Genomic DNA, 57,221 nt, shown 5'->3' with positions numbered 1-57,221 from the left:
TGGCGTCGCGCATGGCCGGGGCCGGTACGCTGCGGCTCATGTTCTCGACCGTGCTGCCGAACTGCGCGGCGCCGCTCATCGTGCAGGCCACGCTCTCGTTCTCGGTCGCGATTCTCGACGCCGCCGCGCTCGGCTTCCTCGGCCTGGGCGTGCAGCCGCCGCTCGCCGAGTGGGGCTCGATGCTTGCGTCGGCACGCGACTATATGGAAAGTGCCTGGTGGATCGTGACACTGCCGGGACTTGCGATCGTCATTTCGGTGCTCGCCATCAATCTGGTCGGTGACGGCCTGCGCGACGCGCTCGACCCCAAACTGAAACGAATCGCATGAGTCTGCTCTCCATTCGAAATCTATCGGTCGACTTCGACGGCGCGCGCGCCGTCGATGCCATCGACCTCGACGTCGGCCAGGGCGAGATCCTTGGCGTGGTCGGTGAATCGGGCTCGGGCAAGAGCGTGACGATGCTCGCGCTCATGGGGCTGATCGATGCCCCGGGGCGCGTGATTGCCGACGAAGTGCGCTTCGACGGCCGCGATCTGCTGCACGCCTCGGCCCGCCAGCGCCGCGGCATTGTCGGGCGCGACGTGTCGATGATCTTCCAGGACGCCCTCACGAGCCTGAATCCGAGCTACACCATCGGCTATCAGATCGGTGAAGTGCTGCGTCGTCACATGGGGCTGCGCGGACGTGCCTTGCGCGATCGCATCGTCGAGCTGCTCGAACAGGTGGAGATTCCCGACGCCGCCAACCGACTGGGGGCCTATCCACACCAGTTGTCGGGCGGGATGAACCAGCGGGTGATGATCGCGATGGCGATCGCCTGCCGTCCGAAGCTGCTGATCGCCGACGAGCCGACCACCGCGCTCGACGTCACGATTCAGGCGCAGATCATGGCGCTGCTGCTGCAACTGCAGAAGGACTACGGCATGTCGCTCGTGCTGATTTCGCACGATCTGGCGGTCGTGGCCGAAGTCGCGCACCGCGTGGCGGTCATGTACGCCGGGCAGGTCATCGAAGTGCAGCAGGTGCCGGCGCTGTTCGACGCGCCGCATCATCCCTACACCGAAGCGCTACTTGCGGCGATTCCGGAGCACAACCGGGGCGTGCGGCGTCTGCATACGCTGGCGGGCGTGGTGCCGGGGCGCGACGACCGTCCGGCAGGGTGCCTGCTCTCGCCACGCTGTCCGTATGCGGATGACCATTGCCGCGAGGTGCAGCCGGCGCTCGAGCCCTACACCGGCCCGACGGCGACAGGCTCGCCGCTGGTGCGTTGCTTCAAGCCGTTGCCGCATGGGGCGGCGGGCGGTCAAACCATTGGGGGGGCGCAATGAGCGATACGATTCTGGCGACGCCTCCGGAGCCGGCGCAGGCGCCAACGACGGATGGGCGAGTGGTACTGGCCGCCAGCGACCTGACCCGCTTTTATACGGTCAACCGCGGGCTGATGCGCGGGCAGGCCACGGTCAAGGCCCTGAATGGGGTGTCGTTCGAACTGGCGGCCGGGCGTACGTTGGCCGTCGTGGGCGAGTCGGGGTGCGGCAAATCGACGCTGGCACGTGTGCTGACGTTGATCGAGCCACCGACGTCGGGCAGGCTCGTGATCGACGCGACCGAGACCACGTCGGCGTCGTCCGGCGAGCTGGCGCCCTTGCGCACGCGGGTGCAGATGGTGTTCCAGAACCCCTATGCGTCGCTCAACCCGCGCAAGACCGTGGGGCAGGCGCTCGACGAGCCGCTGGCCATCAATACGCCGCTCAGCCGCGCCGAGCGGGGCGAGAAGATCGCGGCGATGATGCGCACCGTGGGGCTGCGTCCGGAGCATGTGGCGCGGTATCCGCACATGTTCTCCGGGGGGCAGCGTCAGCGCGTGGCGATTGCCCGGGCGATGATCCTGTCGCCGGCCATTGTGGTTGCCGACGAACCGGTTTCGGCCCTGGATGTCTCAATTCAGGCACAGATCCTGAATCTTTTCATGGATTTGCAGGACCGATACGCGACGAGTTACGTGTTCGTGTCGCATAATCTCGCGGTGGTCGAGCATGTGGCCGACGACGTCATGGTGATGTACCTCGGCCGCGCGGTCGAACACGGTCCCAAGGCCGCCGTGTTCGGCAAGCCGCTGCATCCGTACACCAAGGCGCTGATGTCGGCGACGCCGGCGATCAAGGCGTCGGAACGGCGGGTGAAAATTCCGCTGATCGGCGAATTGCCGTCGCCGTTGCGACCGCCGCCGGGTTGTGCGTTTGCGCCGCGCTGTCCGTACGCGATCGACCATTGCCGTGAGGAAGTGCCGCAATTGCGCAAGCTCGAGGGACGTCTGGTGGCGTGCCATCGGGTTGAAGACATTGAGGGATAACGAGATTGGGTGGACCACCACGCGCGACGCACGTTCGCCGGGGCGTTGCTTTGACCGGCTGGCTGTTCGGTTGCTTGCTGATGACGCTTGCCGTCACGCTGGATGCGGCAACGACTGCCGCGCCGCGTCCTGTCGTGCCGCGCACGTTGCCGCTGGTGGTTCCGGAGCCCGGCGAATCGCCGCCGGGCGCCAATCTGCCGTTCTACGAAGCTCGCAAGGGCGATATCACCATCTACGTGATGGGCACCCTGCACGTAGGCAAGCCCGACGACTATCCGTTCCGCAAGGGCGTGGTCGATGCGTTACGCGTGTCGAATACGGTGGCGTTCGAGCTTTCGCCCGACGATTTGACGATGTCGCAGGACGATGTGCAGAAGTACGGCATGTGTCCGCGCGCCTGTCTTCCGAAGCTGATTCCGGCGCCGTTATGGCGTAAGTTGCGCGACCGTCTCAAGGGCAACCCCGAGATGCTCGCCGAGATTCGCCACATGCGGCCGTGGCTGGCGGCGCTGCTCGTCGAGACGCTCGATTCGATGGGGGCGGACTTGCAGACGGAGTACGGCACCGAGAATCAACTGGAGAACATCTACCGCGGCCGCATTGTCGGCCTCGAATCGCTGGCCGAGCAGATGGACGCCTTCACGGGCCTGACAGCCGCCCAGCAGAACGAATTGCTGGCGCAGGAGCTGGTACTCACGCCGAAGACGGCGACGGCGCAGGTCGAGGAGTTGCACCGGTTGTGGCGCGCGGGCGATGCGGAGCTCGTGTTCGACTGGTCGCAGGGCAAGGCCGCGCAGGTGCGTCGCAACGCGGCACTGGCCGACGCCATCGACGAGCGGATTCTCTACTCGCGCAACCGGCGCTTTGTGGCGCGCATGTTGCTGCTGGCGGACCCGGGCAAGCCGTTGTTCGTCGCCATCGGCACGCTCCATCTCGGTGGCCCGCACGGTGTGCTGCAACTGCTGCGCGAGCACGGCTTCACGGTGACGCAGCGGTAAGCTGTCGCGAATCCTCGGAATGGCGGGCGATCCCGCCTGGCATCGCCCCGGGCTTACGCCAGCATCCCCCGCGCTTCGATGAAGCCGATGATCTCCTGCAGGCCCTTGCCTTCCTTCATGTTGCCCATGACGAACGGGCGCATGCCACGCATCTTCTGCGTGTCGGAGCGCATGATGTCGAGCGAAGCGCCCACGTACGGCGCGAGATCGGTCTTGTTGATGATGAGCAGATCCGATTTCGTAATGCCCGGCCCGCCCTTGCGTGGGATCTTCTCCCCACCCGCCACATCGATCACGTAGATCGTCAGGTCCGACAGCTCGGGGCTGAAGGTGGCCGCGAGATTGTCGCCCCCCGACTCGATGAAGACGACATCGGCGTCCGGGAACCGGTCCAGCATCCGTTCGACGGCCTCGAGATTGATCGATGCATCCTCGCGAATCGCCGTATGCGGGCACCCGCCCGTCTCCACGCCCAGAATGCGCTCCGGCGCCAGCGCGCCGGCGACCGTCAGCAGCCGCTGATCTTCCTTCGTATAGATATCGTTGGTAATGACCACCAGGTCGTAGCGCTCGCGCATGGCTTTGCAGAGCATCTCGGTCAGGGTGGTCTTGCCGGAGCCGACCGGGCCTCCGATGCCGACACGCAGCGGCGGATTCTTCTTGGTGCGACGGGCGTTGGCAGATGTCGTCATGGCGAATGTCGTGGGTGGCGGTGAATGGCGATAAGGGAAGACGCAATGCCGGGCGTCTTATGAACGGAACAGGCGTGAGTACTGCGTTTCGTGACGCGACGCGAGTATCGCGAGCCCGGGGGAGAAGGTGTTGATCCGATCGTCGGGCAGCGACATGGCGCGCTCGGCTGCCGCCACCACGCAGGGCCGCAGTCCGACGATCACCCGTTGTGCGGCAAGTTGCCCGAGTGGCACGGCCTTGAGCGCCCCGGCGACCTGGTTTTCCAGCCAGCTGAACGCGTAGGCGACGAGCGTGTCCGCCAGCGCCGCGCCATGCGTCAACGCTGCGAAGGCGAAGGCCGTCGGCAGGGCGATCGGACGCATCGCCTCCAGACATTCGCGCTGTCCGGCCGTCCCCCATTCGAGCGAAAGCGCGAGCTGCGTGAGCGACCAGCCCATCTGCTCTGTCTCCGCGCGCAATTCGGCAGCTTCACGCGTGGCCAGCAACCAGTCGTTCACGTGCGCGAGTGCGGCAACATCGCCTGTTTGCCAGTGACGCCACTGCCGCGCCAGCAACGCCAGCTCACCGGTCGTGAAGACGCCGTCGAGCTGACTGGCGATCCACTGACCAGCGCTCGGGGCATCGTGGATGATGCCGTGCTCGACCGCAGCCTCGAGTCCCTGGGAATAACTGAACGCGCCAATCGGTAATGCCGGCGACGCGAGATGCAGCAGCGCGGCGAGCGACTGCAGCGACGCGCTTGCGACGGGTTCAGCGAGCGGACTGGGCAGGCTTGCCGTCATCGGGTAGCTCCGCTGGAGAGGATTCGTCGCCGTTCACAGGCTGTGCATGATCGTGACCGCAACCGGGACCGTGAACGTGATCCCCTTCGAGAAGATGCGCGTGATCGTGACCGCACCCCGGGCCATGCACGTGAGCGTTCCCGTGCTCGCTCGTGTGTGGCTGCGCGTGCGAATGCCCGTGATCGTGATCGCATCCTGGCCCGTGCACATGGTCGTGATCATGCTCGTGTGAGTGACCGTGATGCTCGTGAAACACGCGCTGGGCGAGCGCGAAGTCCTCGGCATAGGTTTCGTCGTGGCCATGTTTGTGTCCGCCGCCATACGCGCCCGCTTCGGGCTCGAACGGCATCAGCGCTTCCGCCACGTCGACGTCGAGGCGCAGGAGCATGTCGCGCAGCACCGGGTCGTATTCGAGTTTCAGATAACCGTCGCCGACCTCGACCGGCGTGTGGCGATTGCCGAGGTGGTAGGCGGCACGCGTGAGCGCCAGCGGCGTTGCTGCCGTCACGAGCAACACGGTCTCGGCGGCGGCCTCCACGCGAATGAAACCGCCGTCGTCGGCCACGAGCACATCGCCGCCGCGCAGTACCGTGCCGCGCGGCAGGAAGAGCGCGACGTCTTCACCCGTCTCGAGCGTGGCGCGCAGACGGCTCTTGCTGCGCGCATCGAACGGCAATACCAGCGCTGGGGCACGTCGCACGAGCGGCGCCGCGATGCGACCGGCTTCAAAGCGCTTTTCGACGCGGCGCAGCGCCGCTGTGGGCGAAGCGTCGTGTCCGGAAGCGGACGGTTCGGAGGCGTGAGTCATGGTCAGAAGAGGAAGTAGCGTTGCGCCATGGGCAACACGGTCGCCGGTTCGCAGGTCAGCAGTTGGCCGTCGGCGATGACCTGATAGGTCTCGGGGTCGACGCTGATGTGCGGGAGCCAGTCGTTGTTCACCATGTTGGCCTTGGTCACTTGCCGGATATTGCGCACCGGCACGACGCGCTTGGTCAGACCGTAATGTCCGGCCACGTTGCCATCGTACGCCGCTTGCGACACGAAGGTGAGCGAGGTGCGCGCCATTGCGCCGGCGCGTGCGCCGAACATCTCGCGATAGTGCACCGGCTGAGGCGTCGGGATCGACGCGTTCGGGTCGCCCATGAGCGCTGTCGTGATCATGCCGCCCTTGAGAATCAGCGATGGCTTCACGCCGAAGAACGCCGGTTCCCACAGCACCAGATCGGCCCACTTACCGACTTCGATCGACCCGATCTCGTGCGCCATGCCGTGCGTGATCGCGGGATTGATCGTGTACTTGGCGACATAACGCTTGACGCGGAAATTGTCCGACTGCGACGAGTCGGTGCCGAGTGCCCCGCGCTGGACCTTCATCTTGTGCGCCGTCTGCCAGGTGCGCATCACGACTTCGCCCACGCGTCCCATCGCCTGCGAGTCCGACGAGATCATCGACAGCGCGCCGAGATCGTGCAGGATGTCCTCGGCCGCGATCGTCTCGCGCCGGATGCGCGACTCGGCAAACGCAATGTCTTCCGCGATGGCCGGATCGAGGTGATGGCAGACCATCAGCATGTCGAGGTGTTCGTCGAGCGTGTTGATGGTGTACGGGCGCGTCGGGTTGGTCGACGACGGCAGCACGTTCGCCTCGCCGCACACCTTGAGGATGTCCGGTGCGTGACCGCCGCCGGCGCCTTCCGTGTGATACGTGTGGATCGTGCGTCCCTTGATGGCGGCGACGGTCGCCTCGACGAAGCCGCCTTCGTTGAGCGTATCGGTATGGATCGCGACCTGCGTGTCGGTGGCGTCGGCGACCGACAGGCATGCGTCGATGGCTGCCGGGGTCGATCCCCAATCCTCGTGAAGCTTGAGTCCGATGGCGCCCGCTTCGATCTGCTCGATGAGCGGTGCGGGCTGACTCACGTTGCCCTTGCCGAGGAAGCCGAGGTTGATCGGCCAGCCGTCGGCGGCCTGCAGCATGCGCTCCATGTGCCAGGGGCCGGGCGTGCACGTCGTGGCGTTCGTGCCGGTCGCGGGGCCGGTACCGCCGCCGAGCAGCGTGGTGACGCCGGAGGACAGCGCCTCGTCGATCTGTTGCGGACAGATGAAGTGGATGTGCGAGTCGATGCCGCCTGCGGTCACGATCATGCCTTCCCCGGCAATCACTTCCGTGGCACCGCCGAGCGGGATCGTCACGCCCGGCTGAATGTCCGGATTGCCGGCCTTGCCGATGCCCCAGATGCGGCCGTCCTTGAGCCCGATGTCGGCCTTGACGATACCCCAGTGATCGATGATGACGGCATTGGTGATGACCGTGTCGACGACGTCGGCACGCGTCCGTTGCGACTGGCCCATGCCGTCGCGGATCACCTTGCCGCCGCCGAATTTCACCTCTTCGCCGTAGATCGTGAAGTCGCGTTCGACCTCGATGAACAGTTCGGTATCGGCAAGTCGCAGACGGTCGCCCACTGTGGGGCCGAACATTTCCGCATACGCGCGGCGTGAAATCTTCATAGCGCCCCCATGACACGACCGGCGAACCCGTACACGCGACGCTCGCCCGCGAGCGCCACCAATTCGACCGTGCGCCGTTGACCCGGCTCGAAGCGCACGGCGGTGCCGGCGGTGATGTTCAGTCGGAAGCCGCGTGCCGCTTCGCGATCGAATTGCAGTGCGTCGTTGACTTCGTAAAAGTGAAAGTGCGAGCCGATCTGGATCGGACGGTCGCCGGTATTGGCGACCGTGACGCTGATCGTCGGGCGTCCCGCATTCAACGTGATCTCGCCATCGGCGGGCAACAGTTCTCCGGGAATCATGAGCGTCTCCATGAGGGCTTGGCGTTGGACGCGACGCGTCAGGCCACGGCGGCGAGCAGCGTCGCGCCGTAGGCCAGCACACCCGCGCCGAGCATGCGCGGTACCCACACTGCGCGATTGCGCAATGCCACACCGGCGGCAATCCCCGAACCGTGCAGCAGGCCGGTCGCAAGCAGGAAGCCGGCCATGTAATGCATGGCGCTCGCTTCGTTCGGCAATTCCGCACCGTGCGCGAAGCCGTGGAAGACCGCAAAGGTGCCCACGATGCCGGCACCGGCCCAGCCCGGCAATTGCGCGCGCGTGGCGAGCATGAGACCCAACACGAGTAGCGAAACGGCAATCATCGGCTCGACGCCGGGGAGCGTGAAGGCGTGCGACATGCCGAGCAGGCCGCCCACCGCGAGCATGGCGACGAAGGCGATCGGTGCGAGCCAGACACGTCGCGACGTCAGCGAACTCCACAGCCCCACGACGATCATCGCGCACAGGTGATCGGCACCGGTGAGCGGGTGCAGGAAGCCGGCGGCGAAGCTGCTGGCGGCGCTGTGTCCCGGATGGCCAGGGTGCGCGAGAGCCACGCCCGACGCTGCGAGCAATGCCAGCCCGGCGGCCGCACGTGCGAGCCGTCGATGCGTGGCGTGGGCCGTGAGAGCGGCGGGGAAGAAGCGGTTCACTGACATGAGACATCCTTTGATGAGTGTGATCGACGGCAAGTCGCCGGCAGTCATGCCGCGCAGGCAAGCGCCCGGCGCTGCCGCCATTCAGGGAATCGGGTGATGCACGGTGACGAGCTTCGTGCCGTCGGGGAACGTCGCCTCGACCTGAATGTCGGGAATCATCTCGGGTATGCCCTCCATGACGTCGTCGCGCGTGAGCAGCGTGGTGCCGTAATGCATGAGGTCGGCGACAGTGCGTCCGTCGCGCGCCGCTTCCATGAGCGCGGCGCTGATGAACGCCACGGCTTCCGGATAGTTCAGCTTCAGGCCGCGGGCGCGCCGCCGTTCCGCGAGCAGGGCCGCAGTGAAGATGAGCAACTTGTCTTTTTCTCGGGGGGTGAGCTTCATCGTCGTGAGTGAATTTTCAGTAGGGGAACGCTTCGCGGTTCCAGCGACCGGCCACCTCTGGTCAGACCGGTCGACATCGTGAGATAGCAGGAATCGTGCCGGAAGCGCGTCGACGCCTGCGCGGCTGTCGGTGCCACGCCCGCGCGTAGGCCACAACGGGGAGACGATGCAGCGATGCGGTGCGTGTTGACGGTGCAGGTGCCCCGCGTTGGTGCGCGATCGCGTCCGGCGCGGCGTCGCCATGACGAGTGTCACCAAACTGGTGCGATGCTGACGGCGGAGGGAGGGGGAAAGGAAGCGGGCGGCGCGGGACTTCGGCTCATGTCGCCCAGAGTCGCAGCGGCTCGGCACGCACACCGTGGACGATCGGCCGCAACGTCAGCCAGTGCGAGATCAGCAGTTGCCGTACCGCTTCCATCTCGCGGCCCAGCACACGCAGCACGAGCACGTTGCCGGGCAGACAGGTGACGCCTGCGCGCAGGTCGTCGGTGAACGGCAGTCCTTCAGCGAGCGACTCGGCGAGTTCGCGGGTACAGGCATCGCTCACGGCCCACAGCGCCGCGAAGACGGGGAAGCCCGCGAGGCCGGTCGCGCCGGTGCGTTGCGTGTCGTCCGCGCCCAGCATCGCCTTTTCGCCCCAGAGCAACCGATCCGAGGCGTCGCGCAATTCGAAGGTCGAACGCCACTCGCCTTGCGTCCACGGCTCGGCAGCGGCCTGCCGACCGAGTAGTGTGGCGTCCCAACCGATGACGCTGGCACCGGTCCCCAGCCGTACCGTAATGTGCTGACGCGCATCGGCCTGCTCGAACACGATGTTCTCCAGTGGCAGCCAGTCGAGTTTTGCGCCGTCGTTCACCGTGAGCGTAATGTCCTGCGTACCGAATCTACCTTGCGACTTGTACCACTTCGTCGCACCGGGGGTGGTCAGCACGGCGTGCGCGGCGGCGCCGACGTCCACGTCGATCGCCAGCGTGTCGCCGCCTGCGATGCCGCCCGGGGGATGCACGACCACGGCATGGCAGATGCCCGGCCCTTCCGGATGCAGCGATTTCTGCACCACGAGCGGCCCCTGATGACGGCGCGTGGCGAGGACTGTGCGCGCGTCCTGCCGGGCGAAACCCAGCGTCAGCGCGGCATGCCAGCCGGCAAATGCGGGGACCGCGCTCATACGGCCACCATGTGTCGCACGCCGTCGGCTTCCATGTCCTTGCCGAGACCACTCGCGACAATTGCACCGCGACTCATCACGCGATAGTGATCGGCGAGTTCGAGGGCGAAGTCGTAATACTGCTCGACAAGGAGCACCGTCATGCCGCGCTCGTCGACCAGGCGTCGCAGCGTGCGGCCAATGTCCTTGATGATCGACGGCTGAATGCCTTCGGTCGGCTCGTCGAGAATGAGCAATTGCGGGTCGCTCATGAGGGCGCGTCCGATGGCGAGTTGCTGTTGCTGCCCGCCGGAGAGATCGCCGCCGCGCCGCTGCTTCATGTCGCCCAGTACGGGAAACAGTTCGTAGATGTGTGCGGGAACGCCTCGCTTGGCTTCGCGCGCCGGACGACTGGCGGCACCGATCAGCAGATTCTCTTCGACCGTCAGACGCGGGAAGATCTCGCGACCCTGCGGCACGTAAGCCAGTCCATCGGCCACGCGTGCATAGGGCGCAGCGGAAGTCAGCGTCTTGCCGCGCCATGCGATGCTGCCCGACTTCACCGGCACGACGCCCATGAGGCACTTGAGCAGTGTTGTCTTGCCCACGCCGTTGCGCCCGAGCAGCACCGTGAGCTGTGCATCGGGCACGGTGAACTCCACGTTGCGCAGGATGTGGCTGCCGCTGTAGTACTGATTGAGGGCGTGAATTTCGAGCATGGTCAGCGTCCCAGATACGATTCGATCACGCGTTCGTCGCGCTGCACGGCGTCGAGCGTGCCTTCGGCGAGCACACGTCCTTCGGCCATGACGGTCACGCGTCCGGTGTCTCCTGCGAGCGCGGCAACGAAGGCCATGTCGTGCTCGACCACCATCATCGAGCAATGACCCCGCAGACGATTGAGCAACTCCGCGAGCTGTGCCGTCTCCTCATCGGTCATGCCGGCGGCCGGTTCGTCGAGCAGCAGCAGTTGCGGCTGCTGCATGAGCAGCATGCCGATCTCGAGCCGCTGCTTCTGGCCGTGCGACAACTGCCCGGCACGCACGTGCGCCTGATGCTCCAGATGCGTGAGCGCCAGCACTTCCTCGATACGGCGTCGCATGACCGGCGTAAGCATGGCCCAGAGCGCACGGAACCAGCGCTTGTCGCCCGCACAGGCGAGTTCGAGATTTTCCCAAACGCTGTGATGCTCGAACACCGTCGGCTTCTGGAACTTGCGGCCGACCCCGGCCTGCGCGATGGCGGGTTCGTCGAGGCGTGTGAGGTCGAGCGTCTGGCCGAGAAACGCGCGTCCGGCGTCGGGGCGTGTCTTGCCGGTGATGACGTCCATCATGGTGGTCTTGCCCGCGCCGTTCGGGCCGATGATGCAGCGAAGCTCGTCGGTATGGATCGACAGCGACAGGTCGTTGAGCGCGCGAAAGCCGTCGAACGAGACGGAGATGTTCTCGAGATAGAGGATGAGACCGTGCGACGTATCGATCTCGCCCGGCACGACGAGATGCGACATGCCGGTGGCGTCGCCGCTGACGGTGACGGAGCTGTGCGGCGCGTCGGCCGTTTGCCAGCTGATGTCGTAGTCGGGTCTCATGCGCGGTCTCCGGTGAGCGGGTGGGGGGCGTCGCCTTCGGCGGCGGCCGGTGCGTGCCGCGCGCGCTTTCGAGACAGTTGGGTGACGAGACCGATCACGCCTTGCGGCAGCAGTAGCGGCACGAGCACGAACATCGCGCCGAGGAAGAACAGCCAGTACTCGGCGAAGTACGCCGTGAAGAAGCTCTTCGCGCCGTTGACGAGAAACGCGCCGGCGATGGCGCCCACGAGCGAGCCGCGCCCGCCGATGGCGACCCAGATCGCCATCTCGATCGAGTTGACCGGCGCCATCTCGCTCGGGTTGATGATGCCGACCTGCGGGACATAGAGCGCACCGGCGATACCGCACAGCATGGCGGACAACGTCCAGACGAACAGCTTGTAGCCCAGCGGTCGGTAGCCGATGAACATGGCGCGCGACTCGCCGTCGCGAATGGCGGTCACCACGCGTCCGAACTTCGAGACGACCAACGCACGGCACAGCAGGAACGCACCGACGAGCACACCGAACGTCACCAGAAACAAAACCGTGCGCGTGTTCGCCGACGTGATCGAATAGCCGAGAATGCGCTTGAAGTCGGTGAAGCCGTTGTTGCCGCCGAAGCCCGTTTCGTTGCGATAGAACAGGAGCATTGCCGCGAACGTGAGGGCCTGCGTGATGATCGACAGGTACACGCCTTTCACGCGCGAGCGAAACGCCAGATAGCCGAAGATCCACGCCACCACACCGGGCAACGCCACGACCAGGAACATCGCCCAGGCGAAGTGCTCGGTACCGGTCCAGTACCAGGGCAGCGACTTCCAGTCGAGAAACACCATGAAGTCGGGCAGGTCGCTGTGATACACGCCGTCGCGGCCGATGCCGCGCATCAGGTACATGCCCATCGCATAGCCGCCGAGCGCGAAGAACAGGCCGTGACCGAGGCTGAGAATGCCGCAGTAGCCCCAGACCAGATCGAGCGCCAGCGCCGCAATCGCGTAGCACATGATCTTGCCGACGAGCGTCATGGCGTAGGCGGAAAGGTGCAGCGGATGCGATGGCGGCAGCACCAGCGCGCATATGGGCACGAGAATCGCCACGGCGATGACGAAGGCGAGGAGCACAGGCGCGACGTACCGCGGCAGGAGACGGGCGCGTGCCGGCACGTCCAGCGGCATCGAGGGCGAGATACCCTCGGGCAGAAAGTTCGACGTCGTCATTCAGGCCTCCGCGCTGCGCCCTTTGAGCGCGAACATGCCCTGCGGGCGTTTCTGGATGAACAGCACGATCAGGATCAGCACGGCGATCTTGGCCAGCACGGCGCCCCACACCGGTTCGAGCAGCTTGTTGGCGATGCCCAGCCCGAACGCGCCGACGATCGTCCCCGCGAGTTGGCCCACGCCGCCCAACACCACGGCCATGAACGAATCGATGATGTAGCTCTGGCCGAGGTCCGGCCCCACGTTGCCGATCTGCGAAAGCGCGCAACCGCCGAGTCCGGCGATGCCCGCGCCGAACGCGAAGGCGTAGCTGTCGACGCGCCCCGTCTTTACGCCGACGCAGGCGGCCATCGACCGGTTCTGCGTCACGGCGCGAATGAACAGGCCGAGACGGGTGAGATTGAGCACCGACCACGTGAGCGCCACGACGACGAGCGCAAAGAGGAGGATCACGATGCGGTTGTACGGCAACATCAGGTTCGGCAGGACCGCAACACCGCCACTCATCCACGACGGATTGATGACCTCGACGTTCTGCGCGCCGAAGAGCGTGCGCACACCCTGAATCAACAACAGGCTGATACCGAAGGTCGTGAGCAGCGTTTCGAGCGGCCGGCCGTACAGATGCTTGATGACCGTGCGCTCCAGCACGAAGCCGAGTGCGGCAGCCACGAGAAACGCGACCGGCACGGCGGCGACGAGATAGACGTCGAACGCACCGGGCAGGTAGCGCTGGAACAGCGTTTGCACGACATACGTGGCATAGGCGCCGACCATCAGGAACTCACCGTGCGCCATGTTGATCACGCCGATCAGGCCATAGGTGATTGCCAGACCGAGGGCGGCGAGCAGCAACACGCTGCCGAGCGACAACCCGGCGAACACCGTGCCGAAGAATTCGCTGCGGCGTTGCGCGGCGGCCAGCTGCGTGAGGGCGATGTCGGCGGCGCTGCGCACGTTGGCGTCCGGTTCGGCGAAGGTGCCGTCGGCTTGCCTGGCGACGATCGGCAGCAGCAGGTCGCGCATCTGCGGATCGCCAGCGGCGGCAATCAGATCGATGGCTTCGCGGCGTTTTGCCGGATTGGCATCGTGCAGGGCCGATTGCGCCCACAGCTGGTCGAGACGCTTGCGCAGTGTCGGGTCGGTTTCCTTGAGACGCGCCTGTTCGATGCGCGTCTTGAATGCCGGCGACGGGTTCTGCAGCATCGTGTCGATGGCGTGCGCGCGGGCGTCGTGATCGGGCGAGAGCAGCGCCCCGGCGGCGGCGGCCGTGGCGACCTTGGCGCGCAGCACGTTGTTGAGCGTGAGGGCGCCGGCGTCATCGCCCTTGACCGGTACGCCCGTGATCGGGTCGACATATTGGTCGCCCTTCTGGAGGGCGAGGCGATCGCCGACCGTCACGGCCGAGTCGTCGGCCAGTGCGGCAAGCAGTGCAGCCGCTTGCGGCGAGGCATCGGCCGCGAGGCGGTCGATGGTTTGTGCCTTGGCGTCGAAGTCGTCGCCCGCCAGTGCGGAGAGATCGGCGTCGGTGACGGCGGCCAGCGCCGTCGAAGGCGTCGTCGACGCAGCGCCCAGACACAGCAGGACAAGGGCGGCAGCGCTCCAGCGTCTTATCGTTATCATGTGTGAACCTCGGCATGCGCCGGAGCCCGTCGGACGGGCCCCGGCGCAAGAAGTGGAAGCGGGGTCAGACCTTGTCGGGCTTGCCTTCGTTACCCGCGATGAACGGGCTCCACGGCTGCGCGCGCACCGTCGACCTGGTCTTCCAGACGACGTTGAACTGACCATCCGGGCGGATCTCGCCGATCATCACCGGCTTGTGCAGGTGGTGATTGCCGTCCATGACCATGTCGAAGCCGTCGGGCGACTTGACCGTCTGGCCGATCATCGCCGTGCGCACCTTGTCGACATCGACGCTGCCTGCCTTTTCGACGGCCTGCTTCCACATGTGCATGCCCACGTACGTGGCTTCCATCGGGTCGTTCGTCACGCGCTTGTCGCCGCCGGGCAGGCCCTTGGCCTTCACGTAGGCGAACCATTCCTTCTTGAAGGCTTCGTTCGTGGGGTTCTTCACCGACATGAAGTAGTTCCACGCCGCGAGGTGGCCGACGAGCGGCCGGGTGTCGATGCCGCGCAATTCCTCTTCGCCGACCGAGAACGCCACGACCGGTACGTCGGTGGCTTTCAGGCCCTGGTTGCCCAGTTCCTTGTAGAAGGGCACGTTCGAATCGCCGTTGATGGTCGAGATGACGGTCGTCTTGCCGCCCTGGGCGAACTGCTTGATGTTCGCGACGATGGTCTGATAGTCGCTGTGACCGAACGGCGTGTAGACCTCCTGGATATCCTTGTCGTCCACGCCTTTCGAATGCAGGAAGGCGCGCAGGATCTTGTTGGTCGTGCGCGGATAGACGTAATCGGTACCGAGCAGGAAGAAGCGCTTGGCGCTGCCGCCTTCCTTGCCCATCAGGTACTCCACCGCAGGGATCGCCTGCTGATTCGGTGCGGCGCCGGTGTAGAAGACGTTCTTCGACATCTCTTCGCCTTCGTACTGCACCGGGTAATAGAGCAGGCCGTTGAGTTCCTCGAATACGGGCAGTACCGATTTGCGCGAGACGGAGGTCCAGCAGCCGAACACGGCGGCGACCTTGTCCTTGGTGAGCAGCTGGCGGGCTTTTTCGGCGAAGAGCGGCCAGTTCGAGGCCGGGTCGACGACCACGGCTTCGAGCGGGCGGCCCATCACGCCGCCCTTGGCGTTGATGTCGGCGATGGTCATGAGGGCGACGTCCTTGAGCGACGTCTCCGAGATGGCCATCGTGCCCGAGAGCGAATGCAGGATACCGACCTTGATGGGCTGCTTGCTCTGCGCGAACAAGTTCGGCGCCATGCCGGTGAGCGATGCGGCGCCCGAGAGGGCCGCCATCTGGAGTAGCGTGCGTCGTTTCATGGTACGTCTTCCCCTTTCCTGGTTAGACCGGTCGATCCGGTATGGGGAGACTTACGCAAAGGCCGTGCCAGCCGCGCAGTGGGGCGAAAGTGCGAGACGTTGGTGCAGGTTCGACGCGATTTCGCGTGGTCGGTGAGGCACGTTGGTGCGACCGCGTGCTGAATTGGTGCGCACCGGATTGGCGCCGAGAGAGAGTGAGCCGGTGCCCGGGAGCGGTGTCGACAGCGTGCCTGACGGGCGGTGACTGACGCGAAGGACACGCGCCCATGAGCAGGTGTCGGAAAAAGACGTCGTGGCATTTTTTGATGCATGATTGGCATTCGTGCCAAACCGGCCGACGGCAAGATGGGGCCTTCCTGCCACGCCTCACTCGTTCGATCTCCTGACCATGACCGATGCCATTGCCGGGCGCACGACGCCCCCTTCCGGACCCGAACCAACCGCCGAGCAGCGCAAGCGCCGCATGGGCCGGCGTTACGCCGCCGTGCTCGCCGCCTGTCAGGCGCTGTACACGGCGGCGCTGTCCGTCGACCTCACACTGACGGGGCTGGTCGGTTACATGCTCGCGTCCGACAAGGGCTATGCGACGCTGCCGTTCTCTCTCATCACGGTCGCTTCGGCGATCACGACGATCTTCGCCTCGATGCTGATCCAGCGCTTCGGCCAGCGTCTCGGCTTCGCGCTCGGGGCGCTGTTCGGCACCGTCGGCGGGCTGGTTTCGGTGGTGGCGATCTACGAGCGGCACTTCGCCATGTTCTGCGCGGGCACGGCATGCGTGGGCGTGTTTCAGGCGTTCGCGCGCTACTACCGTCTTGCAGCGGCCGACGTGGTGCCCGTCGAAGACAAACCACGTGCGATTTCCGTCGTGCTTACCGGCGGTGTGCTGGCTGCGGTGATCGGGCCCGCGCTGGCAGCGGGGAGCAAGGACTGGCTCGCGCCCGTGACCTTCGCGGGGTCGTATCTCGTTGTCGCGTTGCTCTCGGGGATTTCGCTGTTGTTGCTCGTCGGTTTCCTGCGTGACTTGCCAGTGCATGCGGCGGGCGGTGTGGCGGGCAATGCCGAAGCGCTGCCGGCGCGACCGCTCGGCGAGATCATGCGTCAGCCGATTTATGTGGCGGCGCTGGCCAACAACCTGATCGGTTTCATGGTGATGATGTTCGTGATGACGGCTACGCCCATTGCGGCGGTGGCATGCGGTCACAGCATCGACGACGGCGCGCACATCATCGAGTGGCATCTGGTGGGCATGTATGCGCCGTCGTTCTTCTCGGGGCATCTCGTGAAGCGTTGGGGCGTAGTGCCGGTGTTGCTCGTGGGCATTGTGATGAGCGGGCTGTGCGGCGTGCTGGCACTGATGTCGACGAGCCTGCCGTATTTCTATGCGGCGCTGGCGTTCCTCGGCGTGGGCTGGAACTTCATGTTCGTCGGCGGCACGACGTTGCTCACGATGTCGTATCGCCCGGCGGAGCGTGCGCGTGCGCAGGCCGCCAACGAGTTCATTACCTTCGCCGGGACAGCGCTGGCGAGTCTGTTCGCCGGACAGCTGCTCGCTCGCTTCGGCTGGGCCACCATCAACCAGGCGACGTTCCCGTTGCTCGCGCTCGCCGCGCTGGCGACCGTCTGGTACGCGATCGACGCTCGGCGCCGTCCGGCGCAGGCGACGGCCTGACACCTCCGCAAACGACCATGAGCCAACCTCGTCTCGTCGCCTTCCTCCTCGTGCCGCCGTTCGTGCTACTGGACCTTGCGGGGCCGCTCGACGCGTTCCACGCGGTGATTCGCAACGTCACGGAGACGGGGCAGCCGGCACCGTATCGGACGATTGTCGTCTCCGAGCATGGCGGGCCTGTGGAGACGGGGTCTGGCATAACGCTGCACACGGAGCCGATGCGTGCGCTCGACGCGATGCAGGTCGACACGCTGATCGCTGTGGGCGGCGCGGTGGCGCATCGTCCTGCGGTGCCGGGCGAAGTGGGCGAGTGGTTGCGTGGGTATGCGCCGAGTGTGCGGCGTGTGTGTTCGGTGTGCGTGGGCGCGTTCATTCTTGGCTCGGCGGGGTTGCTCGACGGGCGTCGCGCGACCACGCACTGGCTCGACACGGCGATGTTGCAGACGTGCTTTCCGGCGGCGATTGTCGAGTCCGATCCGATCTATGTGAGGCAGGACCCGATATGGACGTCGGCTGGCATCACGGCGGGTATCGATCTGGGGCTGGCGCTGGTGGAAGACGATTGCGGCAAGGATGTTGCGCTACAGGCGGCGCGGCGTCTCGTGGTGTTTCTCAAGCGTGCGGGCGGGCAGTCGCAGTTCAGCCCGCCGTTACAGGAGCAGGTGGCGGCGGGCGCGCCGTTCGGCGATCTGCATACGTGGATGTCGGCGCGACTGGATGGCGATCTGTCGGTGATTCGTCTGGCGGAGCAGGCCAACATGAGTCCGCGCACGTTTGCGCGCAGCTATCTGGCGCGGACCGGTTCGACTCCGGCGAAGGCGGTGGAGCGCATGCGCCTGGAGGCTGCGCGTTTCGCGCTGCTCGATTCGGACGCGCCGCTCAAGCGCATCGCCGCACGCGTGGGCTTCGGCGACGAGCAGAACCTGCGCCGCGCGTTTCAGCGCCAATACGGCGTGACGCCTGCGGCGTATCGGGAGCGGTTTGGGGTGGTGGAAGGGGCGTAGGGCGAATTTCGGAATCGTCCGATTTCCGAATGGATGTCTTCAATCGATACTGCTCAGGTCGAGCATTTCGAATGAGGACACGTTCCGAGTCATGCAACTTGCCAAGCTAAAGCCACGCCTGCTATTGGCGCTCTTCGCGCTGTCGATAACCGCAACGTCGCTGACGCACGCGGCGGCCGAGCGATGCAGTGCGTCGTGGCCATCCGTGCAGCCATATTTCGAATCGACGATTCAGTACGGCGATCCGCAGCGCAAAGCCGATCCATTCGTCACCGTCTACATTGGCGGGAAATTTGCGCGAATGCTCTTGGACACGGGAACAAATCGTCATGTAATTTGGGACTCGCGTCTTGTGGATGGCGATTCTGGGACGACAGTGCGCAAGGAAACGCTCAACGCAATCGCGTCTTCAACCTCCGCGAGGCGAGTCGAGCTTGATGTAGACGACACTCAGGGACGTGGCTCCCGACAGGCGTTCTATGTGATCGAGGAAACGCCACTGATGGCAGTGGGATTCTCCGGCATTATCAGTCCGCAATATTTGGCGGACGAGAAGGTGGTTATTCTGAACTTTCAAGACGATTGCTTCTTTGTCAGCAGTCGGTTCGATCCTGCGTCTGGCGGGGCCTTCGGGGTGGCGGAAGGGACATCGTTGCCCAATGTTCATCGGGTGCTGGCGATTGGGCTTGGTGTCAGCGGCGCGAGGGTGCCGGTGGTCGTAGACTCGGGTGCGTACTACACCACACTGTCGAGGGCGCTGATCCGGAACAAGGCTGCGGGAGGCAAACGTAAATCGGCAGTCGACTTACTCGGTCGAGAGATTGCGGGGGACACCCGCATGCGACTCGTGGATCTGACGATCAACGGCGAGATGATCCCGTCGCATTCCGTAGCGTCGCAGGACACTTCGCACGCTGGCGGTGTGATGACGTTAGGTGCTGTCGGTATGGACGTGCTACGCAATCGCATCGTGTATTACGATGGTGACCGAAATCGATTTTCGCTACTCACTCCACGAAAACAAGGCGCTTCGGAGAACACACCGACGCCAGCGGCATTGCCCGAGGCGTCACGCCACCCGCTTCCCCGCCGCCGCACGATCGAGGAAGCGAAACAGTCGGGCGTCATCCGAATAGGCGACGTTGAAGCGGAACCAGTGGCACGGGTCGTTGTGCGCGAGGAAGAACTCGCCCGGCGCGAGCATGATGCTTTCCAGTAGCGCCGCTTCGGCCAACTCGCGTGCCGGCAGCGAGGTCGACGGCAAACTTCCGCACACGAACATCCCGCCCTCAGGCTGCGCCAGCAGCGTCACGCCATGCGATTGCAGTTGCGTAATGAGGCGCGCACGTGAGCGCGTCAGTCGATCCGACAGCCGTTCGATGTGTTTGCGGTGACGTCCTTCCGTAAGAATCGCATGCACGATGCGCTCGTTGATTTCGGACGATGTGAGCCCGGCCACCATCTTGCTGCGCGCAATCTCGTGCGCCAGGTCGCGAGAGCACGCCAGATAACCCACGCGCACCGATGGCGAAATCGTCTTAGAAAAACTCGACACGTAGATCACGCGCGATAGCCCATCCATGGCGGCGAGCGACGGCGTACCTGCCGGTGCAAGCTCGCGATAAATGTCGTCCTCGACGATCCAGAAACCATGCTGCTCGGCACACTGCAGGATGCGATGCGCCGAGGCCGGTGTGAGCGACGTCCCCAGCGGATTCTGCAACGCCGGATTCACGAACAGCGCTCGGGGACGGTGCGTCTGCGCCGCCTGCTCCAGAGCGGCCAGATCCAGACCGGCTTCCGTTCGCTCGACGCCGACGACGTTCAGTCCCGCCAGTCGCAATACCGCCAGTAGATTGCAGTACGCCGGGGCCTCGACCAACACGGTGTCACCCGGCTTGAGCAACGTGCGCACGACCAGATCAAGGGCCTGTGTCGCGCCGTGCGTGAGCACGATGTGTTCGGGCGGCGCGTCGATGGACAACTCGCCGAGACGTCGTGCAAGCCATTGGCGCAACGGCCCGTAGCCGTGCGGATGCCCGTAGTGCGCAAAGTGCGCGCCCGGCCCCTTGGAGAGCGAGCGCAGCGCGCCGTGCAGGCCGTCTTCGTCGAGCCAGCTGTCGGGCAACCAGCCACAGCCGCTTTTCACCGCGATGGTGTCGTCCGCGAAGATCTCGGAGAGCAGCCACGCATTGGTGACTTCGCTGGCGGTCGTGCTCATCGCCAGCCCGCCACCGGGCGCGGCCGCGCCCGGCTCCCGCGCGTCGGCGGCACCGGCGACGAAGAATCCCGCGCCGCGTCGGGCCACGAGCGTGCCGTGGGCCACCAGCCGGTCGTAAGCCTCCACCACCGTGAACGTGCTGATGCCGTGCGCCTTCGCCAGCGAACGAATCGACGGCATGCGCATGCCCGCATGCAAGGTCTGACGCTGCAACGCCCGCTCGACCTCGCGCACGATCTGATCGACGAGCGCTTCGGGCTGGGCGCGGTTCAGGGAGAAGGCGAGTGGCTGGACCATGATGGGTGGCTGTTACCAATACAGTTTGAGCAATCGACCGATACAGAATATACATTTTGCGAAAGACTGTACATGTCTGTACCGGTCAGGCTCTCGTAGGATCGAGCCCATCTACCCGTGGCGCGGCGGTTTCGCCGATGTCGTCGAGCGCTGCGGGACATTCTGATCGAGCCCAAGACCTGGGGAGACCCCGCGATGAACATGAAAGACCTGAATCTCGACATGACGGCATTCTGGATGCCGTTCACCAACAACCGTCAGTTCAAGAGCTCCCCGCGTCTGCTGGTCAAGGCCGAGGGCATGTATTACACGTCGTCCGACAATCGCAAGATCCTCGACGGCACGGCCGGTCTGTGGTGCGTGAACGCCGGTCACTGCCGGACCGAGATCGTCGAGGCGATCCGTCAGCAGGCGGGCGAGATGGACTTCGCGCCGACGTTCCAGATGGGGCACCCGAAAGCGTTCGAAGCCGCAAGCAAGATTGCCGAGATCACGCCGCAGGGGCTCGATCGCGTCTTCTTCACCAACTCGGGTTCGGAGTCGGTCGACACGGCGCTGAAAATGGCACTGGCCTATCATCGTGCGCGTGGCGAGGGTCAGCGCACGCGCTTCATCGGCCGTGAGCGCGGTTATCACGGTGTGGGCTTCGGCGGCATTTCGGTCGGCGGCATTTCGCCGAACCGCAAGGCGTACTCCGGCCAGTTGCTGCCGGCCGTCGACCATCTGCCGCACACGCTCAACATCAAGGAAGCCGCGTTCACGAAGGGCCAGCCGACGTGGGGCGCCCATCTGGCCGACGAGCTCGAACGCATCGTCACGTTGCACGACGCGTCGACCATCGCGGCCGTGATCGTCGAGCCGCTCGCAGGCTCCACCGGCGTGTTGGTGCCGCCGCAAGGCTATCTGCAGAAGCTGCGCGAGATCTGCGACAAGCACGGCATTCTGCTGATCTTCGACGAAGTCATCACGGGCCTCGGCCGCCTGGGCAAGCCCTTCGCCGCACAGTATTTCGGCGTGACGCCGGACATCATGACGATGGCCAAGGGCGTGAACAATGCCGCCGTGCCGATGGGCGCGGTCGCCGTGAAGACGAGCGTACACGACACCATCGTCGACGCCGGCAACGCGGGCGCCATCGAGTTCTTCCACGGCTACACCTACTCCGGTCACCCGTTGGCCGCCGCCGCTGCCTGCGCCGCACTCGATCTCTACAAGAGCGACGGCCTGTTCGAGCGTGCCGCCAAGCTCTCGCCGCACTTCGAGAAGGCCATTCACGGTCTGCGCGATCTGCCGAACGTCATCGACATTCGCAACCTCGGCATGGTCGGCGGTATCGAACTGTCGACCCGCGACGGCAAACCGGGCGCACGCGCTCACGAAGTGTTCGTGAAGTGCTTCGAGAAGGGTGCGCTGGTGCGTTACACGGGCGACATTCTCGCGTTCTCGCCGCCGCTGATCGTGAGTGAAGCGCAGATCGACGAGTTGTTCGGCATCGTGGCCGAAGCCATTCGCGAGACGGCGTAAGCCCGGTCTGCCTCAATCCACATTAACGTCGGCACCGGGCGACGGCGCGTCGCCCCGGTAGCCTCCTGACAAGGGCTTCATGCGAGGCCCGCCCCCGGGCAATCGTCTGCCCGACACACAGTTTTCACGGACATCGACATGAATCAGCGAGTCAGCACCGAACGTATCGAACATTGGATTGGCGGCGCCAGCGTGGCGTCGGGCGAAGCGGAACTGCGCTTCGGCGAAGTGACGAACCCGGCGACCGGCGAAGTGATTCGTCAGGTGGCACTGGGCGGCGCGAAGGACGTCGCGGCCGCCGTGGCCGCCGCCCGTGCCGCACTGCCGGCCTGGCGCGCCACGCCGCCCATGAAGCGCGCCCGCGTGATGATGAAGTACCGCGAGTTGCTCGAAGCCAATCGCGAAGCGATCGTGCAACTGATCACGCAGGAGCATGGCAAGACGCTCGACGACGCCCGTGGCGAAGTCACGCGTGGTGTGGAAGTGGTCGAGTTCGCCATCGGCATTCCGCACCTGCTCAAGGGCGAGATCGCCCCGCAGGTGGGCACCGGTGTCGACACGTATTCGATTCATCAACCGGTGGGCGTTTGCGCTGGTATCACGCCGTTCAACTTCCCGTCGATGGTGCCGCTGTGGATGTTCCCGATGGCAATCGCCTGCGGTAACACGTTCGTGCTCAAGCCGTCGGAGAAGGTGCCGTCCGCTGCGCTGCTGCTCGCGCGCCTGGCCAAGGACGCCGGTCTGCCCGATGGCGTGCTCAACGTGGTGAACGGCGACAAGGCAGCCGTCGACGCGCTGCTCACGCATCCGGACGTCAATGCGGTGTCGTTCGTCGGCTCGACGCCGATTGCGCAATACATCTACAGCACGGCGTCGGCACATGGCAAGCGCGTGCAGGCGCTTGGCGGCGCGAAGAACCACGGTGTCGTAATGCCCGACGCCGACCTCGACTTCACTGTCGACGCCCTGATCGGCGCCGCCTACGGGTCGGCCGGCGAGCGTTGCATGGCGATCTCCGTGGCCGTGGCGGTGGGCGATGTGGCGGATCAACTGGTGGCGCGTCTGGCGAAAGTCGCGAAGGCGCTGCCGGTCGGCGACGGCACGGATCCGGTGGCGCAAATGGGCCCGCTCATCACGCGCGTGCATTGCGACAAGGTGAAGGGCTTCGTCGACGCCGGTGTGGACGAGGGCGCCAAGCTGGTGGTCGACGGTCGCGGCCTGAAGGTCGACCAGCGCGACAACGGCTTCTTCATCGGTCCGTGCCTGTTCGACAACGTTACGCCGGAGATGTCGATCTACCGCAACGAAATCTTCGGGCCGGTGCTGTCGGTGGTGCGTGTGAACACGCTGGAAGAGGCGATTGCGCTCATCAATCGCAACCCGTATGCCAACGGCACGGCGGTGTTCACGACGTCGGGCGGTGCCGCGCGTCGCTTCGAAGACGAGATCGAGGTCGGCATGGTGGGCGTGAACGTGCCGATCCCGGTGCCGGTGTCGTACTTCTCGTTCGGCGGCTGGCGCAATTCGCTGTTTGGCGATCAGCACATCTATGGGCCGGAATCTGTGCGCTTCTACACGCGCTCGAAGGTGGTCACGCGTCGCTGGTCGGAAGGCCGTCCGGCCAACGCGACGTCGTCGCTGGTGATGCCGACGCTAGGCCAGTAAGCGCACGCGGACCGCGCCGGTTACGGCCGGCGCCCGCGTCGTGCAGCAAAACAAAAACGCCGTCCCGGGACCCCCTGGACGGCGTTTTCGTTGCTGTGCATCGCCGGTGCGATGCACTATCGCACCGGCGCGATCTCGATACCTTCGTCGAGCAGGAAGCTGCGGATGCGACGGGCAAACTCGAGCGCGTGCTCGCCGTCGCCATGCAGGCAGACGGTCTGCGCCTGAATCGGCACGAGCGTGCCGTCGATGGCGCGCACCCGTTGCTCGCGCACCATCATGAGCGTTTGCGCCAGCGCGTCTTCCTCGCGCTCGATCAGGGCGCCGGGCGTGCCGCGTTTGACGAGCGAGCCGTCGGGGTTGTAGCCCCGGTCGGCGAACACTTCCTCCACGGCGTGCATGCCGGCTGCGCGCGCCGCCTTCACCATCTCGCCGCCCGCCAGCCCGAAGATCGCGAGGTCGGTGTCGAATGCACGAATGGCTTCGACGAGCGTTTCGGCCAGTGCCGGGTCGCGCGCCGCCTGGTTGTATAGCGCGCCATGCGGCTTGACGTGCGAGAGCCACCCGCCCTGTGCGCGAACCATCGCGGCGAGTGCGCCGATCTGATACAGCATGCCCGCGCGGATTTCGTCGAGCGGCAGCTGCATTTCCGTGCGTCCGAAATTGTCGCGATCGGGGAAGCTCGGATGCGCGCCGATGGCGACACCGTTCTCGAGCGCCCAGCGCACCACCTGTTGCATGGTGCCCGCGTCGCCGGCGTGCCAGCCGCAGGCGACATTGGCGGAACTCACGAGCGCAAGCAGCGCTTCGTCGTAATCGCAACCTTCTCCGAGGTCGACATTGAGATCGATTTTCATGGGGGAATTCTCCTGCGTGCCGGGCGCGCGAAGCCGGCGTCAGCGTTTGCGCGTGATGGCCGGCACGCGCGGTGTCGTCAGAATGCCGCGATCATGCCAGGCGAGTGCGCGTTCGATCTGGGCGAGATAGCGCAATTGCTCGCGCCACGCTTCGCGGGCCTCGGCCGCGCTGCATTCCGAAAAGTAAAGGGTGCTCCCGAGCCGTGCCTGACCGAGACGCCACAAGTCGGCACTGATGACGGAGCCGATCTTGGGGTAGCCGCCGGTCGTCTGGGCGTCGGCCAGCAGAATGATCGGCTGCCCGGAGGGCGGCACCTGAATCACGCCCGGCAGCACGCCGTGCGAAAGCAGGTCCTGAGCGCGGTTTTTCTTGCGAGCGAGCGGTTCCGGCCCGGCGAGGCGGTAGCCCATGCGGTTGCTGTTCGGCGTGACCCGCCACGGGTTCTCCCAGAAGCTCTTGTGCGTGGCGGCCGTGAAGTCGTCGTACTCCGGGCCGGGCAGCACACGCACGCGTTGGGCGAGCGGATCGGACAGCCACAACGGCGGACGCACGCCCAACGGTTCGACCTTGCGAACCGCCGTGCTGGCGTGGCCAATGGCGATGCGGTCGCCGTCTCGCAGGGCGCGGCCTTCGAAGCCGCCGAAACCGGCCGTCAGATCCGTGCTGCGCGAACCGAGCGTCTCCGGCACATCGATGCCGCCCGCCACAGCCAGATAGGTGCGCATGCCGAAGCGCGACGGGCGCAGCGTCAGCGTTTGTCCTCTCGCGACCGGGAAGCGCCACCACGACCAGACCGGCGTGCCGTCGAGATCGGCGTGACAGTCCGCGCCGGTCAGCGAGACGAGTGTCGCCGACGTGAAGCGCAGCACGCACGCGCCCATCGTGATTTCGAGGGTGGCGGTGTTCAGGTCATTGCCGACAAGGCGGTTGGCCACGGCACACGCGAGCGGGTCAACGGCGCCGCCGCTGGCGACGCCGAACGCGCGCAATCCGGTACGGCCCAGATCCTGGACTGTGGTGAGCAGTCCGGCACGATGGATATCGATCACAGGTCGAGACTCGCGATGGTGAAACGCACTCGGTCGCCCGGGGCCAGCAGCGCGGGCGGCGACGCGGCCGGGTCGAACAGGGCGCTGTCGGTATGGCCGATGATCTGCCACCCGCCCGGAGACGTCAGCGGATAGACGCCGGTCTGGTTGCCGCCGATACCGACAGACCCCGCCGGGACGGACAGCCGCGGCTCGTCACGGCGCGGCGTGGCAATCGAATCGTCGAGCCCGCCCATGTACGCGAAGCCAGGCTGAAAGCCCAGGAAGTAGACGACGTATTCCGGCGCGGTATGGCGCTGCACCACGGTTTTCGGTTGCAGGCGCGCATGTTTGGCAACGTCGGCCAGATCGGGGCCGTGGTCGCCGCCGTAATGCACCGGGATTTCGATGTCGCGTCCGACTTCGCCAGCCGCCGGGGGCGTCTGCCAGGCGTCGCGCAGGCGCTCGCCGAGTCCTTCGATGTCGGTGGCGAGCGGGTCGAACAGCAACGTCAGGTTGTTCATGCCGGGCACGATGTCGCGCACGTCCGGCCAGTCGCGCGCGAGGGCCGCCACGTGCCAGACCCGGCGTTGTGTGGCGAGCGTGGGGGTAGCGCCCGCTTCGCACACGAGGGCACTCTCGCCGAGCGGCAGGATCTTGAGTGTTGTCATGAGTTAGCGATGGGTGCCGCCAGGGCGGGTATGGGTGGCCGATTCCGTCACGATGGCGTCGAGCGCCAGGTCATGGGCTTCGGCGCTGAGGTGCTCGACTTCGAGGGCATCGTAGGCGATGCCGAGCGTTTGCGGCGCGGGGGCCATCGAATGCAGGGTGCGGTCGTAGAAGCCGCCGCCGTAGCCGAGCCGCAGGCCGTCGCGCGTGAAGCCCACGCAGGGGATCAGCAGCAGGTCGGGCACGACGGCGTCGGTGCCGTGCGGGACCGGAATCCGGTAGTGGCCTTCGGTCATGGGGGTGTCGGGGGTCCAACGATGGAAGACGAGCGGCGCGGCCGGGGCGGTGACGACCGGCAGGGCGGCCAGGCGCGCATGGCCGGCGAGCGCCTGTGCGAGCCAGGCCGCGACGACCTCGCGTGCATCGAACTCATTCTGGATCGGCCAGTAGAAGCCGACACAACGAGGCGCCCGGCGCGCGAGTTCTGCGGCAAGCCGGGCGGCGAGGGCGGCGTCGCGGGCGCCACGATCCGCGAGTGTGCTGCGGGCGGTGAGCAGCGCCTTGCGCAGACGGGCTTTTTCGGTGCCAGTCCGTGCCTGGTTTTCGGACGTTTGGGACGCCGTCCTGGCGGGGTCCCGTGCTATGCTTGAATCCAATTTTTACCCGACGCTCCACGAAGATGTCCGAACGTTTGACCCGAGTATATCGCGCCGCCGCGCTCGCCCTGACCGCAGCCGCGCTCGTCGCCTGCAGTACCACCCAGGCGACCGGCCGCCCGAAGGCGCAATCGGCGGCAAGCCGCTCGGCTCCGTCCGCCGACGCGCTTTCCCAGCGTTCGCCCGACGACATCTTCGTGCAACTGCGCGAAGCGGCCCGCAGCAACGATGCGCCGCGCGCCACCGCGCTCGCGGCCATGCTCAGCGACTACGACGTGCCGTCGTACGTCCAGTACTTCCAGATCAAGCCGCGCATGTTCGACCGCTCGGGCAAGGCGCTCATCGACGCCCCGGACGACGATATCCGTGCTTTCCTGCGCACGTATGACGGTCAGGCCATTGCCGATCGCATGCGCAACGACTGGCTGCTGGTGCTCGGCAAGCGGCACGACTGGCAGACGTTCGACGCCGAGTATCCGAAGTTCGTGCTCGACGACGACACCCAGGTCAAGTGCTACGCGCTCATGTCGCGGGCCGCGCGGGGCGAGAACGTCACGCAGGCGGCCATCGATCTGCTGACCACGCCGAAGTATTACGGCGAGGCTTGCGTCGACATGATCAACACGCTGGCGGCGAACGGCCAGTTGCCGCGCAAGGAAGTCTGGCATCAGATCCGTCTGGCCTATGAGGAAAACTACACCTCGCTCGGCAAGCAGATCGCCGATGCGCTCGGCGCCGTGCGTCCGGACGACAGCCTGCTCGACATGGCCGCCACGCGCCCGGCACAGATTCTCGCGCGCGGTGTGGACGGCACGGAAGGCTCGCGCCAACTGGCGTTGCTCGCGACCGTCCGCATGGCCCGCACCGATCCCATGCTTGCCGCCAGCAGCTTCTCCGGCATCGCAGGCAACCTGTCGGCAGACGAGCGCGCCATCGGCTGGGGCGTGATCGGCATGCGCGGCGCGTTGTCGCAGAATCCGATGGCCATCACCTGGTACCGTCAGGCCGGCTCGGCCAAGCTCTCGAATACGGCGCAGGAATGGAAGATCCGTGCCGCATTGCGCGCGGGTGACTGGAATCTCGTGCGCACGGGCATCGAAGCCATGCCTGCGGCATTGCGCGACGATGGTGTGTGGACCTACTGGTACGGCCGGGCACTGCGTGAAGCCGGACAGGGCGACGCCGCCCGCGCGCAATTCCAGAAGATCGCCATGCAGCCGAACTTCTACGGTCAATTGGCCAATGAAGAGCTGGGCAACAAGACCGCGTTGCCGCCGCGCACGGTCGTGACCAAGGCCGAAGTCGACGCCAACCGCTCGAATCCCGGCTTCCTGCGCGCCGCGAAGTTCTATGACCTCGGCCTGCGCTTCGAAGGCAATCGCGAGTGGAACTGGGAATTGCGCAACATGACGGATCGCCAGTTGCTCGCCGCCGCGCAGTACGCCAACAACATCGAGTTGTTCGACCGTGCGGTGAATACGGCCGATCGCACGAAGGTCGAACACGATTTCTCGTTGCGCTATCTGATGCCGTTCCGCAGCAAGGTCGAGCCGCTGGCCGCCGCCGTCAGCCTCGACGAGGCCTGGGCCTACGGCCTGATTCGTCAGGAGTCGCGCTTCATCATCAACGCCCGTTCGTCGGCAGGTGCCGGCGGCCTGATGCAGGTCATGCCCGCGACCGCCAAGATGGTCGCCAAGCAGATCGGCATGGACTACACGCCGGGCATGATGCACGACATCGACACCAATATCCGTCTGGGCACGAGCTATTTGTCGGACATCTACAATAAGTTCGACGGCTCGGCAGTGCTGGCATCCGCCGGCTACAACGCCGGACCGGGACGCCCCCGCACATGGCGCTCCACGCTCGATCGTCCGGTCGAGGGCGCGATCTTCGCGGAAACCATTCCGTTCAACGAGACGCGTACGTATGTCGAGAATGTGTTGTCGAATACCACGTACTACTCGGCCCTGATCTCGGGCCGTCCGCAATCGCTCAAGGAGCGGCTCGGCGTAATCCTGCCCCAGTGACACGCGGGGCAGCGGCCGCGGCCGCAAACCCATCGTCATGAAGCGGAGGTGACGCATGCGCTATAACGTTTGTGTCGTCGGTGGCACCGGGTTCATCGGCAGCCACCTGGTGGCCCGGCTGGTGACGACGGGACACGCGGTGCGTCTGCCGACGCGGCGTGTCGAGGCGGCCAAGGCGCTCGGCGTGCTGCCGGGCGTCGAGCTCGTCGAATGCGACGTTCACGACCCCCGCGCGCTGGAGCGCGTGATCGCGGGCAGCGACGTTGTCATCAATCTCGTAGGCGTTCTGCACAGCGACCGGGGCGCGCCCTACGGTCGCGCCTTTGCGCGCGCGCACGTGGAGCTGCCGCGCAAGATTGCACAGGCGTGCAGCGATCGGGGCATCGACCGGCTGATCCACATGAGCGCACTGGGCGCCAACCCGGCGGGGCCGAGCATGTACCAGCGCTCGAAGGGCGACGGTGAGGCGGCGATTCGCGAAACGGGCATTCCCGTCACGATCTTTCGCCCGTCGGTCGTCTTCGGCCCGGGCGACCACTTCCTCAATACGTTTGCGAAGCTGCAACGGCGCGTGCCGTTCGTGCCGCTCGCCAGTGCCAAAGCGCGGTTCCAGCCGATCTTCGTCATGGACGTGGCGCAAGTCTTCGCCGGCGCCATCGACAACGACGCCACGGTTGGCAAAACCTACGAGCTGGGCGGCCCTGACGTCTACACGTTGGAACAGCTCGTGCGATTCGCGGGGGCAGTGTGCGGGTGTGAGCGGCCGATTCTGCCGTTGCCCGACAGCACGGCGCGTCTGGAGGCCGTCGTCTTCGAGAAGCTGCCGGGCGAGCCGATCATCACGCGCGACAATCTCGATTCGATGCGCGTCGACAATGTCATGACCGGACCGCTGGCCCCGGAACTGGGACTGACGCCGAACGGTCTCGAGATCGCCGTCGACTATCTCGATGGCGACAACTGGGAGCGGCGTCTGTCCGGCTATCGGCGCGCCGCAGGGCGCTGACGGTTTCCGCTATTTCCACTGTTTTCCTGCTGTTTTCCCGTTTCCATCGAAGCCCGCGGCTCCCGGGGCGCGCAGGCAAGGAAAGTCCTCATGCAACTGATCGTCGCCAACAAGAGATATTCATCGTGGTCGATGCGCCCGTGGGTGCTGCTCAAGCATTTCGGCATCGCCTTCGAAGAGAAGAACGTCTGGCTCGCGCAACCCGACTCGCGCGAGCAGATCCTGCGCTATTCGCCCACGGGCAAGGTGCCGTGTCTGATCGATAACGGCATCACCGTGTGGGACTCGCTCGCCATCTGCGAATACCTCGCCGAGAGCTATCCGCACCTGCCGCTGTGGCCGAAGTCGCGCGAGGCGCGTGCGCACGCGCGCAGCGTCTGCGCCGAGATGCACAGCGGGTTCACCGCGTTGCGCACTTCCATGTGGATGAACGTGGCGGCGCATTGGCCGGGCGCGGCGGCGACACCCGAGGCGCTCGCCGATATTCGTCGTGTCGAAGCCATCTGGGAAGACTGCCTCGCGCGCTTCGGCGGACCATTCCTGTTCGGCGATTTTTCCATTGCCGATGCCTTCTACGCGCCGGTCGTGATGCGTTTTGCCACGTTCGAGCCGAAGCTCTCGTCGCATGCACAGGCTTACGCCGACCGGGTCCGTGAAGTCCCCGCCGTCCAGGCGTGGGTGGCGGCCGGGCGCGGCGAAACGCAGACCGTGGCCTATTACGAAGTGCGTCCATGAAGATCTATGCTGTCGGCGGCGCGATTCGCGACGCCATGCTGGGGTTGCCCGTCAAGGACCGCGACTACGTGGTGGTCGGCGCAACGCCGGAGGAAATGGTGCGGCAGGGCTTCAAGCCCGTCGGACGCGATTTCCCCGTGTTTCTGCATCCCGAAACCCATGCCGAGTACGCGCTCGCGCGCACCGAGCGCAAGACGGCACGTGGTTACCACGGCTTCGCGTTCTACTTCGCCCCGGAAGTCACGCTCGAGGAAGATCTCGTACGGCGCGACTTCACCATCAACGCGATGGCGCGCGAAGTCCTGCCCGACAACCGCCTCTCGGACGAACTCGTCGATCCCTACGGCGGCAAGCGCGATCTCGAGGCCCGTTTGTTCCGCCATGTCGGCGAGGCCTTTGCCGAAGACCCGGTGCGCATTCTTCGATGCGCACGATTCGCCGCGCGCTTCACCGACTTCAGCGTGGCGGACGAGACGCGCACGCTGATGCGCGAGATGACCGCAAACGGCGAAGTCGACGCGCTGGTGGCCGAGCGCGTCTGGCAGGAGATTTCGCGTGGATTGATGGAGCACCGCCCGTCACGCATGTTCGATGTATTGCGCGACGCGGGGGCACTGGCGCGCATTCTGCCGGAGGTCGATCAGCTCTGGGGTGTGCCGCAGCGCGCCGACTATCATCCCGAGGTCGACACGGGTGTGCACGTCATGATGGTGCTCGACTATGCCGCGGCGAAGGGCTATTCGCTGCCGGTGCGCTTCGCGGCGCTCACACATGATCTCGGCAAGGGCACCACGCCCGACGACGTCCTGCCGCGGCACATCGGTCACGAAGGGCGAAGCGTCGGCCTGCTCGGCCCGCTGTGCGCGCGCTTGCGCGTGCCGGTGGAGTGCAGGGAGCTTGCGCAGGTAGTCGCGCGTGAGCACGGCAACATTCACATGAGTCAGAAATTCGGCGCGGCGGCGCTGGTGCGGTTGCTGGAGCGCTGTGACGCGCTGCGCAAACCCGAGCGCTTCGTGGAAGTGTTGCAGGCTTGCGAAGCCGATGCGCGGGGGCGCGGCGGCGACTTTGCGACGGCGCCTTATCCGCAACGGGATCGCCTGATGGGTGCGCTGGCGGTCGCGCGCGGCGTCGATGCGGGTGCAGTGGCGCGTCAGTATGCCGAGCGCCCCGAGAAGATTCGCGAGGCCGTGCAGTCGGCGCGCATCGAAGCCGTCGAGGCGGCGGGGTACCACGGCACCGAGGGGTGAGCGCCGGGGGCGCTTTGATCCGGTGCCGAACGCGCGATTCGTCATGACGCGCAGCGACGGAAAATGAAAAGGCCGCCAGCGATGGCGGCCTTTTTTCATGCGACGTTCGGCAGTGCGCTTATTCGAATGCCTTGTCGTTCGGATTCGCGTAAAGCTGCTTGAGCTGTTCGCTCATCGGGAAGTTGAAGCTGAGGTTCTTCGGCGGCACCGGCGATTCGAACCACTTCTTGTACATCGTGTTGATCTCGCCGCTCTTCATCACGCCGGCGAGCGTGTCGTCGACGAGCTTTTTGAACTCCGTGTCGCCGTGCTTCATCATGAAACCGTAGGCTTCGAACGATTGCGGCGTGCCCGTCACGACCCAATCGTCGGGATTGCGGCCCATCGTGCGCGCACCGGCGAGCAACACGTCATCCATCATGAACGCCTGCACACGACCGCCCTGGAGCATGGTGAACGACTCGCCGTAGTCCTTGCCCGAGATGACGCTCATGTTCATCTTCTTGTCGTTGTTCATCTTGTTGAGGATGCGCTCCGACGTCGTGCCCGCGTTGGTCACGACCGGCTTGCCCGCGAGGTCCGGGAAGTCCTTGATGCCCGAGTTCTTGTTCACGAGCAGACGCGTACCGGCCACGAAGAACGTGTTCGAGAAGTTCACCTGCGCCTGACGTGCCTTGAGGTTCGTCGTCACGCCGCACTCGATGTCGACCGTGCCGTTCTGCACGAGGGCGATGCGGTTCTGCGAGGTCACCGGAATGAAGCGCACTTCGAGATTGGGCTTCTTCAGACGGGTCTTCACCGCGTCGACGACCTTGTTGCACAGGTCCTGCGAGTAGCCGATGACGTTGTGATTGTTGTCGTAGTACGAGAACGGGATCGACGATTCACGATGCCCGATCGAGATCACGCCGCTGCTGTCGATCTTCTGCAAAGTCTCCGATGCGGGCTGGGCCTGCGCCGCTCCTGCCGCGACACACATCGCTACGCCCAGCATTACCCCGGTCAATCGCATCTTCATCATGTCCTGCTCCTGAAATGGTCTCACCCTGATTCACGACTGAATCATTTGTTTCATAATAATTTTTTTGCAACAAACGATCAAATGGTTGTTAACCCTAGCGATGACAAGGGCTTCTCGGTGTTCGGCATCGAACGGACGTGCAAAGGCCGCCGGTCGGGCGGCAGCAGCGGATGAGGGAGATCGCGGCAGGCAGCGATGGGGGTGTCGAGACGCGTTGCAACAGGTGTTGCGGCGCCCGGCTCGGTGTTACAGCAAGCGGATCAGCAGGTTGAAGACCAGCGAGAGCACGACGGTGGACGCGAACGGGAACACCATCTCGCGACCGCGCCAGCGAATGCGCAGATCACCGGGCAGGCGACCGATGCCGAGCTTGCTGAGCCACGGCGAGGCCGCCGAGAGGATGCAGATCGCGATGAAGATCGTGAACATCCAGCGAAACATCGGCATGGGGCCTCGGGATCCGGAAAAAAGGTCAGAGGGCGTGGCTGCGGTCGCCGGTGGCGAAGCCGCGCAGACCGGCCCACTCGTCCATGGCGCGACCGAAGGCGATGACCTTGAACAGTTCGCCCATCTCGGCTTCGGAGAGCAGCTTCTGTACGGCCGCAGCCGCAGGCAGGAACGTCTTCGGATCGGTCGGATCAAGCGCACCCATCAACTCGATGATGCCCGCGTTCATCAGGAACCGGGCCTGCGAAGTGAACCCGAGCAAATCGAGCCCGGCCTCCACGCCCGCGTCGGCAATGCCGGAAAACGCCACGTGCGCGGTGATGTCCTGCAAGCCCGGGTAGTAAAACGGATCATCGTGCGCGTGATGGCGGTAGTGACACATCAGCGTGCCTTGTGCGCGCTGCGGGTGATAGTACTCGCGGGCGGGGAAGCCATAATCCACCAGCAGCAGTACGCCACGCGCGAGCAACGGCGCCACGCTGCGAACGAAGGCCTCACCGGCTTCGTGCGTTTCCGTCAGGTATTCCTGCGTCGGCGGCAGGTCGTCGAGCGACGCCAGCGCTTCGGGCAACGGGCCGGTGTAGAGACGCTCTTCCCAGTTGAAGCCGTCGGGCGTGCGCACGACGCCGCGCTCGAACCAGACCGGTTGATGGTTTTCGTCGGGGCGGCGGGCCCAGAGACGCACGGGCATGGCATCAAGCACCTCGTTGCCGAGCATCACGCCGTGAAAGGCGTCGGGCAACTGGTCGAGCCACGTCACACGATCGAGCAGATGCGGGGCGGCTTTCTCGATGGTCTCGCGCTGACGCGCGCGCAACTCACCCGAGAGTTCCATGATCGAGTAGCGCTCGCAGGGCGTGCCCTCGGACTCCAGCGCGAGCAACAGGTCGGCCGCGAGGCGTCCGGAGCCTGCACCGAATTCCAGCACGTGCGCGTCGCCCGTCTGCTCGAAGATCTCGCCGATCTGACGCGCGAGCGTGCGCGCGAACAGCGGCGTGAGCTCCGGGGCCGTGACGAAGTCGCTGCCGTCGGCGGCCAGACGGCCGAATTTCGCGGCGCCGGCGGCGTAGTAGCCGAGGCCGGGCGCGTATAGGGCCAGTTCCATGAAGCGGTCGAACGGCAGCCAGCCGCCGGCGTCGTCGATGGCGTCGGCGAGACATGCCGTGAGGCGACGCGAGTGTTCGAGCGCGTCTGCCTCCGGAACGGGTAAACTATGGGGTTTCGGTGCGGCCTGATTCATGCGGGCATTGTAACGGAGACAGTGCAGACTGGCTGTTATGGTTGATCGGAATGTCCGATGCCGCGAAAACGCCGGAATTTTGACGGATTTCCGTTGAATTTCTCTGTTTTTTCGCGATTTCTGCCAATTTTTTCTGCACGTGCCCGAGCGCCGGACGCGCTCCGCGACTGCTGCTCGCCGCTTGCGTCCTTGCGGGGCAGTCACCGGTAGCACCGTTCGCCGTCCGATTCATACTCGCTCACCTGCCCTCTGACAGGAATTCGCCGCATGACCGTTGCATCGACGCCACGTTCCACGCCTGCCGCAGGCGACCTCGCCCGCACGCGCGACATGCCGCGTGTGGCGCTGGTCACGGGCGGCGCGCGCCGGATTGGCCGCGCGATCGCGTTGCGTCTGGCCGCCGCAGGCTGGGACGTCGCCGTACATTACGAACGCTCGCACGACGAAGCGCTCGACACGGTGGCCGCCATCGAGGCGTTGGGCCGCCGTGCTGTCGCATTGCAGGCCTCACTGGCAGACGAAGCGGCGACGGTGGGGCTTGTCGCACGATGCGTCGAGGCGCTGGGTGTGCCGGCTTGCCTCGTCAATAACGCCTCGCGTTTCGAGTACGATTGCGCGGCCGATTTCGGCTACCAGGCGCTGGAGCGTCACATGCGCGTGAACGCGGGCGCCCCGCTCGTGCTCGCTCGCGAGATGCATGCCGCGCTGGGCGAATCGGGGCGCGGCGTTGTCGTCAATCTGCTCGACCAGAAATTGGCGAATCCGAACCCCGATTACCTGTCGTATACGTTGTCGAAGGCGGCACTCGATGTCGCAACGACCTTGCTGGCCCAGGCCTTTGCGCCGCGATTGCGCGTGGTCGGTGTGGCACCGGGGGTGACGCTCCTGTCCGTCGACCAGACGCCGGAAGGCTTCGCGGCGGCACACGCATCGACCCCGTTGGGGGTGTCGTCGACGCCGGAAGACATCGCGCAAGCGGTGGCGTATCTGGCCGAGGCGCCCGCCGTGACCGGCACCGTCCTGTATGTCGACGGCGGGCAACATCTCGCGAGTTCGTCGCGCGACGTGAAATTTCTGACCGAGCCGGCCGACGCCGACCGGTCTCGTTGATTGTCATCATGAGTTTTCAAAATGCATAGCGCTCTTTCCCACCCCCGCCTGATGGACTGCCGTCGCATGTTCCTGCGCGACTACGAAGTGTTCATCAACATCGGCGTGCACGATTACGAGAAGCGTGGCGAGCAGCGCGTGCTGATCAACGTGCAACTGTTCGTGCCGCTCGCCGAGAGCACGCCGGTGGCGGACAAGCTCGACGAAGTCGTCGACTACGACTTCATGCGCGAGACCATCGCCAAGCGCGTGGGACAGGGCCACATCCATTTGCAGGAAACCCTTTGCGACGACGTCGCGGCTGCGCTGCTGGCGCACCCGCGTGTGCGCGCAGTGGGCGTGTCGACCGAGAAGCCCGACGTTTATCCCGATTGCCACTCGGTAGGCATCGAAGTGTTCAAGATGAAGGATGCCTGACATGAGTGCCGTCATGCCCGAGACCGGTGTGCCACTGGTGGCGGCCGGCAACATTGCCGCCGATAGCGTGAAGAAAGCGCAGAAGCTTGCGTTCGAGAACAACAAGCTGGAAAAGCGTCTGTTCCGTCTGACGGGGCAGGCCATCGGCGACTACAACATGATCGAGCACGGCGATCGCGTGATGGTGTGCATGTCCGGTGGCAAGGACAGCTACGCCATGCTCGACATCCTGCTCAAGCTGCGCGAGCGCGCGCCGATCGACTTCTCGATCGTTGCCGTGAACCTCGACCAGAAGCAGCCCGGTTTCCCGGAGCACGTGCTGCCCGATTACTTCCGTTCCATCGGTGTGGATTTCCACATCGAGAACCAGGACACGTACTCGATCGTCAAGCGCGTGGTACCCGAGGGCAAGACGACCTGTTCGCTGTGCTCGCGTCTGCGTCGCGGCATTTTGTACCGCGTGGCCGGCGAGCTCGGCGCGACCAAGGTGGCGCTGGGCCATCACCGCGACGACATCATCGAAACCGTCTTCCTGAACCTGTTCTACGGGGGCAAGCTCAAGGGCATGCCGCCGAAGCTGCAGTCGGACGATGGCAAGAACGTGGTGATTCGCCCGCTCGCGTATGTGCGCGAGTCGGATCTCGAGCGTTATGCCGAGTACAAACAGTTCCCGATCATTCCGTGCACGCTGTGCGGCAGCCAGCCGAATCTGAAGCGCGCCGAAATGAAGGCGCTGATCCGTCTGTGGGAGAAGCAACACCCCGGGCGCATCAAGTCGATCTTCAGCGCGCTGTCGAACGTGGTCCCGTCGCATCTGATGGACACGAATCTGCACGATTTCAAGAACCTGCGCGCGACGGGCCAGCCCGATCCGCTGGGCGATATCGCGTTCGACGAGGCGCCCTGCGGCGACGAGAACGACGCGGGCATCATCCGCATCACGCAATTCGACGACTGATCGACGCGTGGCCGGACGCTGCCTTCGCCCTTGCCGCATTACCTGACGTCGGCGCGCCAGCCCGACTGGCGCGCGGCCCGATACCGATTCCTGCTCTTCACTTTCTAATCGTCACGACGCTATGAATATTGTGATTCTCGCCGCCGGCATGGGTAAGCGCATGCGCTCGAAGCTGCCCAAGGTGTTGCAGCCTCTGGCTGGCCGTCCGCTCCTGTCGCATGTGATTGCGACCGCACGCAAGCTCGAACCGGGCAAGCTCATCGTGGTGATCGGCCATGGCGGCGACGCCGTGCGCGAAGCCGTGGCCGGCGACGGCGTGCTGTTTGCCGAACAGGCGCAGCAACTGGGAACGGGCCACGCGGTACAACAGGCCGCCTCGCAGCTCGACGAGTCGGTGCCGACGCTCGTGCTCTATGGCGACGTACCGCTCACGCGTGCCGAGACGCTGCAGGCGCTGCTCGCTGCGGCAGGCAACGACAAGCTGGGCGTGCTTACCGTCGATCTCGACAATCCGACGGGCTACGGCCGCATCGTGCGCGACGCCGCAGGCAATGTCCTGCGCATCGTCGAACAGAAAGACGCCAACGAGGCTGAGTTGGCGATTCGCGAGATCAACACGGGCATCGTGGTGGCGCCGACGCGCGCCCTCAAGGGCTGGTTGGGCGGACTGAAGAACCAGAACGCGCAGGGCGAGTATTACCTGACCGACGTGATCGCTTGTGCCGTGGCGGATGGCGTACCGGTCGTCACGACGCAACCGGCGTTCGCCTGGGAACCCAACGGCGTAAACGACAAGGCGCAACTGGCCGAGCTCGAGCGCGACTATCAACGTAATGCCGCTGGCGCGCTGCTCGCCGCGGGCGTGACCCTCATCGACCCGGCACGCTTCGATCTGCGCGGCGAGATCGCCTGCGGCACGGACGTCACCATCGACGTGAACTGCGTCTTCGAGGGCAAGGTGACGATTGGCGACGGCGCGAACATCGGGCCGAACTGCGTGATTCGAAACTGCGCCATTGGCGCGGGCACGCGTATCGAAGCCTTCAGCCATCTGGATGGCGCCGTGGTCGGGGCCGACGCCCACGTGGGGCCGTACGCCCGCCTGCGCCCGGGGGCCGATCTGGCCGATGAGGTGCATATCGGCAACTTCGTGGAAGTGAAGAACGCCACGCTGGCCAAGGGTTCGAAGGCCAACCATCTGGCGTATGTCGGCGACTCGACGGTCGGTGCGCGCGTGAACATCGGCGCGGGCACCATCACCTGCAACTACGACGGTGCAAACAAGCACCGCACGGTCATCGAGGACGATGTCTTCATCGGCTCCGACACGCAGCTGGTGGCGCCGGTCACCGTGCGCCGCGGCACGACCATCGCGGCGGGCACCACCGTGTGGAAGGACACGCCGGAGGACTCGCTCGTGCTGAACGGAAAGACGCAGGAAGCGAAGACGGGTTACGTTCGTCCTCGCAAGCAAAAGCAGTAAAATTGGCGGTTATGGCGCGGTGCGCGATGCTCGACAGGACGCGCACCGGCGAAGTGAAAACAGATCAAACAGGCCAGGACCTCTGGCGTAAAGGGAAGCGAATATGTGCGGCATTGTCGGCGCGGTAGCGCGGCGTAATGTAGTACCGGTGTTGGTCGAGGGCTTGCGCCGTCTTGAGTATCGTGGATACGACTCCTGTGGCGTGGCGGTGCTGAAGGACGGCGTGCCGCAGCGCGCCCGCAGCGTGTCGCGTGTGGCCGATCTCGACGAGCAGCTTGCGCAGACGCACCTCGGCGGCGAGACAGGCATTGCCCACACCCGCTGGGCGACGCATGGCGCACCGGTCACGGACAACGCACACCCGATCTTCTCGCGTGACGAAGTCGCATTGGTGCACAACGGCATCATCGAGAACCACGAGAGCCTGCGTGACGAGCTGCGCGGTCTGGGCTACACCTTCGTGTCGCAGACCGACACCGAAGTCATCGCGCATCTGATCCATCACATTCTGTCGAATGGCGCGGCCGGCGATCTGTATCAGGCCGTGCGTCTGGCGACGCGCCGTCTGCACGGTGCCTATGCGATTGCCGTGTTCCGCAAGCAGGAACCGCATCGCGTGGTGGGCGCGCGCGCTGGCTCGCCGCTGGTCGTGGGTGTGGGCGAAGGTGAGAACTTCCTCGCGTCCGACGCACTCGCGCTGGCCGGCACCACCGACCAGTTCATCTATCTGGAAGAGGGCGATGTCGTCGAGCTCACGCTCGATGGCGTGAAGATCGTGGACCGCAACGACGCGCTCGTCGAGCGCGAAGTGCGCACGGTGCAGGCGTATACGGGCGCGGTGGAACTGGGCCCGTATCGTCACTACATGCAGAAGGAAATCTTCGAGCAGCCGCGCGCGATCGGCGACACGATGGAAGGCGTCGAAGGTATCTCGCCGACGCTCTTCGGCGAGAAGGCACAAGACGTGCTGAGCCGCGTGGACTCGATCCTGATTCTCGCGTGCGGCACGAGCTATTACTCGGGCATGACGGCCAAGTACTGGCTGGAGTCGCTCGCGCAGATTCCGACGCAGGTCGAAGTGGCGAGCGAGTATCGCTATCGCGACAGCGTGCCGAATCCGAACACGCTGGTGGTCACGATCTCGCAGTCCGGTGAGACGGCGGACACGATGGCGGCGCTGCAACATGCGCAATCGCTGGGCATGACCCACACGCTGGCGATCTGCAACGTGGGCACGAGCGCAATGGTGCGTCAGACGGCGCTGCACTACCTGACCCGTGCGGGCACGGAAATCGGCGTGGCATCGACGAAGGCGTTCACGACCCAGTTGACGGCACTCTTCCTGCTCACGCTGACCATCGCGAAGTTGCGCGGTCGTCTGACGGCGGCGCAGGAAGCCGACTATCTGACGCAGTTGCGTCACCTGCCGGCGGCGTTGCACAGCGTGCTGGCGCTGGAGCCGCAGATCATCGCCTGGGCCGAAGAGTTCGCCCGTCGCGAAAATGCACTGTTCCTGGGGCGCGGGTTGCATTACCCGATCGCCCTCGAGGGCGCGCTCAAGCTCAAGGAAATCTCGTACATCCACGCCGAGGCGTATCCGGCAGGCGAACTGAAGCATGGTCCGCTCGCGCTGGTGACGGAAGAGATGCCGGTCGTGACGGTCGCACCGCGCGACGCGCTGGTGGAAAAGCTGAAGTCGAACATGCAGGAAGTCCGCGCACGTGGCGGCCAGCTTTACGTGTTCGCCGACGCGGATACGGAGATCGCGAACGCCGAAGGCATTCACGTGATCCGCATGCCGGAGCACTACGGCCAGTTGTCCCCGATCCTGCACGTCGTACCGCTGCAACTGCTGGCGTATCACACCGCCTGCGCACGCGGCACCGATGTGGACAAGCCGCGGAATCTTGCGAAGTCGGTAACGGTGGAGTAAGAAAAAAAGGGAGTCCCATCGGGACTCCCTTTTAAACTGGAGCACTCAAACCAGATACTACACGTCTCGCGAAGACGTTGGCTTAGAACTTGTGACGCAGGCCCGAGATCACAGCGGCCTGGGTCTTGGTGCTCGAAGCACCGCCGGCGCCGTTGATCGAAGCAGCCGAGGCATCGCCCGCAGCCTTCTGATAGATACCGACCAGATACACGTCCGTGCGGCGCGAGAACGCGTAGTCAACCGCGGCGTTGACCTGATGGTACTTCGGGCTCAGGTTGGCCAGGGTGGCGCTGCGGGTGCTGGCGTCCGTGTACGTGTACGACAGGCCGAGCATGACCGACGGCGTCAGGTTGTACGTACCGTTGATTTCATAGTTCGACACGCGTGCGCCGGTGTTGCTCACGTACTTGAGCTGCGTGTTGCTGTACACCAGCGCGACCGTTGCCGGACCGAAGCTGTAGCTGCCGGCCGTGGCGAACACGCGCTGCTTGTCCACGCCGTAGCTCGTCGTGCCGACCTTCGTCGTGTAGAAGTCGCCGCTGTAGTCGCCCGACACGGCACCGCCCGTGTTCGAACCGTTCGGCGAACCCACTTCCATGTAACCGATACCGAACTTGACCGGGCCGTTGGCGTAGCTCGCGCCGAGGCTCCATGCGCGGTTGTTGGCAAAGCCCGAGCCCGGCGTGGCGGCATTGCTCGGCTGGTTCGAGAAGCCATACAGGCCGCCGAACGAGAAGCCGGCGTAGTTGGCGCTCGTGTACTTGATCGAGTTGTTGATGCGGAACGAGTTGTACAGGTTGTCCACATCGCCCACGTGGGCGCCGAGCTTCGTGGCGAACAGCTTGGCTGCCGTCATGCCGCTCACGAAGTCGACCACGGAGTCGTACTGGCGGCCGATGGTCACCGTGCCGAGCGACTTGCTCGACAGGCCGACGAACGCCTGACGGCCGAACTCACGGGTGCCCTGACCCATGTTGCCGTTCGTGATGTTGAAGCCGTTTTCCAACGTGAAGACGGCCGACAGACCGCTGCCCAGATCTTCCGAGCCCTTCAGGCCCCAGCGGTTGCCCGACTGCAGGCCGTCGGCCGTGCCGAAGTTCTTGCTGCCGCCGACATTGCTGACGTACGACAGGCCGCCGTCCAGCACGCCGTACAGCGTCACGTTGCTTTGCGCATGGGCAGCACCTGCTGCGACAGCTGCGATAGCGCCACACAGTGCGGCAGCCAGTTGCGTCTTCTTCATTGGTCGATTCCTCTTTCAATAACTATTCGATGAATGCGAACCCTTCGCTTCCGGAGAAGCGCCCCGTGGGTTCGGGCCGAACTATATCGAACGAACCGGGTAATCCATAGGTGTATTAACGAAAGATGCGGCGCAATGTGGGCTCACTGCAACGTATGAGAAAACGTTGCGGGAAATGCGCGCGATTTCATGGGCATGACACATGCGGCACGTATAAAACGAATTGGCGAAAGTCCCATGAGCGGCTCGCGAAGCCGACGACATCTCTCCGCCCGCCTATCTGAACGCAGACGCGTTCGCCTCGGACGCATGCGCTTCGATCCTCGTCACGCGCGTCGGTCGAAAGTCCCTCCCGTCCTCCCGCACACATCTGAAGGCATCACGTTGGACTCGCGAAGTGCGCAGTCTTCCACGAGGTCTCGGCCGAATGCCATCTGCCACCGGAGACGCGAAACGTCTGTCGTGACGTAATGCATCACAAATTTCGTCATTTAGGCGAAATGTACTTGGTTTGTGACGAATTAACGCTACATTTCATCTGTTGCCCTCAATAGAATCAATGCATCGGCGCATCGCTGAACCTCAGCGATGCGCCCTGCCGGCCGACCAATTTGCCGTTCTTGTTGGGGGAGGAAAACATGAAGAAGATCGCCTTGCTTGGCGCGGGACACATCGGCCAGACCATCGCGCGTTTGCTGCACGACAGCGGCAATTACCGCGTGAGCGTATTCGATCGCAGTGCGGCGGCGGCGGCCGTGGTGGGTGACTACGCGCATGCGTTCGTCGAACTCACCGAGACCGACACAGGGGCGTTGCAGCGCGCCGTGTCGGGCCACGACGCCGTGATCAACGCGTTGCCCTACACCATGGCCACGAGCGCGGCCACGGCCGCCGTGGCCGCAGGATGTCACTACTTCGATCTGACCGAAGACGTGGCGGCAACCCACGCGATCCAGCAACTTGCCGAAGGGGCGTCCACCGCGCTGATGCCGCAGTGCGGTCTGGCGCCGGGCTTCATTGCGATCGCGGCCCATCATCTCGCGGCGACGTTCGATCAGGTGGATTCCGTGAAGATGCGTGTCGGGGCGTTGCCCGCGTTTCCCACCAACTCGTTGAAGTACAACCTCACGTGGAGTGTCGACGGGCTCATCAACGAGTATTGCCAGCCGTGTGAGGCGATTCGCGACGGCGCACGACTGACCGTGCAGCCGCTCGAGGATCTCGAGCATTTCTCGCTCGACGGTGTGGAGTACGAGGCGTTCAATACGTCGGGCGGGCTGGGCACGCTGTGCGAAACACTGAGCGGCCGTGTCCGCGATCTCGACTACAAATCGGTGCGTTACCCGGGGCACGGCGCGTTGATGAAAGTGCTGTTGAACGAGTTGCGACTGAAGGACGATCAGGCGACGATCAAGACGATTCTCAAGCGTGCGGTACCGAGCACGTTACAGGACGTCGTGCTCATCTTCGTTGTCGTGAGCGGTCTGCGCGCCGGCGTGCTGACGCAGGAAGTCTTCGCCCGGAAGATCTTCGCGGAGCGCAACAACGGCCACAGCGCCAGCGCGATTCAGATCACCACGGCGTCGGCAATCTGTGCGGCCGTCGACATGTTCTTCGCAGGACAACTGCCGCAGCGCGGTTTCGTGCGTCAGGAGCAGATCGCACTACCGGACTTCCTCGCCAACCGGTTCGGACAGGTGTACGCGCACTCGACGCATATCGAATCCCTCTCCTGAGCGCGATACGTAAGCACCGGGCTGCGCCAGGAAGGAGGCGCCCCGACTGGCGCCCGGCACGGCGCAACGTCATGCCCATGAAGTGACGGTGGATTGTCATGGATGGACGAAATTTCCTGATATCCGTGATTTTCGGGATGAAGTTTCTCCAAAACACGATTTTGCCGGGTGATTCGGCAAGCCTTTTCTCGGTTTCGGCGCGTAGGATCGATGCACATTTTTTATCCGGTGCCGAGATCATGCGCGAAAAAGAACCGCTTCATTACTTCGACTATGCCGCGACGACGCCGGCTGATGCCGCCGTAATCGCCGCCATGGCGGATTGTCTGGGGGTGGACGGCGTGTTCGGCAACCCGGCATCGAGTTCGCATGCGGCCGGCGTGAGCGCGCGACGTCTGGTCGAGCGCTCGCGTGCACAGGTCGCCGCACTCATTGGCGCCGACGCCGCCGAGATCGTCTGGACGTCCGGCGCTACCGAGTCGAACAATCTCGCACTCAAGGGGTACTCGGAACTGGGGCAGGCGCGCGCCCACCTCATCACGAGCGTGCTCGAGCACAAGGCCATCCTCGACACGATGGGCTATCTCGAGAAGCACGGCGCGACGGTCTCCTATCTGACGCCGTCCGCCACGGGCGAGATCACGGCCGACGCCGTGGCTGCAGCGCTTCGTCCCAATACCGGTCTGGTGTCGCTCATGCTCGTCAACAACGAACTGGGGACGCTGACCGACGTCGCGGAAATCGCCAAGGTCGTCCATGCGGCCGGCGCGCTGCTGCATGTCGACGCCGCACAGGCACTCGGCAAGACGCCCATCGACGTCAAGGCAATGGGCATCGACATGCTGTCGATGTCGGCGCACAAGGTGTACGGTCCGAAGGGGATCGGCGCGTTGTATGTCAACAAGGACGTGATGTCGGGCATTGCGCCGCAGATCCACGGTGGCGGCCATGAACGTGGCCTGCGCTCGGGCACGCTGGCGACGCATCAGATCGTCGGCATGGGCACGGCATGCGAGCTGGCGATGCAGTCGATGACGACGGACAACGCGCGCATTGCGCAACTGAGCCGCCGTTTGCTCGATGGCGTGCTGGCGCTCGATGGCGTGGTACACAACGCGGCGAACGCCCGACGCATTGCGCATACGCTCAGCCTGACCGTCGCGCATCCGGGGTTCTTCACGTTCATGCTCAATGGCAATCTGGCGGTGTCGTCCACGTCGGCGTGCAATTCCGCGTCGGGCCAGCCGTCACACGTCCTTAGCGCGATTGGTCTGGACAGCGAAGCGGCAAGTCGCACGGTGCGTGTCAGCCTCGGACGCTTCACGACCGAGGCGTCCGTCGACTTCGCTATCGCCTGCTTCGAGCGGGTGGTCTGTCAGTGCCGTGCCCTGGCGGCATGACGGATTAGGCCTCACGGCGGTTGCGTGAGTGGGGAAAACGAGTGCAGTGAAGGGAAGTTGCGCCATCGCAAGTTGACGGCGATTCAACGCGTCGCTCGCTGTTACCAGCGGGGCGTCGTCTTGTATTATGCTTTGATCGACTTCCATTCTCTCCCTCTCCCCACCCACCTTCATGTCGGAGGTACGTATGAGCAAAGAGAAAGAACGTCTGGACACCGGGTCGACGACCGGTGCCGGCGCCCCTGCGGCAAGCGACCGCAATACGCTTTCGGTCGGCCCGGACGGTCCCCTGCTGCTTCACGACGTTCACTTCATCGAGCAGATGGCGCACTTCAACCGGGAAAAGGTCCCCGAGCGCCAACCCCACGCCAAGGGCGCAGGCGCCTTCGGTGTCTTCGAAACCACGGAAGACGTGAGCCGTTACACCAAGGCGTCGCTGTTCAAGAAGGGCGCCAAGGTCGACATGCTCGCCCGTTTCTCCACCGTCGCCGGCGAAGCCGGCAGCCCCGACACGTGGCGTGACGTGCGCGGCTTCTCCCTCAAGTTCTACACCGACGAAGGCAACTACGACCTCGTCGGCAACAACACGCCGATCTTCTTCGTGCGCGACCCGATGAAGTTCCCGCACTTCATCCGCAGCCAGAAGCGCCTGCCCGATTCGGGCCTGCGCGACAACCACATGCAGTGGGACTTCTGGACGAACAATCCGGAATCCGCGCACCAGGTCACCTATCTGATGGGCGATCGCGGCCTGCCGCGCACCTGGCGCCACATGAACGGCTATGGTTCGCACACCTACATGTGGGTCAACGCGAGCGGCGAGAAGTTCTGGGTGAAGTATCACTTCCATACCCAGCAGGGGATGGAGTTCTTCAGCAACGCGGAAGCGGCGACCATGTCCGGCCAGGACGCCGATTTCCACCGCCGCGATCTGTTCGATGCCATCGCCCGTGGCGAGCATCCGAGCTGGATCATGTCGGTACAGGTCATGCCGTATGCCGACGCGAAGAAGTACCGCTTCAATCCGTTCGACCTGACGAAGACGTGGTCGCACAAGGACTATCCGCTGATCAAGGTGGGCAAGATGACGCTCAACCGCAATCCGGAGAATTTCTTCGCGCAGATCGAGCAGGCCGCCTTCTCGCCGGGCAATACCGTGCCGGGCATCGGCCTGTCGCCGGACAAGATGCTGCTCGGGCGCGCGTTTGCCTACAACGATGCGCAGCGCAATCGTATCGGCACGAACTTCCACCAGTTGCCGGTGAATCGTCCGAAGGTGCCGGTGCAGACGTACATGTTCGACGGTCAGATGGCGTTCGATCACAGCGGCAATGCGCCGACCTATGTGCCGAACAGCGGCGGACGTCCGTACGCCGACCAGACCGGCGCGGCCGCCGACGGCTGGGAGTCGGACGGTGACATGGTGCGCAGCGCCTATACGCTGCACAAGGAGGACGACGACTTCTCGCAACCGGGCGATCTCGTGCGCAACGTCTTCGACGATGCCTCGCGCGCGCGGTTGGTCGAGACGGTGTCGGGTGCCTTGCTGGCCGGGGTGCACAGCCCGGTCCTCGAACGCGCTTTCGATTACTGGAAGCAAGTCGATCCGGACATCGGCGCGCGCATCGAGAAAGCGGTGAAGGCCGCGAAGAAGTAACGGAGCACCTTGGCGAAGACGTCAGCGAATGACGTCCAGCGTGACAGCGACGGCGGGCGACGGTGCATGGCATCGTCCCCGCCGTTTCTTTTGATGAACGGCCGGATGCCGAGCCCTTCGCTCGCCGCGTTTCGGCACAAGAAACGTCACGCATTGTGAGGGTACGCGCTTCCTGATAGCATGAAGCCTGCTGCACGGAGATGGCATACCTCCGGCGTTCCTACGCAAACCGCTCCGCCCTGGAGCTGATGATGCCTGCAAGATCCTGGCGTGCCGGGAGGTTGCGGGCCATGCGTACGAGCGTTTCTTTCGTTTCTCTCGTTTCGTTCGAATTCCCGAATCTCGATCCCCCGGTTCACGCGCAGGCCATTTGTCTGACGACGTTGTTCGTCCCGATGTTCGACACCATGAAGATGTTTCACGACTCTGCGTTGCGCGATCTTGCCGGTGTGCTGCCGCGAACCGCGCAGGCCAGCGCGCTCGCAGCGCTTGTCGGCGTGATGGCCGGCAGCGCCTCGGCGCTGTTTCTGGTTGCCCTCGACCTCGCCACCGACACCCGGCTGGCGCACCCGTGGCTGCTCTGGTTGCTGCCCGTCGCCGGTTTCGCCGTCGGCTGGCTCTATCTGCATCTCGGGCGACGTGTGGAGGCGGGCAATAACCTGCTGATCGACGAAATTCACGACCCGCAGCGTGTCGTGCCGTTGCGTATGGCGCCGTTGGTGCTGTTCGGCACCGTGATCACGCATCTGTTCGGTGGTTCGGCCGGTCGCGAAGGCACGGCCGTGCAGATGGGCGGCGCGCTGGCCGACCAGCTCACGCATGTGTTCCGGCTCCCCGGCGAACAGCGTCGCGTGCTGTTGATGTCCGGTATCGCCGCCGGATTTGCGTCGGTGTTCGGCACGCCGCTCGCGGGTGCCGTCTTCGGGCTCGAGGTGCTCGCGATCGGACGCCTGCGCTACGACGCGTTGCTCCCGTGTCTGGTCGCGGCGCTGGTCGGCGATGCCGTCACACGCGCCTGGGGCGTACACCACACGACCTACGCGATTGCCCCGAATCTGCTCGCCGTGTCGATGTCGCTCTCCGGGGCGTTCAGCGCGGCGGTGGCCGGTGTCTTGTGCGGACTCGCCGGGATGGCTTTTGCGCAGGCCACGCACGCGACATCGGGCTTCATGAAGCGCCACATCGCGTACGCGCCGTTGCGTCCGCTGGCGGGCGGTCTGGTGGTGGCCATGGCGGCCACCGCGTTGGGTACGCCGCAATACCTCGGCCTGGGCGTGCCGACCATCGTCGACGCCTTCCACACCACGCTGCCCTGGTACGACTTCCTCGGCAAGGCGCTCTTTACCGTCGTCACGCTCGGCTCGGGTTTCAAGGGCGGGGAGGTCACGCCGCTGTTCTACATCGGCGCGACGCTGGGCAACGCACTCTCGCATGTGCTGATGCTGCCCGCCGCCGTGCTCGCAGGCATCGGCTTCGTCGCGGTGTTTGCCGGGGCGGCCAACACGCCGATCGCCTCGACATTGATGGCCATCGAGATCTTCGGTCCGCAACTCGGCGGTTACGCGGCGATTGCCTGCGTGCTGGCGTACCTGTGTTCCGGGCATACGGGGATCTATCGCTCGCAGCGCGTCGGCCACGGCAAGCACGGGTTTCGCGAAGCGGACGGTGCCGTGCCGGAGGGAACGCGCCTGGCCGATCTGCCCGCGTGGCGCAACGCACGAAAGGCAAACGCGCGAGCCGCCGACGACACGCAACGCCGCTGAGACCGGACCCGCTACAGGCGGGCAAGCCCCGCCAGCGCGCGCTGGAATGCTGAAGCGTTCTTCATGCCCTGATCTTCGTGGTTCGTGTTGAACAGGACGTGCGTATCGTCGGCGAGCGCGGCAATGCGCTCGACACGCGCCGAGATGTCGATCAACTCGCTCGCACTGTATTCGTAGACGAAGCGTCCGGACGAGGCGGTGACGTCGCGACGGTTCCACGCCGCGGCGTTGCGTCCGTGAAGCCGCACGACGCAAAGATCGTCGCGCGTCACGGCCCATACGGCGGGCACGGTGTTCTCGAAGCCGACAGGGCTATCGACGATGGTGTGCGCCGCCCCGGTCTCTCGCAGCATGGCCAGCGTGGCGGCTTCGCGTGAGGGCGTGTCGAACCAGCTCCGATGACGAAACTCGACGGCATGGCGCTCGCCGTCGAGCCGCCGCGCCGTCTCGAAGACCAGGGCGCGACCCGCGCGGTCGTTGCGCACGCGTGGCGAGAACTGGAAGTGGATCGCCGTCAGTTGCCCGCTCTGACGCAGCGGTTCGATGGCCTCGAAGTAGCGGCGCCAGAGTTCGTCGCGCAGTTCTGTGGGAATGTCCTCCTGTGCCAGTGACGCTGTGCCGTCATCCGTCTGGCCGAGGGCGTCGGCAATGTCGGCCGGCAGCGCCCGCAAGGGCGTCGTGTGGCCCGTGAACGCACGGAACGCCTTGATGTGGAAGCGAAATGCAGCCGGTGTGCGCTGCGTCCAGCGCCATGCGACAGCGGCGTCCGGCAGACGGTAGTAGCTGCTGTCGACCTCGACCAGATCGAACGTCGAGGCGTAGTGACGCAAGCGGGCCTCGGGCGTGTCGACGCCCGGCGGATAGAAGCGTCCGCAGGCGATCAGCGTGGGGTCGGTCCAGGACGACGTGCCGGTACGAATCATGATGGGCGTGAAAGCCGTCGCTATAATGTATAAATATACAGTACTCTTGTTGCGTACTCGCGGGCTGGTGGCCCGCATTTTTGTGCATTCTTCAGCGTTGCAGCCAGATTCCGCATGTCAGACCAGCCGACTGCCCCCGCCCGAGACCCCTGGGCCGAACTGAACGACCGACAGCGTGAAGCCGTCGACTACGGCGTGGGCGACGACGGCGCCCCCGGCGGCCCGTTGCTCGTCATCGCGGGCGCCGGGTCGGGCAAGACGAGCACGCTGGCGCATCGCGTGGCCAATCTGATCGTGCGCGGTGCGGACCCGAACCGCATTCTGCTGCTGACGTTTTCGCGTCGTGCCGCAGGTGAAATGGAGCGTCGTGTGGGCGCGGTGCTTCAGAAGGTCCTGGGACTGGCGTCGTCGCAACCGCCGTCGCTGCCGTGGGCCGGCACCTTTCACGCCATCGGGGCGAGGCTGTTACGCGACTTCGCGACGCGCATCGGCCTGTCGGAAGCGTTCACCATCCACGATCGCAGCGATGCCGAAGACCTGCTCGGACTCGTTCGTCACGATCTCGGCTTCTCGGCGACGCAGTCGCGCTTCCCGCTAAAGGGCACCTGCCTGTCGATCTATTCGCGCGCGGTGAACAGCCAGGCGCCGCTCTCCGAGGTGCTCGCGAAGCACTTTCCGTGGTGCGCGCAGTGGGAGGCGCAACTCAAGACGCTGTTCGGTGCCTACGTCGACGCGAAGCAAGCGCAGCACGTGCTCGATTACGACGACCTGTTGCTGTATTGGGCCGAGACGATGAGTGCGCCGGCACTCGCGCGTGAGCTGGATGCGCGCTTCGATCACGTGCTCGTCGACGAGTATCAGGACACCAACCGCTTGCAGGCGCAGATCCTGCTCGCGATGAAGCCGGAGGGGCGTGGCCTGACCGTGGTCGGCGACGATGCGCAATCGATCTACGCGTTCCGTGCCGCCACCATCCGCAATATTCTCGACTTCCCCGGACAATTCGCCGCCCCCGCGCACGTGGTCACGCTGGAGCGAAACTACCGATCCACCCAGCCGATTCTCGATGCGTCGAACGCCGTGATCGCCGAGTCGAGCGAGCGCTATGCCAAGGCGCTCTGGACGGATCGCGCCTCAGCGCGTCTGCCGCAGCTCGTGAATGTCAGCGACGATTCGGGACAGGCGCGATGGGTTGCCGATCAGGTGCTCGCGCAACGCGAGACGGGCACTCGCCTGATGCAACAGGCCGTGCTGTTCCGCACCGGCAGTCATAGCGCAGCACTCGAACTGGAGCTCACGCGACGCAATATCCCGTTCGTGAAGTTCGGCGGGTTGAAGTTTCTCGAAGCGGCGCACGTCAAGGACATGCTGTCGATTCTGCGTTGGGCGCATAATCCCGCGAGTCGCCTGTCGGGGTTCCGCGTGGCGCAGTTGATCCCCGGTATCGGCCCGGTGAGCGCCACGCGCCTGCTCGACGCGATGGCGCAGTCCGCCACCCCTGCGCAGGTGCTGGCCGAGTTCAAGCCGCCGTCGGCGGCATCGGCTGAATGGCGGGCGTTCGTCGACGTCTACATGGCACTCCACGACGCGCGTCTCGCGTGGCCCGCAGACGTGGATCTCGCGCTACGCTGGTACGCGCCGCTGCTCGTGCAACGCTTTGACGACGCAGCCGTGCGGCAGGCCGACCTCGAACAACTCGCGCGCATTGCGAACACTTACGGTTCGCGAGAGCAATTTCTCACCGAGCTGACCCTCGACCCGCCGGACGCCACGAGCGCACAGTCGGGCCCGCCGTTGCTCGACGAGGACTATCTGATCCTGTCGACGATTCACAGCGCGAAGGGGCAGGAGTGGCACTCGGTGTATGTCCTGAACGTGGTCGACGGGTGCATTCCGTCGGACATGAGCACGGGCGATGATGAGGACATCGAGGAGGAACGCCGCCTGCTGTACGTGGCGATGACACGCGCCAAGGAATCGCTGCAACTGGTCGTGCCGCAGCGGTTCTACGTCCACCAGCAAACGGGCCTGGGCGATCGTCACGTGTATGGCACGCGCAGCCGTTTCATCTCCGACAAGATGCTGTCGCTCTACGAGATGCTGCCGAAGGCGCGCGAAGGTGATGCGCCGCGCGTGCCGGTGGGCGACGTGACGGTGCATATCGACGTGGCAAGGAAGCTTCGCAATGCATGGTCGTGAGTTCGCGCTACGCGACACACATGCCTTTGACGAGGCGGCGCTGACGTCGCTGCGCGTTTGACGAAATCGCTCTGACGCCGCGGCGTCAACTTCGCTCGACAGTGCGTCGATTCTTGCATCGCGTTTCCGCCGTCAGGCGCTGAAATATTCCAAAGTTGCCGTCTTCGGCGCATCAGGTATAGTCGCCGCATCGGCGGCGGCGCCTGGCGCGTCTCGTCGCCTTGCCAGCCGTCATGCATGGCCGGGGAACGGCTTTTCGATACGAATGCGAGGGGGCACGAATGCCATCGATGGTGGATCAATTGACGTTGTTGCCGACGGGCCTGTTGCTCGTCGGCATGTCGGTTGCCGTCGCGCTGATTTCGGTGATGGTGGCGTGGGTGGCGCGCGTCTGGTTGTTCGAGCGGCTGGCCGATCCCGCTGAAGTGCGTGGCACGGTCGCAGACGTCGTGCATGGCAGCTTGCTCGCGTTCATCGTTTTCGTACTGGCTCACGTATTGACCGATGTGCGCGCCAATCTCGGCCGAGCCGAGGATCAGGCGTTGCACGAAGCCTCGGTGGTGAGGCGTCTGGATCGTGAGCTCAAAGCCGTGGGTGATGCCGACTCGCAGGCGGCCCGCGTGCTGCTGCGCGGCTATGTAACGTCTGCGGTGAGCGACGAATGGAAGACGTTGAGTACAGCGGACCCCGATCTTTCACCCACGACGGAAAACGCACTGACGGCCTTCGTCTCGGCAACGCGAAAGGTCGTTGCGCAGCACGACGCGAGTGCCAGCTCGATACGGACACTGCTCGACCGGCTGGAAGAGGCCCGTCAGGGACGCTTCGAAAATTCCACGAAAACGGTGCCCGCCGTCTTCTGGTGGGTGATCTCGCTCTTCATGCTGGCCGCGATGGCCATGAACGGCCGATATCCCGGCTCGTGGAAGAGCAATTTCATCATTGCGCTGCACATGGGCGCGATCGGCATGGTGATCGCGTTGATCATCAATCTGGATGAACCTTTCCGCGGCGCTTCGGGCATCTCGCCGGCGCCGCTGGCGAAGTCTGTGGGCATCGTCGTGCCGCACTAAGCGGAACATTCGCAACCTACCCCGAGTCGGACGAAGCCCGGCTGTCGTATGCAGGAGATGTGCAAGATGCTTTCGAATCAACCCGCGCCCAGCGCGGAATCCACGCCGGAAATCGAGGCGTTTCGCCCCGGCGTGTATCGGCACTACAAGGGCAATTGCTACCTCGCGCTCGGCATCGCCCGGGCCGACGAGACCGATGAACCGGTCGTCGTCTATACGCGACTCTATCCGCGCGAAGGACTGCCGATGAGTACGCGGCTGCTGCGGATCTGGAACGAGCCGGTCGAGACCGACAACGGTCCGGTGCCGCGGTTTACGTATATCGGCCACACGACACCCGCCGTCTGAATGGCGCCTCGCGCATCCATGAAGCCCCCATTGGCTTCCTGTCTGCGCCAGCCACAACGGCCTGTCATTTCCTTCGGGCATGCCGCCCGACTCTGGACTTCTCACTCATGAACCTGCTTTTCCCGAAGCGTCGAGAGACGGCGGCTCACTTGCGCGCCCGCACCGTCAACGCCGATGAACACGACCCACGAGGTAGTTCGGCGAAGCACGGTGACGCGCCCGCATCGGCATCGCGTCCGGCGCCTCGCAATCTGCGTCGATGGTGGTCGTTGTTTGCCATTCTGCCGTTCGTGACGTCGGTGTCGGGGTGCGGGCTGATGGCCGCGCCGTGCCGTGTGGCTTCGGCGGGACTGAAGATCGTGCCGGTGGTCGGGGGCGTGCTCGCCGCGCCGACCGATGGCTGTGCCGCCGTGATCGATTGACGGCGAGCGTGACGATACGGAGAGAGACTCGCGGGCGCTGCGTGCGATCAGACGAATTTTCCGAACGCACAAAAAAAGAAAGCCCGCGCGTTGCGGGCTTAATCCATATCAGGAGGAGACATGGAGGAGACGAGTTCAGTATAGGACGACGTGTTGCGTCGCACCATATGTATTTTTACGTAAGTGTCTCGGTGTTGCTCGTGCGCAACGAGAAATACATTCATAAAAATCAATGAGTTATAGAAATTTCCCTCGCTCGCCCCTCACCGTTTCGCTTCTAAATCCTGAGTCATCCCTCTAGTTATTGTGCGCGTGCACCCTTCTCCGTCGACATCTGTTTGTAGACGAACGGGAGCGAGTCGCGCAGCGACGGATTGACGGCGGCGTCGTGGTCGAGCCCTTGATACACACGCGTCACTACGGTCGTGCCCGCCTTGGCGACATCGCGCGCGAACGCTTGCTGCATGACGACCGGCACGTCGATGTCCAGCGAACCCATGCCGATGAATACCGGGTGCTTGACGCGCAGCGTCGGGAAACGCAGCGACGGGGTCTGGGCGTGTAGCAGCTTCTGGATATCGGGCTGAAGGCTGTTGCCTGCATTCAGACCGGCTGCGGTGGAGTGATCGGTCAATTCGCCAATGCACAGTGAGCGGGCTTCGTTCAGCACCGGCACCGCCTGCGGCGAGAAGAATTGCGACGCCCGCAACGACGGGTCCCGATCGGCCGCCGACAGGAACAGGTACATCGCGTACGGAATCTTCGGATCGGGGGCGCCGGGGTCAGGCTGGCTCGCGAACAGTTGTGCGGCCGACGTCTGCGCATTGAAGTAGGGCGTGCCGGTGAGCACCGTGGCGATCACTTTGACGTCGGGCGCGTATTGCGGTTGATAACCGGCCGCGGAGAACGCGGCGTGCGCCCCCTGCGATTGCCCCACCAGCACCACGCGATTCTGTAGCGGGAATACGCTGCGAGCGGCCAGCAGGCTGTCGAGCACGCTGTAGGCCTCTGCACGTGAGTTCAGATAGTGGTGCAGTCCGCGCGAGCCCAGACCGGCGTAATCGGGTGCCACTACGGCGAAGCCCAGCGAAAGCCACGTTCCCAGGTATTGAATGTCGCGTTGCGAGCGAACGTTGAGCGACGGTGCGCATCCGTTGGCGACCCCTACGGTGCCATGCGCCCAGACGACCACGGGCCAGCCGTCCGGCGGCGTGGGCCCCTTCGGCAGGAAGACGGCGCCGGTATCCTCGCGGGCCTCGATGCCCGTCACGCCGTCGATGGAGCTGTAGCGGATGCGGAACTGTTCGCCCGCTTCGGGCAGGCCGTGATCGGCTTCGAGCGGCTGTCGGTCAACGATGGCGCCGTGAGGAATCGTGGCGGGGGCGTCCTGCGGCGTCACCGCATGCGCGGCGCGACCGATGACAAGACTGGCGAACAACGCGGCGCTCACGAAACGCCACAGGCGGTTGAACATGTTGAACTGTCCTCGTATCGGGTTTTGCGGATGAAGCGCGCGGCGGGCGGTGCGTAGCTGCCCGGATGCTTGCTGCCATTGCCCTGGCCTGTACAAGTGACGTTACACCGTCCCCGCGCTTATGTCTTGCGCGGTTTCGTGTCAGTGCGCGCGAGGCAATGCCCGGCGCACTTTCCTTCGATCCTTCGTTTGCCGTTACCCGTGCGATGCCGGATTGCCTTGCGTCTGAGCGGTGGCGGCCTGCTCCGCAGCTTCACGCCACGCGCGGCGCGAACGCCGCATGCGGCGCACGGCGAGCGAGGACATCGTGATCCAGCCGAACGGGCGCGGATCGACGAGCATGCTCACGGCGCGCGCGTAATCGAGCACCAGGCCGGGGGTCCAGGCCATGGTCTTCGCCCGCTTGCGCAGTTGCGCGGCGACCCACAGTTCCGGCGTGAGCCACAGACGCACGAACGTCCACCAGCCCGCATCGCCGCCGTTCTGCAGTTGTCCGACGCGGCCTTCGATCGCCGCTTCGAGCGCCTTGGCAACGCTACTCGAGCAATTGCGGTGGGTCAGGTTGTACGTGGGGTTCTGTTGGTACATCTGCCAGAACGCGTTCAACTGGTCGGGACTGTAGTTGCGAATGCGCACCTTGACGGTCGACGGGCACCACGCCTTCGACTCGGTCGCGTAGTCCGGCTGGAAGGTGCCGGGCACGTCGTTTTCGCGTGTGGCGCGCAGCAACTGTCCGAACTGGTCCGGCGACCGGTCGATTTCCTGGGCCGGGTAGAGGCTCACATACACGCCTTCGTGGCTTTCCAACGCCGCGTGCCCGGTCGAGATCACACCGTTCCTGTCGACCGCCGCGATGTACCGGTCGATCACGGGATGGCGTCGCGCGGGCGCCTTGGCGGAGCCGGACGGCGTCCAGACGTGCACCGTCAACGCCGGTTCGGTGTCGGCGGGCGGACCTTCCCAGCGCGGCGCCCGGGCGCGTTTGTTCCACAGCTCGCGCTTTTCTTCCGGCGACGCCAGGATTTCCTCGACACGGAAGTCGCGGCGCAGGCGACGTGCGCGCATCGCCAGCACCATCACGTTCCAGCCGGTGAACGCGAGTCCCAGCCCGATGGCGTAAGGCAGCGTGCCCTTGTAATGCGTCGGATACGGTTGATAGAAGAAGATCGCGACGGCGATTTCCAGCAATCCCCCGGCCATCGCCCATGCCCAGCGCGGGTAGCGCACGACATAGGCGGCCACGCATTGCAGCAGTCCGTCGGCGAGGAATAGCGTGCCGAACAGCATCGACAGCCAGAAGTTGCCGTTGCGTTGATCGAAGAAGAGCACCAGCAGGGCGGCCACGGTGAAGGTGCCGCCTTTCAATGCGCGCACGATTCGCTGCCCGCCCACGCCAATACCGACGATGGCGAGCGTGGCCAGACCTTCGAGCAGTAAGAGCCACGCGAAGACCTTGAGCGGGAAGTGCACCACACCGTCGAGGGCATCGACGATGAGTGCCAGCCCGAAGGCAAAGAAGATCGCACCGATCCAGATCAGTGCGCGGGCCCGGCGCCGCAAATAGTTCACGCCGAGCAGGAGCAGTATCAGACGTACCAACGCTAGGACTCCATCGCATGCGCCAGCCGTGCGCGCACCCCGAATGCGGGAGAAATTGGGATATGACCTCTATTTTTCGCTATCTTAGCGCGTGATCCGTGACAGGCCAAAAACAAAGGCGGCGCGCTCCTTTCGGGGCGCACCGCCTGTTGTGTCAGACGACACAGCCGCACCGCCCGGGGGGCGATGCGTGTGTGGAGCGTCTTAGTCCTTCTTGCTGTCGAGCTGCGGCAGGGCGTCGTCGCTCGACGACGTGAGCAGGCCGGCCTTGGCGTACGTCATCAGCTTCTCGCGCGTGTCGACGATGTCGAGCGTGCGCATCGTGAGCTGACCGATACGGTCGAGCGGCGTGAAGACGGAGTCGCCCTTTTCCATCGTCAGGCGTTCCGGCTTGTACGTCAGGTTCGGCGACGTCGTGTTGAGCAGCGAGTAATCGTTGCCGCGACGCAGCTCGATGGTCACTTCGCCGGTCACGGCGCGTGCCACCCAGCGCTGGGCCGTCTCGCGCAGCATGATCGCCTGCGGGTCGAACCAGCGGCCCTGATACAGCAGACGGCCCAGACGGCGGCCGTTCTCGCGGTAT

General features: G+C 64.9%; 50 protein-coding genes, 1 pseudogene and 1 riboswitch (2 of these 52 only partly in view). Of the genes and pseudogenes, 25 read left to right on the top strand and 26 right to left on the bottom strand.

What is annotated here, in order from left to right:
- The 4 genes in view from ABWO90_RS17530 to ABWO90_RS17515 are tightly spaced (at most 50 nt apart) and all read left to right on the top strand, a layout consistent with a single transcriptional unit that may run on beyond the window.
- Positions 1-329: the end of an ABC transporter permease subunit gene (locus ABWO90_RS17530; protein WP_353192500.1), read on the top strand. Its footprint begins 592 nt before the window's first position; the window shows 329 of its 921 coding nt (coding positions 593-921); the start codon falls outside the window, past its left edge; its stop codon occupies positions 327-329.
- On the top strand, positions 326-1,330 hold the full coding sequence (locus tag ABWO90_RS17525) for an ABC transporter ATP-binding protein (protein WP_353192499.1): 1,005 nt from the start codon (positions 326-328) through the stop codon (positions 1,328-1,330). Before ABWO90_RS17530 ends, ABWO90_RS17525 begins: the two co-directional genes overlap by 4 nt.
- Entirely contained in the window at positions 1,327-2,355 is a 1,029-nt protein-coding gene (locus tag ABWO90_RS17520; protein WP_353192498.1) for a peptide ABC transporter ATP-binding protein, read from the top strand. The genes ABWO90_RS17525 and ABWO90_RS17520 overlap by 4 nt, the downstream gene beginning before the upstream one ends.
- Positions 2,356-2,405: 50 nt before the next feature.
- Positions 2,406-3,353 carry a TraB/GumN family protein gene (locus ABWO90_RS17515; protein WP_353192497.1) on the top strand — a complete coding sequence of 316 codons (948 nt, stop codon included), beginning with the start codon at positions 2,406-2,408 and terminating at the stop codon, positions 3,351-3,353.
- A 53-nt stretch (positions 3,354-3,406) separates the two neighbouring features.
- Here the strand turns inward: ABWO90_RS17515 and ureG are convergent, their stop codons facing one another.
- The 13 genes from ureG to urtA form a co-directional block, all read right to left on the bottom strand.
- Positions 3,407-4,045: an urease accessory protein UreG gene (gene ureG, locus ABWO90_RS17510; RefSeq protein ID WP_353192496.1), complete on the bottom strand. Its 639-nt coding sequence runs from the start codon at positions 4,043-4,045 to the stop codon at positions 3,407-3,409.
- A 57-nt stretch (positions 4,046-4,102) separates the two neighbouring features.
- Positions 4,103-4,828 carry an urease accessory protein UreF gene (locus ABWO90_RS17505; protein WP_353192495.1) on the bottom strand — a complete coding sequence of 242 codons (726 nt, stop codon included), beginning with the start codon at positions 4,826-4,828 and terminating at the stop codon, positions 4,103-4,105.
- Positions 4,797-5,579, bottom strand: coding sequence for an urease accessory protein UreE (gene ureE / locus ABWO90_RS17500; protein WP_502922652.1), 783 nt, complete (start codon positions 5,577-5,579; stop codon positions 4,797-4,799). Before ureE ends, ABWO90_RS17505 begins: the two co-directional genes overlap by 32 nt.
- 59 nt (positions 5,580-5,638) lie before the next feature.
- Positions 5,639-7,339, bottom strand: a complete 1,701-nt coding sequence (gene ureC / locus ABWO90_RS17495) for an urease subunit alpha (protein ID WP_353192494.1) — start codon at positions 7,337-7,339, stop codon at positions 5,639-5,641.
- Positions 7,336-7,641 (bottom strand): urease subunit beta, encoded by a 306-nt coding sequence (locus tag ABWO90_RS17490; protein WP_353192493.1) that lies wholly within the window; start codon positions 7,639-7,641, stop codon positions 7,336-7,338. Before ABWO90_RS17490 ends, ureC begins: the two co-directional genes overlap by 4 nt.
- Before the next feature lie 38 nt (positions 7,642-7,679).
- Positions 7,680-8,321, bottom strand: a complete 642-nt coding sequence (locus ABWO90_RS17485; protein WP_353192492.1) for a HupE/UreJ family protein — start codon at positions 8,319-8,321, stop codon at positions 7,680-7,682.
- Positions 8,322-8,402: 81 nt separating this feature from the next.
- Positions 8,403-8,705, bottom strand: coding sequence for an urease subunit gamma (locus tag ABWO90_RS17480; RefSeq protein WP_353192491.1), 303 nt, complete (start codon positions 8,703-8,705; stop codon positions 8,403-8,405).
- 319 nt (positions 8,706-9,024) lie between these two features.
- Positions 9,025-9,873 carry an urease accessory protein UreD gene (locus tag ABWO90_RS17475; RefSeq protein WP_353192490.1) on the bottom strand — a complete coding sequence of 283 codons (849 nt, stop codon included), beginning with the start codon at positions 9,871-9,873 and terminating at the stop codon, positions 9,025-9,027.
- Complete coding sequence (urtE, locus tag ABWO90_RS17470) at positions 9,870-10,571, bottom strand: urea ABC transporter ATP-binding subunit UrtE (RefSeq protein WP_353192489.1); 702 nt, start codon at positions 10,569-10,571, stop codon at positions 9,870-9,872. The genes ABWO90_RS17475 and urtE overlap by 4 nt, the downstream gene beginning before the upstream one ends.
- Positions 10,572-10,573: 2 nt before the next feature.
- Positions 10,574-11,440, bottom strand: a complete 867-nt coding sequence (gene urtD, locus ABWO90_RS17465) for an urea ABC transporter ATP-binding protein UrtD (protein WP_502922647.1) — start codon at positions 11,438-11,440, stop codon at positions 10,574-10,576.
- On the bottom strand, positions 11,437-12,639 hold the full coding sequence (gene urtC, locus ABWO90_RS17460) for an urea ABC transporter permease subunit UrtC (protein WP_353192488.1): 1,203 nt from the start codon (positions 12,637-12,639) through the stop codon (positions 11,437-11,439). The genes urtD and urtC overlap by 4 nt, the downstream gene beginning before the upstream one ends.
- A complete protein-coding gene (gene urtB, locus ABWO90_RS17455; protein ID WP_353192487.1) occupies positions 12,640-14,262 on the bottom strand; it encodes an urea ABC transporter permease subunit UrtB in 1,623 nt (540 codons plus the stop codon). It lies immediately after the preceding gene.
- 64 nt (positions 14,263-14,326) lie between these two features.
- Positions 14,327-15,523, bottom strand: coding sequence for an urea ABC transporter substrate-binding protein (gene urtA, locus ABWO90_RS17450; protein ID WP_502922651.1), 1,197 nt, complete (start codon positions 15,521-15,523; stop codon positions 14,327-14,329).
- Between the two features lie 448 nt (positions 15,524-15,971).
- On the opposite strand from urtA, the gene ABWO90_RS17445 reads away from it, so the two are divergent.
- Both ABWO90_RS17445 and ABWO90_RS17440 read left to right on the top strand, forming a co-directional pair.
- Positions 15,972-17,252: an MFS transporter gene (locus ABWO90_RS17445; RefSeq protein WP_502922646.1), complete on the top strand. Its 1,281-nt coding sequence runs from the start codon at positions 15,972-15,974 to the stop codon at positions 17,250-17,252.
- Positions 17,253-17,269: 17 nt separating this feature from the next.
- Positions 17,270-18,256, top strand: a complete 987-nt coding sequence (locus ABWO90_RS17440) for a GlxA family transcriptional regulator (RefSeq protein WP_353192485.1) — start codon at positions 17,270-17,272, stop codon at positions 18,254-18,256.
- Positions 18,257-19,325: 1,069 nt separating this feature from the next.
- Here the strand turns inward: ABWO90_RS17440 and ABWO90_RS17435 are convergent.
- On the bottom strand, positions 19,326-20,774 hold the full coding sequence (locus ABWO90_RS17435) for an aminotransferase-like domain-containing protein (protein WP_353192484.1): 1,449 nt from the start codon (positions 20,772-20,774) through the stop codon (positions 19,326-19,328).
- Between the two features lie 195 nt (positions 20,775-20,969).
- On the opposite strand from ABWO90_RS17435, the gene aptA reads away from it, so the two are divergent.
- Positions 20,970-22,298, top strand: coding sequence for an omega-aminotransferase AptA (gene aptA, locus ABWO90_RS17430; RefSeq protein WP_353192483.1), 1,329 nt, complete (start codon positions 20,970-20,972; stop codon positions 22,296-22,298).
- 138 nt (positions 22,299-22,436) lie between these two features.
- Positions 22,437-23,963 (top strand): CoA-acylating methylmalonate-semialdehyde dehydrogenase, encoded by a 1,527-nt coding sequence (locus ABWO90_RS17425; RefSeq protein WP_353192482.1) that lies wholly within the window; start codon positions 22,437-22,439, stop codon positions 23,961-23,963.
- 116 nt (positions 23,964-24,079) lie between these two features.
- Here the strand turns inward: ABWO90_RS17425 and pxpA are convergent, their stop codons facing one another.
- From pxpA to ABWO90_RS17405, 4 genes are read right to left on the bottom strand one after another with little or no spacing between them, the layout of a single operon-like run.
- On the bottom strand, positions 24,080-24,820 hold the full coding sequence (gene pxpA, locus ABWO90_RS17420; RefSeq protein ID WP_353192481.1) for a 5-oxoprolinase subunit PxpA: 741 nt from the start codon (positions 24,818-24,820) through the stop codon (positions 24,080-24,082).
- Between the two features lie 39 nt (positions 24,821-24,859).
- Positions 24,860-25,870, bottom strand: a complete 1,011-nt coding sequence (locus tag ABWO90_RS17415) for a 5-oxoprolinase subunit C family protein (protein ID WP_353192480.1) — start codon at positions 25,868-25,870, stop codon at positions 24,860-24,862.
- A complete protein-coding gene (gene pxpB, locus ABWO90_RS17410) occupies positions 25,867-26,520 on the bottom strand; it encodes a 5-oxoprolinase subunit PxpB (RefSeq protein WP_353192479.1) in 654 nt (217 codons plus the stop codon). The genes ABWO90_RS17415 and pxpB overlap by 4 nt, the downstream gene beginning before the upstream one ends.
- A gap of 3 nt (positions 26,521-26,523) precedes the next feature.
- Positions 26,524-27,174 carry a 5-formyltetrahydrofolate cyclo-ligase gene (locus ABWO90_RS17405; protein WP_502922645.1) on the bottom strand — a complete coding sequence of 217 codons (651 nt, stop codon included), beginning with the start codon at positions 27,172-27,174 and terminating at the stop codon, positions 26,524-26,526.
- A 23-nt stretch (positions 27,175-27,197) separates the two neighbouring features.
- Here ABWO90_RS17405 and ABWO90_RS17400 point away from each other — a divergent pair, with 23 nt between their 5' ends.
- From ABWO90_RS17400 to ABWO90_RS17385, 4 genes are all read left to right on the top strand, one after another.
- Complete coding sequence (locus tag ABWO90_RS17400) at positions 27,198-29,204, top strand: lytic transglycosylase domain-containing protein (RefSeq protein ID WP_353192478.1); 2,007 nt, start codon at positions 27,198-27,200, stop codon at positions 29,202-29,204.
- Positions 29,205-29,259: 55 nt separating this feature from the next.
- Positions 29,260-30,210: a complex I NDUFA9 subunit family protein gene (locus ABWO90_RS17395; protein WP_353192477.1), complete on the top strand. Its 951-nt coding sequence runs from the start codon at positions 29,260-29,262 to the stop codon at positions 30,208-30,210.
- A gap of 90 nt (positions 30,211-30,300) precedes the next feature.
- Positions 30,301-30,945: a glutathione S-transferase family protein gene (locus ABWO90_RS17390; RefSeq protein WP_353192476.1), complete on the top strand. Its 645-nt coding sequence runs from the start codon at positions 30,301-30,303 to the stop codon at positions 30,943-30,945.
- Positions 30,942-32,192 carry a multifunctional CCA addition/repair protein gene (locus ABWO90_RS17385; RefSeq protein ID WP_353192475.1) on the top strand — a complete coding sequence of 417 codons (1,251 nt, stop codon included), beginning with the start codon at positions 30,942-30,944 and terminating at the stop codon, positions 32,190-32,192. Before ABWO90_RS17390 ends, ABWO90_RS17385 begins: the two co-directional genes overlap by 4 nt.
- 118 nt (positions 32,193-32,310) lie before the next feature.
- On the opposite strand, the gene ABWO90_RS17380 is transcribed toward ABWO90_RS17385, so the two are convergent.
- The 3 genes from ABWO90_RS17380 to ABWO90_RS17370 form a co-directional block, all read right to left on the bottom strand.
- Positions 32,311-33,204: a glutamate/aspartate ABC transporter substrate-binding protein gene (locus ABWO90_RS17380; protein WP_502922650.1), complete on the bottom strand. Its 894-nt coding sequence runs from the start codon at positions 33,202-33,204 to the stop codon at positions 32,311-32,313.
- Positions 33,205-33,459: 255 nt separating this feature from the next.
- Positions 33,460-33,660, bottom strand: a complete 201-nt coding sequence (locus ABWO90_RS17375) for a DUF2905 domain-containing protein (RefSeq protein ID WP_502922644.1) — start codon at positions 33,658-33,660, stop codon at positions 33,460-33,462.
- A 25-nt stretch (positions 33,661-33,685) separates the two neighbouring features.
- Positions 33,686-34,900: a class I SAM-dependent methyltransferase gene (locus ABWO90_RS17370; protein ID WP_353192473.1), complete on the bottom strand. Its 1,215-nt coding sequence runs from the start codon at positions 34,898-34,900 to the stop codon at positions 33,686-33,688.
- Between the two features lie 267 nt (positions 34,901-35,167).
- On the opposite strand from ABWO90_RS17370, the gene ABWO90_RS17365 reads away from it, so the two are divergent.
- From ABWO90_RS17365 to glmS, 5 genes are all read left to right on the top strand, one after another.
- Positions 35,168-36,010, top strand: a complete 843-nt coding sequence (locus tag ABWO90_RS17365) for an SDR family oxidoreductase (RefSeq protein WP_502922643.1) — start codon at positions 35,168-35,170, stop codon at positions 36,008-36,010.
- Positions 36,011-36,031: 21 nt separating this feature from the next.
- Positions 36,032-36,427, top strand: coding sequence for a dihydroneopterin aldolase (locus ABWO90_RS17360; protein ID WP_353192472.1), 396 nt, complete (start codon positions 36,032-36,034; stop codon positions 36,425-36,427).
- Between the two features lie 13 nt (positions 36,428-36,440).
- Complete coding sequence (gene ttcA / locus ABWO90_RS17355) at positions 36,441-37,385, top strand: tRNA 2-thiocytidine(32) synthetase TtcA (RefSeq protein WP_353192511.1); 945 nt, start codon at positions 36,441-36,443, stop codon at positions 37,383-37,385.
- A 121-nt stretch (positions 37,386-37,506) separates the two neighbouring features.
- Positions 37,507-38,868 carry a bifunctional UDP-N-acetylglucosamine diphosphorylase/glucosamine-1-phosphate N-acetyltransferase GlmU gene (gene glmU, locus ABWO90_RS17350; RefSeq protein WP_353192471.1) on the top strand — a complete coding sequence of 454 codons (1,362 nt, stop codon included), beginning with the start codon at positions 37,507-37,509 and terminating at the stop codon, positions 38,866-38,868.
- A gap of 103 nt (positions 38,869-38,971) precedes the next feature.
- Complete coding sequence (gene glmS, locus ABWO90_RS17345) at positions 38,972-40,801, top strand: glutamine--fructose-6-phosphate transaminase (isomerizing) (protein ID WP_353192470.1); 1,830 nt, start codon at positions 38,972-38,974, stop codon at positions 40,799-40,801.
- 82 nt (positions 40,802-40,883) lie between these two features.
- On the opposite strand, the gene ABWO90_RS17340 is transcribed toward glmS, so the two are convergent.
- Positions 40,884-42,044, bottom strand: a complete 1,161-nt coding sequence (locus ABWO90_RS17340) for a porin (RefSeq protein ID WP_353192469.1) — start codon at positions 42,042-42,044, stop codon at positions 40,884-40,886.
- A 638-nt stretch (positions 42,045-42,682) separates the two neighbouring features.
- Here ABWO90_RS17340 and ABWO90_RS17335 point away from each other — a divergent pair.
- The 4 genes and pseudogenes from ABWO90_RS17335 (at position 42,683) to ABWO90_RS17320 (ending at position 48,600) form a co-directional block, all read left to right on the top strand.
- Positions 42,683-43,780 (top strand): saccharopine dehydrogenase family protein, encoded by a 1,098-nt coding sequence (locus tag ABWO90_RS17335; RefSeq protein WP_353192468.1) that lies wholly within the window; start codon positions 42,683-42,685, stop codon positions 43,778-43,780.
- Between the two features lie 239 nt (positions 43,781-44,019).
- A pseudogene (locus ABWO90_RS17330) lies at positions 44,020-45,177 on the top strand (cysteine desulfurase family protein); the annotation flags it as partial.
- A 190-nt stretch (positions 45,178-45,367) separates the two neighbouring features.
- Complete coding sequence (locus tag ABWO90_RS17325) at positions 45,368-46,837, top strand: catalase (RefSeq protein ID WP_353192467.1); 1,470 nt, start codon at positions 45,368-45,370, stop codon at positions 46,835-46,837.
- 187 nt (positions 46,838-47,024) lie between these two features.
- A riboswitch (Fluoride riboswitch) is annotated at positions 47,025-47,102 on the top strand.
- A 148-nt stretch (positions 47,103-47,250) separates the two neighbouring features.
- Complete coding sequence (locus tag ABWO90_RS17320) at positions 47,251-48,600, top strand: voltage-gated chloride channel family protein (RefSeq protein ID WP_502922649.1); 1,350 nt, start codon at positions 47,251-47,253, stop codon at positions 48,598-48,600.
- A gap of 11 nt (positions 48,601-48,611) precedes the next feature.
- On the opposite strand, the gene ABWO90_RS17315 is transcribed toward ABWO90_RS17320, so the two are convergent.
- Positions 48,612-49,526: a DUF72 domain-containing protein gene (locus ABWO90_RS17315; RefSeq protein ID WP_353192509.1), complete on the bottom strand. Its 915-nt coding sequence runs from the start codon at positions 49,524-49,526 to the stop codon at positions 48,612-48,614.
- Positions 49,527-49,637: 111 nt separating this feature from the next.
- Here ABWO90_RS17315 and ABWO90_RS17310 point away from each other — a divergent pair, with 111 nt between their 5' ends.
- The 4 genes from ABWO90_RS17310 (at position 49,638) to ABWO90_RS25060 (ending at position 53,565) form a co-directional block, all read left to right on the top strand.
- On the top strand, positions 49,638-51,722 hold the full coding sequence (locus tag ABWO90_RS17310; protein WP_353192466.1) for an ATP-dependent helicase: 2,085 nt from the start codon (positions 49,638-49,640) through the stop codon (positions 51,720-51,722).
- A gap of 290 nt (positions 51,723-52,012) precedes the next feature.
- Positions 52,013-52,795 (top strand): bestrophin-like domain, encoded by a 783-nt coding sequence (locus tag ABWO90_RS17305; protein WP_353192465.1) that lies wholly within the window; start codon positions 52,013-52,015, stop codon positions 52,793-52,795.
- Positions 52,796-52,861: 66 nt separating this feature from the next.
- A complete protein-coding gene (locus ABWO90_RS17300; RefSeq protein ID WP_353192464.1) occupies positions 52,862-53,143 on the top strand; it encodes a DUF1653 domain-containing protein in 282 nt (93 codons plus the stop codon).
- A gap of 251 nt (positions 53,144-53,394) precedes the next feature.
- Positions 53,395-53,565: a DUF6726 family protein gene (locus ABWO90_RS25060; RefSeq protein WP_502922648.1), complete on the top strand. Its 171-nt coding sequence runs from the start codon at positions 53,395-53,397 to the stop codon at positions 53,563-53,565.
- 301 nt (positions 53,566-53,866) lie between these two features.
- Here the strand turns inward: ABWO90_RS25060 and ABWO90_RS17290 are convergent, their stop codons facing one another.
- The 3 genes from ABWO90_RS17290 to argG all read right to left on the bottom strand — a co-directional run.
- Positions 53,867-55,039 (bottom strand): alpha/beta fold hydrolase, encoded by a 1,173-nt coding sequence (locus ABWO90_RS17290; RefSeq protein ID WP_353192462.1) that lies wholly within the window; start codon positions 55,037-55,039, stop codon positions 53,867-53,869.
- Between the two features lie 195 nt (positions 55,040-55,234).
- Positions 55,235-56,638, bottom strand: a complete 1,404-nt coding sequence (locus ABWO90_RS17285; protein WP_353192461.1) for an HdeD family acid-resistance protein — start codon at positions 56,636-56,638, stop codon at positions 55,235-55,237.
- Positions 56,639-56,842: 204 nt separating this feature from the next.
- On the bottom strand, positions 56,843-57,221 hold the end of the coding sequence (gene argG, locus ABWO90_RS17280) for an argininosuccinate synthase (RefSeq protein ID WP_353192460.1). It continues 956 nt past the right edge of the window; 379 of the gene's 1,335 nt are visible here — the last part of the coding sequence; its start codon lies beyond the right edge, outside the window; the stop codon is at positions 56,843-56,845.

This window comes from Pandoraea pnomenusa (genome assembly GCF_040391475.1).
Classification (GTDB): Bacteria; Pseudomonadota; Gammaproteobacteria; order Burkholderiales; family Burkholderiaceae; genus Pandoraea; species Pandoraea pnomenusa_C.
The sequence above is the reverse complement of the archived record's forward strand: the minus strand, read 5'-3'. Positions and strand labels throughout refer to the sequence as shown.

Excerpts from the sequence above, each read along its gene's own strand:
- ABWO90_RS17290 (WP_353192462.1), bottom strand. The coding sequence starts at position 55,039 with ATGTTCAACCGCCTGTGGCGTTTCGTGAGCGCCGCGTTGTTCGCCAGT.
- ABWO90_RS17385 (WP_353192475.1), top strand. The coding sequence starts at position 30,942 with ATGAAGATCTATGCTGTCGGCGGCGCGATTCGCGACGCCATGCTGGGG.
- ABWO90_RS17475 (WP_353192490.1), bottom strand. The coding sequence starts at position 9,873 with ATGAGCGCGGTCCCCGCATTTGCCGGCTGGCATGCCGCGCTGACGCTG.
- ABWO90_RS17425 (WP_353192482.1), top strand. The coding sequence starts at position 22,437 with ATGAATCAGCGAGTCAGCACCGAACGTATCGAACATTGGATTGGCGGC.
- ABWO90_RS17480 (WP_353192491.1), bottom strand. The coding sequence starts at position 8,705 with ATGAAGCTCACCCCCCGAGAAAAAGACAAGTTGCTCATCTTCACTGCG.
- urtE (WP_353192489.1), bottom strand. The coding sequence starts at position 10,571 with ATGCTCGAAATTCACGCCCTCAATCAGTACTACAGCGGCAGCCACATC.
- ABWO90_RS17445 (WP_502922646.1), top strand. The coding sequence starts at position 15,972 with ATGACCGATGCCATTGCCGGGCGCACGACGCCCCCTTCCGGACCCGAA.
- ttcA (WP_353192511.1), top strand. The coding sequence starts at position 36,441 with ATGCCCGAGACCGGTGTGCCACTGGTGGCGGCCGGCAACATTGCCGCC.
- ABWO90_RS17375 (WP_502922644.1), bottom strand. The coding sequence starts at position 33,660 with ATGCCGATGTTTCGCTGGATGTTCACGATCTTCATCGCGATCTGCATC.
- ABWO90_RS17370 (WP_353192473.1), bottom strand. The coding sequence starts at position 34,900 with ATGAATCAGGCCGCACCGAAACCCCATAGTTTACCCGTTCCGGAGGCA.
- ABWO90_RS17395 (WP_353192477.1), top strand. The coding sequence starts at position 29,260 with ATGCGCTATAACGTTTGTGTCGTCGGTGGCACCGGGTTCATCGGCAGC.
- ureG (WP_353192496.1), bottom strand. The coding sequence starts at position 4,045 with ATGACGACATCTGCCAACGCCCGTCGCACCAAGAAGAATCCGCCGCTG.
- urtC (WP_353192488.1), bottom strand. The coding sequence starts at position 12,639 with ATGACGACGTCGAACTTTCTGCCCGAGGGTATCTCGCCCTCGATGCCG.
- ABWO90_RS17505 (WP_353192495.1), bottom strand. The coding sequence starts at position 4,828 with ATGACGGCAAGCCTGCCCAGTCCGCTCGCTGAACCCGTCGCAAGCGCG.
- ABWO90_RS17335 (WP_353192468.1), top strand. The coding sequence starts at position 42,683 with ATGAAGAAGATCGCCTTGCTTGGCGCGGGACACATCGGCCAGACCATC.
- ABWO90_RS17310 (WP_353192466.1), top strand. The coding sequence starts at position 49,638 with ATGTCAGACCAGCCGACTGCCCCCGCCCGAGACCCCTGGGCCGAACTG.
- ABWO90_RS17525 (WP_353192499.1), top strand. The coding sequence starts at position 326 with ATGAGTCTGCTCTCCATTCGAAATCTATCGGTCGACTTCGACGGCGCG.
- ABWO90_RS17360 (WP_353192472.1), top strand. The coding sequence starts at position 36,032 with ATGCATAGCGCTCTTTCCCACCCCCGCCTGATGGACTGCCGTCGCATG.
- ABWO90_RS17325 (WP_353192467.1), top strand. The coding sequence starts at position 45,368 with ATGAGCAAAGAGAAAGAACGTCTGGACACCGGGTCGACGACCGGTGCC.
- ABWO90_RS17490 (WP_353192493.1), bottom strand. The coding sequence starts at position 7,641 with ATGATTCCCGGAGAACTGTTGCCCGCCGATGGCGAGATCACGTTGAAT.
- ABWO90_RS17305 (WP_353192465.1), top strand. The coding sequence starts at position 52,013 with ATGGTGGATCAATTGACGTTGTTGCCGACGGGCCTGTTGCTCGTCGGC.
- glmS (WP_353192470.1), top strand. The coding sequence starts at position 38,972 with ATGTGCGGCATTGTCGGCGCGGTAGCGCGGCGTAATGTAGTACCGGTG.
- ABWO90_RS17365 (WP_502922643.1), top strand. The coding sequence starts at position 35,168 with ATGACCGTTGCATCGACGCCACGTTCCACGCCTGCCGCAGGCGACCTC.
- ABWO90_RS17520 (WP_353192498.1), top strand. The coding sequence starts at position 1,327 with ATGAGCGATACGATTCTGGCGACGCCTCCGGAGCCGGCGCAGGCGCCA.
- pxpB (WP_353192479.1), bottom strand. The coding sequence starts at position 26,520 with ATGACAACACTCAAGATCCTGCCGCTCGGCGAGAGTGCCCTCGTGTGC.
- ABWO90_RS17435 (WP_353192484.1), bottom strand. The coding sequence starts at position 20,774 with ATGGTCCAGCCACTCGCCTTCTCCCTGAACCGCGCCCAGCCCGAAGCG.
- ABWO90_RS17320 (WP_502922649.1), top strand. The coding sequence starts at position 47,251 with ATGTTTCACGACTCTGCGTTGCGCGATCTTGCCGGTGTGCTGCCGCGA.
- ABWO90_RS17440 (WP_353192485.1), top strand. The coding sequence starts at position 17,270 with ATGAGCCAACCTCGTCTCGTCGCCTTCCTCCTCGTGCCGCCGTTCGTG.
- ABWO90_RS17400 (WP_353192478.1), top strand. The coding sequence starts at position 27,198 with ATGTCCGAACGTTTGACCCGAGTATATCGCGCCGCCGCGCTCGCCCTG.
- urtA (WP_502922651.1), bottom strand. The coding sequence starts at position 15,523 with ATGGCGCCGAACTTGTTCGCGCAGAGCAAGCAGCCCATCAAGGTCGGT.
- ureC (WP_353192494.1), bottom strand. The coding sequence starts at position 7,339 with ATGAAGATTTCACGCCGCGCGTATGCGGAAATGTTCGGCCCCACAGTG.
- ABWO90_RS17340 (WP_353192469.1), bottom strand. The coding sequence starts at position 42,044 with ATGAAGAAGACGCAACTGGCTGCCGCACTGTGTGGCGCTATCGCAGCT.
- ABWO90_RS17485 (WP_353192492.1), bottom strand. The coding sequence starts at position 8,321 with ATGTCAGTGAACCGCTTCTTCCCCGCCGCTCTCACGGCCCACGCCACG.
- ABWO90_RS17300 (WP_353192464.1), top strand. The coding sequence starts at position 52,862 with ATGCTTTCGAATCAACCCGCGCCCAGCGCGGAATCCACGCCGGAAATC.
- pxpA (WP_353192481.1), bottom strand. The coding sequence starts at position 24,820 with ATGAAAATCGATCTCAATGTCGACCTCGGAGAAGGTTGCGATTACGAC.
- ABWO90_RS17390 (WP_353192476.1), top strand. The coding sequence starts at position 30,301 with ATGCAACTGATCGTCGCCAACAAGAGATATTCATCGTGGTCGATGCGC.
- urtD (WP_502922647.1), bottom strand. The coding sequence starts at position 11,440 with ATGAGACCCGACTACGACATCAGCTGGCAAACGGCCGACGCGCCGCAC.
- glmU (WP_353192471.1), top strand. The coding sequence starts at position 37,507 with ATGAATATTGTGATTCTCGCCGCCGGCATGGGTAAGCGCATGCGCTCG.
- aptA (WP_353192483.1), top strand. The coding sequence starts at position 20,970 with ATGAACATGAAAGACCTGAATCTCGACATGACGGCATTCTGGATGCCG.
- urtB (WP_353192487.1), bottom strand. The coding sequence starts at position 14,262 with ATGATAACGATAAGACGCTGGAGCGCTGCCGCCCTTGTCCTGCTGTGT.
- ABWO90_RS17380 (WP_502922650.1), bottom strand. The coding sequence starts at position 33,204 with ATGCGATTGACCGGGGTAATGCTGGGCGTAGCGATGTGTGTCGCGGCA.